Origin of the sequence: Sphaerospermopsis sp. LEGE 08334 (genome assembly GCF_015207205.1) — a bacterium.
Lineage (GTDB): Bacteria > Cyanobacteriota > Cyanobacteriia > Cyanobacteriales > Nostocaceae > Sphaerospermopsis.
On the sequence record NZ_JADEXH010000033.1, the window covers coordinates 1 to 57,671 of the forward strand.

Below are 57,671 nucleotides of genomic sequence, written 5' to 3' on the forward strand. Positions count from 1 at the left end.
CCAGTCCCCAGGCCCCAGTGCCCAATCACAATAATTGCCAGTGAAACGGTACAGTTAAACAAGGTCAAATAGATAGAGACACACGGGAAAATGACAGACGTTGAACTTAAACCTTGTTTCCTAACTCCCAAAAGAGTACAACCAGAGTATCCCCTGTTTGTCTATTTACCAGGAATGGATGGAACTGGTCAAATGTTGCGATCGCAAACAACTGGCTTAGAACTGGGTTTTGATGTCCGTTGTTTAGCGATCCCCAGACAAGACCTCACTACCTGGGATGTGCTGACTAAGAACGTTTTAGACTTAATTCACGCAGAATTAGAAAGAAGTTGTCACCGTCCAGTTTATCTGTGTGGTGAGTCCTTTGGGGGTTGTTTGGCTATGAAAGTCGCTACCCAATCACCACAATTATTCAAACGTATTATTTTAATTAATCCTGCTTCAGCTTTTCAATTACGTCCTTGGCTCAATTCTTTATCTCAGCTGACTGACTTTGTGCCATCATGGTTTTATGATGTTGGGGCATTGGGATTATTACCATTTTTGGCATCGTTATCAAGGATGTCTAGTAGTATTCGCCATGAACTGCTGAGAACTATGCGTTCTTTACCAGCAGAAACTGTAAATTGGCGGTTGTCGTTATTGCGAGAGTTTCAAATTGAAGAGAAAAAATTGCAACAATTGACACAACAAGTATTATTAATAGCTGGGGGGAGCGATCGCTTGTTACCTTCTGTGAGTGAAGTGGAACGGTTAGATCAGATTTTACCTAATCCTAAGAAATTAATTTTACCTGATAGTGGTCATGCTTGTTTATTAGAGGAAGATGTGAATTTGTATAAGATTTTGAAGGATCATGAATTTGTAGAATCTTTAAAATACAGTCATGCTACTAAGTAGGTAAACAGAAAAAACCGAAATATGTAACGAAAAGTAAAATCGACGTAAAATTAAACCTTCAGCAGCGTATCTTATACATGATACGCAGTAATCACTATTTTCTGATCAGGACTATAAATAGATTCTACCCTTGGATATTGATCATGAATCCACCAAACTTTAATTCTATTACCTTGGGCTGGCGCAGTACCTGATATTGAGTAACCAGCATCAATCATTAATTTCTCAAATTGAGTTGCGCTTAATGTTTGACATTTGAACTGTGGTAGTCCCTGGATTTTATGCTTGTTTAGGGTCATGGGTAGCCTGGTAAATTATGAATATTTTGTATCTTACTACCCTACGCTTTTCACAACTTGTAAAGCAATAAACCAGATTGTACGTAGTCCAATTAATTATTGGACATAGTCCAATTAAATAGGTAGCCTGATAAATTATGAATATTTTGTATCTTACTACCCTATTTTTTTCATAACTTGTAAACCAATAACTCATATTGGATTTAATCCAATTCAATCTTTTACGTTACTAACCTATCCTTTTCTCAACCTCATCTCCAAATGAGTCATAAGTACCCTGATAAGTTGTAAAAATCTTATACCCTGGTAATACTAAAGCCATCCCTGCATGACTGTGAATCTTACCTGGATATCTATAAGGTTGATCATCAGGAACAGCACCACCAAGGCGAATCTGTATTCCTGGTAGCCATAAGTATAAGCCAGGAATTAATAAATCCATGCTATAAGCAATTTCTCTCATAGCTTGATTGTCATCAAGAGAGTTATTAGCAATAAAGCTCAACCTAGTGTTTATGATATTTAACATAGTTTTTTTCATCCCCAAGCGGGGAACTTTGACAAGATGGCTTAGTTTCAATCCCTAATAGGGATTATCTTAACAGGAGTTTCCACACGCTGGAAATTTTGAGCAATACTGGTACAAGTAAGGAAGGTTTACAGAACATTACAAAAATGACGATTCAACCTACAAACACAGCATTATTAGATTGGAGTGGTGATACTTTAGCCATTGGCTTGTTTGAAGATGCAGTAGAGTTAACCGGCGATTTAGCGACTCTGAATGAGAAAAGCGGCGGAATTTTCTCAGAAATCATTGCCGAAGAAGAATTTACAGGTAAAGCTAACAGCACCGTTGTTATTCGCGTAGGTGCTAGTCATCCCGTGCGGAAGGTGATTTTGGTAGGTTTGGGAAAACCGGATGCTTTGAAATTAGAAACTTTACGCCGTGTTGCGGCTACAATAGCGCGAACTGCCAAAAAGCAAAAAACCAAAACTCTGGCAGTTAGTTTACCAGTTTACAACAACGATCCAGCAGCTACAGCCCAAGCGATCGCAGAAGGCGCACAACTGGCACTTTACCAAGATACTCGCTTTAAATCTGAACCAGAAGATAAAAATCCCAACATCGAAACTATTGATTTATTGGGTTTAGCTGGACAAGAAGCGGCTATTACCCGTGCAGAACAAATTGTTTCTGGGGTAATTTTAGCAAGGCAGTTAGTAGCCGCCCCAGCTAACGCTGTGACACCGATTACAATGGCAGAAACCTCCCAAGCAATAGCTAAAGAACACGGTTTAGAATTACAAATTTTGGAAAAAGAAGATTGTGAAAAATTAGGTATGGGGGCATATTTAGGAGTAGCCCAAGCTTCTGACTTACCACCTAAATTTATTCACCTCACTTACAAACCAGCTACCGCACCCAGACGCAAATTAGCAATTATTGGTAAAGGTTTAACTTTTGACTCTGGTGGTTTGAACATTAAAGGCGCTGGTAGCGGCATTGAAACCATGAAAATTGACATGGGTGGCGCTGCGGCAACTTTAGGCGCTGCAAAAGCGATCGGTCAATTAAAGCCAGATGTAGAGGTTCACTTTATCTCAGCCGTCACCGAAAACATGATTAGCGGTAAGGCAATGCACCCCGGAGACATCTTAACCGCATCAAATGGCAAAACAATCGAAGTCAACAATACTGATGCTGAAGGGCGTTTAACCTTGGCTGATGCTTTGGTTTATGCGGATAAGTTGGGTGTAGATGCGATCGTTGATTTAGCTACCCTCACAGGTGCTTGTGTAGTGGCTTTGGGTGATGATATCGCTGGTTTATTCACACCTGATGATGGGGTAGCTTCCCAACTGCAAACTGCCTCAGAAGCAGCAGGTGAGAAAATTTGGCGGATGCCAATGGAAGAAAAGTATTTTGAGGGGTTAAAATCTGGTATTGCGGACATGAAGAATACTGGGCCACGTTATGGTGGTTCTATTACTGCGGCTTTGTTTTTGAAGCAGTTTGTGAAGGATACTCCTTGGGCGCACCTAGATATTGCCGGTCCAGTTTGGGCTGATAAAGAAAATGGTTACAACGGTGCTGGTGCTACCGGTTTTGGTGTGAGAACTTTGGTTAGTTGGGTTTTGAGTTAGTTTTTCGGTTTGATACAGCAGGAGTCAGGAGTAAAACTCTCTTTTTGTCTAGGTTTCAAGTAAGACTCTGTACCAGATTGATCTGTAATCTGCTGTAAATTATTAAAGGTTCTGCTTTGGGTGTGATCCAAGGTAGAGCCTTTTTATTAAGAAAATCGAGTGAGCCAAAACCACGCCCGATAAAGTATCAGAGATTATTCCCCAGCCTCCTGACTCCTGACTCCTGACTCCTGACTCCTGCTATAGTTTTTCATGCCTTTTTTGGGAATTTTTAATTGTTGAGTGTTGCGATCTGATAAAATTTGTAAGGTTTCTTTGAGCTAGGAGCAATGGGATCGACTGGTGTAAGGATAGCAATTGACGCTATGGGAGGGGATTACGCACCCGCTGAAATCGTCGCTGGCGCATTACGAGCGAAAGAAGAATTGGGTGTGAAAATCTTGTTGGTGGGTGATCAGCAACAAATTGAAGCTGTGATACCTCCAAAAACCAATATGGTAGGATTAGAGATTGTTCCTGCACAGGAAGCGATCGCAATGGATGAAGAGCCTTTAAACGCAGTTAGAAAAAAGCGTAAGGCTTCAATCAACGTAGCGATGGATTTAGTGAAAAATAATCAAGCAGATGCAGTATTTTCTGCTGGACACTCTGGGGCAGCAATGGCATCAGCTTTACTACGTTTAGGCAGATTACCAGGAATTGATCGTCCAGCCATAGGTACAGTATTCCCAACTATTAAAGCAGGTAAGCCAGTATTAATACTGGATGTTGGTGCAAATGTAGACTGTCGCCCTAAATTTTTAGAGCAGTTTGCAGTCATGGGTTCAATTTATAGTCAATATGTTTTGGGAATGCCTGAACCCAAAATAGGATTATTGAATATCGGTGAAGAAGACACCAAAGGTAACGAAACTGCCCTTCGCGCCCATCAATTATTAAGGGAAAATACCCAAATAAATTTTAGCGGTAATGCGGAAGGACGTGATGTATTATCAGGAGAATTTGATGTTATAGTCTGTGATGGCTTCGTTGGTAATGTGTTATTAAAATTTGCCGAAGCAGTAGGAGGAGTAATTTTACAAATTCTGCGGGAAGAACTACCCCAAGGTATCCGGGGGCAAATTGGTACTGCAATTTTAAAACCTAACCTGAAGCGCGTTAAACAACGCATGGATCACGCCGAACATGGGGGAGCATTATTATTAGGCGTAAATGGAATTTGTTTTATCGGTCATGGAAGTTCTCAAGCGCCTTCTATATTTAGTGCTATTCGCATGGCCAAAGAAGCTGTAGATAATCAGGTATTGCAAAGACTACAGTCACAATATCAACTTCTACAAAGCGAAAGCGAATAGCCTGATTTGATATAGATTCCATAGTCATTTGTCATTAGTCATTAGTCATTCATGAATGGGGTTTGCTGACTGCTGACTGCTTCTTGACAACTGACAATTGACAATTGACAATTGACAACTGGGGAGATTTAGGAGTGCAGAATTTATTCAATCAAGGCATAGCAATTATAGGAAGTGGTTCGGCTGTACCAGCAACTTCCTTGGATAACCAGACTTTGACTCAACTGGTGGAAACTTCAGATGAGTGGATTACCACAAGAACAGGAATTAGTCAACGGCAGTTAGCATTACCGCCAGAATCATTGACTACATTAGCTACTGATGCCAGTAAACAGGCGATCGCCGCCGCAGGAATTAAAGCAGAAGATATAGATTTAATTTTGCTGGCAACATCTACACCAGATGACTTATTTGGTAATGCTTGTCGCATTCAAGCTGAATTAGGAGCAGTTAAAGCAGTCGCCTTTGATTTAACCGCAGCCTGTTCGGGGTTTGTATTTGGACTGGTGACAGCAGCCCAATATATTAGAACAGGTGTTTATCAAAATGTACTGTTGATAGGAGGAGATATCCTCTCTCGTTGGGTAGATTGGCAAGATCGGCGCACTTGTGTGCTATTTGGTGATGGTGCTGGGGCGGTAGTATTGCAAGCAAATAAGAGCGATCGCCTATTAGGATTTTCCCTGAAGAGTGATGGTAGTCAAAATCACCATCTCAACCTGGGTTATCAAGGCACTACAAAACAAGTAACACCAGATATTCACGTACCTACAGGCACTTATCACCCCATCACGATGAACGGTAAAGAAGTATACCGTTTTGCAGTTCAGAAAGTGCCAGAAGTCATAGACAAAGCTTTATTTGAAGCTCATCTCAGCGTAGAGAAAATAGATTGGTTAATATTACATCAAGCAAATCAGCGTATTATTAACGCTGTAGCTGATCGGTTAAATATTCCTGAACATAAAGTAATCAGTAACGTTGCCCATTATGGGAACACCTCCGCCGCTTCCATTCCCCTCGCATTAGATGAAGCAGTAAGGCAAGGAAAAATTAAACCAAATGATATCATTGCTACCTCTGGTTTTGGCGCAGGTTTAACCTGGGGTGCAGCCATTTTTCAATGGGGAAGATAGGTGACAGGTGACAGGTGACAGGTGACTGGGTAATCAATTTCATTTTTCCCAATCACCAATCACCAATTACCAATTACCAATTACCAATTACCAATTACCAATTACCAATTACCAATTACCAATTACCAATTATCAATTATCAAATGACAAAAACTGCATGGGTGTTTCCCGGACAAGGTTCACAAACCTTAAACATGGGAATGGATCTACTAGATATAGCGTCTGCTAAGGCAAAATTTGAAGAAGCTGAAGCAATTTTAGGGTGGTCTGTGAGTGAAATTTGTGCAGACGAAGAAAAACTATCACGCACACTTTACACCCAACCTTGTTTATATGTGATCGAAAGTATTCTTGCGGACTTATTACGAGAAAAAGGAGAAAAACCAGATTTAGTTGCCGGTCACAGTTTAGGAGAATATATTGCTCTTTATGTTGCTGGTGTTTTTGACTGGTGTACAGGTTTACAATTAGTTAAACGTCGTGCAGAAATTATGGATAATACTGCTGGGGGAATGATGGCAGCATTACTTAATTTTGATCGGGAACAATTAGAAAAATTAATTGCAGAAACCCCGGATGTAGTGTTAGCAAATGATAATAGTCCCGCACAAGTCGTAATTTCAGGAACTCCCGAAGCTTTACAAACTGTAATGTCTAATGTCAAAGCAAAACGGGCATTACCTTTAAAAGTTTCCGGTGCATTTCATTCCCATTTAATGCAAGCAGCATCACAGGAATTTCAAGAAATATTAGATAGCATAGTTTTCCAAACAGCAGAAGTTCCCGTTTCTTCTAATGTTGATCCTGTGCCTACAACTGATGCAGAAATTTTAAAACAGCGTTTAACTCAACAAATGACTGGTTCAGTACGGTGGAGAGAAATTGCATTACAATTACCAGAATTTGGTATTACAAAAGTAGTAGAAATTGGACCAGGTAACGTTTTAACTGGTTTGATTAAGCGGACTGTTGATGGTGTGGAATTGAAGAATATTCGTAATACTGGGGAGTTGCCAGTTTAAGTAGCAAAGCGATCTTTATCAATACAAATCTGAACTCATAACGATCTTTCTCACGCAATGGAGTAACAAGAGTGCTGAAAATAGTAGTAAATGCAACCAAGGGTGGAGTAGGAAAAACAACAGTTGCTACAAATATTGCTTTACTACTAGCCCAGCAAAACTACCGTGTTTGGGCTTTAGACTTGGCTGGAAGAAGCCGAATGGGTAAGTTCTTAGAATCTACAGGTCACTTTGCAAATGACAAAAATAAGATAGATATTAGAGAAACATGCTCATTGGTTGCCGTTTGTAAACTTGTCCCCTTTAGACTTTACATCGGATGAAATATTCTCGCAAAGTCTACGCTCTGTTCTTGCTGAACTTGATATGTGAGAAAATTTATGTCTAAGCTGACTGAGACACTACAAAACCAAGTATCAGGAAATTTAAAAGGTATATCCATCACATTCGACTCGAATTTACTTGAGCAAGAGTTAATTGATAACCTCGGTAATTATCTTTCTACAAAGTCAGTAGACAAACTAATTGAATTAGCCTTTGCTATTACTTCTACAAAAAAATTAAATATTCAACATAGTATTATAGATCAGATACAGTATAAATCAGCTAAAAAATTAATAGAAGTAATATCTCAAAAGTCAACTACTAACATGGAGAAGTTACAGCAAGTAACAATTCCACGATGGATGGTCTTAATTCTGGGTTCTGAAATTCATCTTATGAATGGTCAATATCCTTTGACAACAGAGGATGTTATTAATCTTGTCTTGCGTCTTTGTTTAGATTTATTAGCACATTCAATTGGTAATAATGGGCAATCTACAAAAAAAGTTAGTTGAACATTTGCTTTCTTTATCACCCAAAGAAAAACGTGAGATTGCTAATCGTATTGTTCAAGTTTTAGGGGGTGATCCTACACCTCAAGTTACTGGACTGCCGGTACGCAGAGGTTTTACAGACGGAGGTATAGATGGTAAAATCCCAATTCTGATTAAGGAACGTGTTATTAGACAGAAATTGAAACGTATTTCGGATGATTACGAAATACCTGTAGATACAATTGAGGAGGAATTTAGATGGGTAGAAACTCAAGCTGGTTTTAACATCAAGATAGAAAAAGATGAATTTCAAAGAGATACGCTGAATGCGTTTGTGGAAGATTTACGACGTGAGCATATTTTTGCAGGAGTGATTATTACAGCAGTGAAATTATGTCCCGATGCTCAAGCAGAGTTTAAACGTCATAATTCAAAAAGTAATATGGATTTGTGTCATATTCTTTTAGAAAATTTGCTCAGTGGAGATATATCTTGTCCAAATATTTTCTTCGTTGCTGGTGATATTAGTGAAAATATAAGAAAAAATCTGAGAGAATTTATAAATATTAAATGAATAGTGGGAATTAAACATAAATTATCAGTATTTTTTGCTTAAATCCCACTATATATCAAATGCCAAAAAGTAGCTAATGAACTAGACAGACAAGAACAAAAAGTCATTCAGACAATCATTCAAAAATTATCTAACTTGACCAAATTCGTGTTCTACATCTGCCATGTTTTCATATTCACGCTCTGGCATTTGTCGGAGAACGTCAATTACTTCCTGACTTGCATTTTGCTGTCTGGCATGGTTAACCAAATCTTCTTTATTTGCAGGAAAATCTATGCCACTAAGACTTCTGGAAATATCAATTGCTGATACTGCCATAACCTAACCTCTATATAATTGGTTGTTTAATATCTAGGCTATTAGTGTTCGCTTTTTATATTCTCTACCTGCGGTTGCATCTTAATTTTATCTTTGTGTTAAATCGTTAGCTTATATGTGAGGATAGGGAATAGGGAATAGGGAATAGGGAAAAAGTCAGGGGTGAAAAAGCGATTCAGTCCAATTCTACTGTATGCTTAATTTTAGTCTTATTTGAATTATCTTCCGTGACCAGAGAACGCGAACCTTTTATTAGTTTAGCACTTTACCACGCTTTCAAGTGGTCAGTGGTTAGCCCCATGTTACACGCTTACTTTGGGGGTAAAATTTATGGGGTGGAAAATGTTCCCAAAACTGGACCATTGGTGGTAGTTAGCAACCATGCAAGTTATTTTGACCCTCCCATAGTTTCTAACTGTGTATCTCGACCAGTTGCATACATGGCTAAGGAAGAATTATTTAAAGTGCCTGTTTTAGCCCAAGCTATTAAATTATACGGTGCTTATCCCGTCAGTCGCGGTGCTGCTGACCGTGCGGCTATTCGTGCGGCTTTAGAATATTTAGAGAATGGTTGGGCTGTAGGTGTGTTTTTAGAAGGAACTCGCACCCCAGATGGTCGTATTCATGACCCCAAAAGAGGTGCAGCACTGTTAGCTGCAAAAGCCAAAGCGCCTTTATTACCGGTGAGTTTGTGGGGGAGTGAAAACGTTGTCCAAAAAGGTACACCTATTCCTCGTAAAGTCCCGATGACTATTAGAATTGGTAAATTGATAGATGCACCAACTTCTACACATAAGGAAGAATTAGAATCTATAACTCGTAAATGTGCAGATGTAATTAATGAAATGCACGATTTAGGAAGATAATTAGGAAAGAGTTCCCTAACTTTTTTGGATAAGTTGGGGTTCTCTATTTTAAGATATATACTCTAAGGATGTGGTAATAGTTTATAAGATTGTGTAAATTTGAAGTTATTAAAGAACTTATGTAAAATTTTGCTCCTGGCTAATCTAAAATCCAAAATCTAAAATCTAAAATTGATATGAGTGGCTTTGAAGCCAAAAATTTATTACAACGTCTCAATAATTTAGTATTAGTCCGATTTTTACTTTTAATTGCTTCTGGTTGGGTAATTATACAACTACTAGATTATTTTCAAGTGGTAATTGTGATTTTCACATTTGCTGCTATTTTGGCTTTTTTACTTAGCTATCCTGTAAAATGGTTGCAAAGGTTTTTACCTCACGGTTTAGCAGTTATTTTTGTTTTTTTAGTCAGTATTGTTATTCTTGGGGGTATAGCAATTACTGTAGGTTTAGCTGTTTTATCTCAAGGACAACAATTAGTAAATAGTATTAGTATTTTTTTAAATTCTTTAGTCACTTTAATAGAGCAAATAGAGCAATTTTTACAAAGTCGTAATTTGCAGATAGATTTAAGTGTTATTGAAACTCAAATACGTGAACAAGCCGTATCAACTTTAGTGACAAGTTTAGCTATTTTACAAGGATTGCTTACTAATTTTATTACTTTTATTTTAATTGCTGTTGTGGCTTTTTTTATGTTACTTGATGGGGAAAAACTTTGGAATTTGATACTAAAAATTATACCTTATAATCAACGCAATCAAGTTACTACAGTTATTAAACGTAATTTTTTAGGTTTTTTTAGAGGTCAATTATTATTAACTTTGTTTCTCACAAGTGCCACATTTGTGGTTTTTATGTTATTAAATGTGCCTTTTGCTTTGCTCCTTTCAATTATAGTCGGCATAATTGATGTTATTCCTGGTATTGGGGCAACTTTGGGAATTAGTACAGTTAGTTTAATTATTTTATCTCAAGATGTTTGGTTGGCTTTAAGGGTATTGGGTGCTTGTATTATTCTCCAACAAATTCAAGATAATTTAATTGCCCCAAGAGTTATGCAAGGTACTTTAAATCTTAATCCGGTTGTGGTTTTTTTTGCTGTTATATTGGGTGCAAGAGTCGCTGGTTTATTGGGTATTTTTATCTCTATTCCCATTACAGGTATTATTGTTTCTTTGTTGGAAATTGAGGAAATGAAATCAGAAATTTAGTGATTAGTGATTGGTGATTGGTGATTGGGTAGAAATTTATGATTACGAATTACAATTTATTAATGACTTTACTATATTAGAGAAATGATGTAAAATATAAATTATAAAAAAATCATGGTAGAATTATGTCAGATTTAAGAGAACAATTAAAAGAAAACCTGGATGAAGCGGAATGGGATTGGCTAGTTCCCCATGCACAAAGAGATGTAATCATTATAGTAGCAGATGGTTTAGATTTGTTAGATGTGGGAGAGGCGATCGCAACTGATAATATTCCCTCTGTGCAAAATTGGATTGATGAACAATTGCTGGCCAAACCTTCACCAGAACAGTTGGGAAATTGGAATAGCGATCGCACTAAGAGGTTTAATGCTTTAATTGTTGAACCTTATGTTTTGGTACAAGAAAAAGCAGCTGCTTAATAACAAAACTTACGCAAAACAGAACCTAAGTAGGGGTAATTCATGAATTACCTCTACGCAAGAATCAGGTTTTGAGTTTAATATTGTGTAAGTCCTAAATAATTTATAATTAATAATTACTACTCAAATAAGCATGAGCCAAGGAGCTAACACTTATTAAAACCTGGATGTGTATTGGTGGGAGTAGGTGGTGGAGGAAAAAATTTCATCCTAGAAGACTTAGCTTTCTTGTTACCAGAATTGTTACCATAGTTTCAGATTAGATGTTGAAGCCTTGATTCAGTCTGAAACCTTAGAACTACTAGAATGGCATCGCCTCTGCCAGCACCTTTCCACCTTTGCGGCAACTAAGTTAGGGGCGATAGTTGCCCGTGCCTTGCCAATTCCATCAACTCTGGAGGAAAGTAAAGAGTTGTTGGCACAAACCAAAGAAGTCTATCAACTGGAAAGCCGACTGACACCAGGGTTATCCTTTGAAGGCGTTCAAGATATTGGTGACTCCTTAGAACGTGCGGAATTACAGGGAATTTTATCAGGTGAGGAACTGTTAGCGATCGCTACTACCCTTGCCGGTGCGAGAAATTTACGGCGGGTAATTGATAACCAGGAAGATGTACCCATTTTAACTGAGTTAGTCGCCGAGTTGCGTACTTACCCAGAATTAGAGCAAGAAATTCACCGTTGTATTGATGAACGAGCGCAAGTGACAGATCGCGCTAGTCAGAAATTAGGGGAGATTCGGGAAGATTTACGCAGGTTACGCAGTCAAATTACCCAAAAACTGCAAAATATCATCCAAGTTAAATCAAATGCCCTGCAAGAGTTGATTATTACTCAAAGGGGCGATCGCTATGTTCTGCCTGTAAAAGCACCGCAAAAAGACGCAATTCCTGGTATTGTTCACGACACATCTACTAGTGGCGCAACTTTGTATATTGAGCCTAACAGCATTGTGCAAATGGGCAACCAATTACGCCAAGCTGTCAAAAGAGAACAGGTAGAAGAAGAAGCCATACGCAGGAATTTAACTACACAAGTTGCAGAAGTTAAAACTGATTTAGAAAAGTTATTAGCCATTGTTACAACTCTGGATTTAGCTACAGCCAAAGCCAGGTATAGTTTCTGGTTGGGTGCAAATCCGCCCCGCTTTATTAATCCCCAAGATCAAGAAATAATCACCCTGCGGCAATTACGACATCCTTTGTTAGTTTGGCAACAACAACATGAACAAGGACATCCTGTAATTCCCGTTGATTTGTTGATTAGTCCTCATATTAAAGTAGTCACAATTACTGGACCTAATACGGGTGGTAAAACAGTAACTTTAAAAACCTTGGGGTTAGCGGCTTTAATGGCCAAGGTGGGTTTATTTGTTTCCGCCCGTGAACCAGTGGAAATTCCTTGGTTTAGTCAGATTTTAGCCGATATTGGGGATGAACAATCATTACAACAAAGCTTATCGACATTTTCCGGGCATATTCGCCGGATTAGTCGAATTTTGAATGCTATTAGTGAGGGAACAGGGAACAGGGAACAGGGAACAGGGGAAGAAGCAGGGGAGCAGGAAGAGGCAGAGGAGCAGGGAGCAGGGTGCAGGGGAGAAGACTTTTCCCCAATCACCAATCACCAATCACCAGTCACCAGTCACCAATCCCTAGTTTTACTTGATGAAGTGGGAGCAGGTACAGATCCGGTGGAAGGAAGTGCATTAGCGATCGCTCTCCTTAAATATTTGGCGGATCATGCTCAGTTAACCATTGCTACTACTCACTTTGGAGAATTAAAAGCTTTAAAATATGACGATATTAGGTTTGAAAACGCCTCAGTCGAATTTAACGAAGCCACCCTTTCACCTACCTATCGGTTATTGTGGGGTATTCCCGGACGTTCCAACGCCTTAACCATTGCCTTACGCTTAGGCTTAAAACCAGAAGTCATAGAAGCTGCAAAAAGTCAAGTGGGAGAAACAACGGACGAAGTTAACCAAGTAATAGCAGGGTTAGAAGCTCAAAGGCGCAGTCAAGAAACCAAAGCAGCAGAAGCACAAGAAATATTAAAGCAAGCTGAGAAATTATACAAAGAAGTTTCCCAAAAGGCCGCAGCTTTACAGGAGAGGGAAAAGGACTTGCGAGCCTCCCAAGAAATAGCCGTACAAAAAGCAATTCAAGAAGCAAAAGGAGAAATTGCCCAAGTTATTCGTCGCTTACAACAGGGTCAACCAACGGCTCAGGATGCACAAAAAGCAACAAAAGTATTAAGTGATATTTCGGGAAAATATCAACCAGCACCAGCACCCAAACCCAAACCCGGTTTTATGCCTAAAGTGGGCGATCGCATTCGTATACCCAAACTAGGGCAAACCGCCGAAGTCATAACCGCCCCGGATGCAGATGGAGAGTTCAGTGTGCGCTTTGGCATCATGAAAATGACAGTGAAATTACAAGACGTAGAATCTTTAGATGGGCAGAAACCAGAACCCATAGTCAAACCCAAACCAACACCAAGCGTTACCCCAGCACCAACACCAACTGTAGCCATTCGCACATCTAAAAATACCATTGATTTGCGCGGAAAAAGGGTAGCAGATGCCGAATATATATTAGATAAAGCAATTTCTGAAGCTGTTGGACAAATATGGATTATTCACGGACACGGAACTGGTAAACTAAAGCAAGGAGTTCACGCATTCTTGCAGCAACACCCCAGAGTTAGCCATTATGAACCAGCAGAACAAGCAGATGGTGGTACTGGTGTCACTATTGCTCATGTAAATTAGGGCATTGGGCATTGGGAAAAACTATTACCCAATTACCAATTACCAATTACCAATTACCAATTACCAACTACCAGTCTTAACCAAAGCATCATGAACTTATCATATTTAAACAAGAAATTTTCATATAAAGTAAAACCAAAACAAGAGCTGTTTACTAAACTTATTTACAGCTACATGACGAGAAACCAATTTTCATACTTGATGGTCTGTTTCAAAAAGGGTAACAGCAACAGCCTTTATTCGCCTGATCAACTATGCTAAAAGTTATGCAATCGGCCGCCAATTCAGCAACACCGAATTCCCAGTGGGAGGAACTAAGCCAATTTCCAACCCCCAATACCGTTCAATGGGAAAATATTAAAACCCAGTTAGATTTGGTGTTATTAGCACTAGAAACTTTAACTGGCATTGGTTCTGATGCTATGCTATCTGCGGCGATTAATCTCCAGTTAGAGTCAAAAGTACCAGATAGGGTGGCCTTGTGGCGACTGCGCCAATCTAACCCCATACGCAAAGGTCAAGGAGGGCGGAAAAAACTAGATGTAGATGAAGCGCGATCGCTGGTTCTGATTACTTGCTATCTTGCCAAACAACACCAAGAATTAATTCGGCGTGCTGTTGGGTTATTAGAAACAATAGCTGCCAAAAATCAAGAACCTCATCAAAATGCTTTATTGGGAGATTATATAGATGCTTTCTGTAACACCTACCAAGAACGGATGGAAGAGGATGAACAAATCTCCACAGATTTGCTAACCAACTTAGCAATAAAACTCCTGGTAGATTTACTATTTTATAGCGCCCCTACTGGACACCGCCGCCTGTGGTTAACATTGTTGGATCGATCCACAAAACAATTTTAGATTTTAGATTTTAGATTTTAGATTTTAGATTTTAGATTTTAGATTTGAAATCACTGATCCAAAATCGAAAATTCTCTTTTGTCCCCATTGCCATTTTTGCTATGCCTGGATCAAATTCTGTCATTCGTCGCTACACTCCCCCCACTTGTACACTGGAAATCTTGGCGCAAAGCTCACCTTTATCTCGTTTGATAGGGCAAACAGTCCTGAATCAACTTCGTTTTCAACTGCACTTTGATGATCCAACACTACCAGAAGAACTGAGAGTACCTATTCAGGGCGATCATGATCAACTAGAAGCCTTGTGTAATGCTGTTACTAACTACGTTCAGGCACTTCTGCAAAAATCAGCAGATAACTTTTGTCTCACTTCCTTAGAATCCCAACCATCAAGCAAAACATCTGACCAACCAGAAGTACAAGATGTTACCCCATCCTCATCATCGTCGCCTAAAATCCCAAATCCCTCTAATATGGGAATTTTAGAGGCGACAATTTATTTAGAATCTAGTGACAATTTAACTCATAAACTATATCTCGGTTCCCTTGCTAGTCAAACGTCAGGACCGATAATTCAACTTACTCTATTACAACTATTTGACTTGTCCACGGCCTTAGAAGAATATTCCACTGATGTCATCACACTACCAAATCTCAACAGTGAGAAATCAATAATTCCCAGTTTGCCTACTTGGACACCTATAGCGGCAGTCATAGCACTAGCTTTGGGTTTAGCTCCCTTAACCTGGCAATATGCCAGTAGCATCAGGCAAAATCAGCAGACAGCTAAAAATACTAATTCTGATACACAACCAGCAACTACTGAAACTGCACCCCCTCCTAACTTAACCACTCCTCAAGGAGAATTGACTCCCTTTGCTGGTTTACCATCTCCCCCTAGTAGTGGTGATACTATAAAGCTGCCTGATGTAGAAACTCCCATTATACCCGCTGATTCTACTCTAGATCCAAAACCTCTGACTTTCCCTAATGGTACTGTCCCACCCGCGGCTAGAACATTGCCAAATAATGGACTGACAATACCACCACAAACACAGCCCGTCCCTCCTAGCAGTCTACAAATTCCAGGAACAGAACCAATACCCAGTTCCCAACAAAACTCTACAGGAGTGATTAACCAAGGTGGTATTCCTCCTGTCACTGGTCAAAATTTGCCTTCTGGAAATACAAGTAGTATCTCTTCTATATCTGGATCTATTGCTACCTTACCTAACGATGTGCAGAGTCAGATTTCTGAACAAATATCCTCTCCACGACAGGTACAACAATTAGATCAGGCTGCTTCTGCAACCAAATCTCCCGATAATGATTTAATAGAAAAATTGCGATCAGCAAGACAAAGACCATTCCCAACAGAGGTTGCTGCTGAAGAAAACAAATTATTTGATGTACCTCAAGCAGCAGAAGCTAGAGCTTATTTACAAAAGAATTGGCGGCCACCTACGGGATTTTCCCAGACACTAGAATATAGTCTGATTTTAGGTGTTGACGGTACTATTGAACGCATTTTACCCTTGAACCGAGCCGCTAGAGAATATATTAATGACACTGGTATACCAGAAATTGGTAAACCCTTTGTTTCTACTAATCAAGCTGGACAAAACCTCAGACTCAGAGTTGTCTTTAGTCCCGATGGTAAGGTGCAGACGTTCCCAGAAGCCCCTTGATTATGTGTAAGAATTCAGGAGTCAGGAGTCAGGAGGAGGTTGGAAAATTTCTTTGCTATCTCTCGAAATCCAAAAAAATGCACACTTTTTCAGGTATACCCTTGAAAACCCTGGCATTTTTTTCCTCTTTATCAGCACTTCGACAAGCTCACTGACCACCCGTAACCTTTGTTCTATCTGGGTTTTACATTTATATGGCTTACGCCACGCTTCGCTATCAGCAAGCCCTATTTATCGGAATTTAGCAGTTAATCCAGGTCATGAAGACTTAAAAAAGCAAGAGAGAGCTAGTCCTAAGCTGGCGATTTTCCAGACAAAGCTATACTTATGTAGACAAAAATCAATTTCTCTTGAGTTAAAAAATCAACTATCTTGATATATAATCCTGGGATATCCAGTATTGAATTAAGACTATTGCCGACGCGAAAACCAAGCAATGATAGTGGTAGTCTTTTTGAAAATCTTAACTGCCCTTCGGGCGAGGCAAAAGGCAGGGGGCAGGAGGATGGAGAATTTTGAATTAAGAATAAAGCCTTTTTGACTCGCCCATTTGGGTTTAAGTCCCCCGCCATAATCTGGTGATTTGGCGGTCTATGATTGGAGGTGGGTTGAAAATCCCCTATAATCGGCCTCCAGCAAAACTGCCTTTCAACTCCTGCCTCCTTTCACACCAGAAAGATCGCGTTGGGCTACAGCGTGCAAGTCTACGGAGGGATAACCGCTCCCATGCTCCCGTTGAAGTAGAAAGTAAAGTCTAGCTTTGTCTAGGTTTTATATAGCAGTTTGATGTAACAAAACAGGATGCCGTTGTGGTAACGGGGATTTATACTATGTTTCAATGGCAATGTTATTCCTGAATAGGAAAATGCTAAAAAAATATTTGCGTAATTTTTTAATTTTGTGTTGTTCTTCTATACCTTCTCTAACCGATTTAGCACTTGTGAATTCTTCAGCCCAAGCATTACCAGGACAAAGCACAGAAGAAGTAATCACTTGGATTCAAGCCCATCCCACTCTTCGCCCCAGAAGTGGGGAACGATTGTTTGTGAGTAAAAGTGATACAGCAGCCCAAAGATTCACTTTTCAAGCTTCGGTATTACCACCAGGTAAGGTAACATTTACTAAAGATCGCAGTACAATTCGTACTGAACGGATGACTATGTATGATGGTGTAAATGGCGTGACAATTCAGCGGCTTGAGGAATCTTTGCGGGTAATTTATGGAATAGATATTTATCAAGACTATAATCGCGCTCAGGTGGTTTATGAGTATCCTAATCAAAGTGCAATAAATCAAGCACGTTTAACAAAAACACCGATTCGGGAGGCTTTAAAAGGAGAGTTAAGATTAGGCGATCGCTATGCTTATTGGGTAGAAATAGCTCAACCCAAGGAGGGAAAAGCATTAAGCGGTAAAATGACCGTTTTTCTCAAGTCTGACCTCGATAAATTAGAAGCAGAACTGAGAACACGTTAGTCAAAACTCCCTGGTCTAAATAGTTTCCCATTTACCAGAAAAGATACTTTCCGCAGCCAGGGAAATGCGTTGTAAATCTTCTTTGAGCAGTGGCGGCCATTCCACACCAGATTTAGATCCTGTAGCAAATAACTGCAAAGCTCTAATACCTAATTTATATAAAGCTAAAGCTAGTTCTTTGTCTAAGCTATGAGCATCTTTTAGAGCTTCAAACACAACTTTTAAGGCTAATAAAACAGAGGTAATTTGACCTGGTACTGGTGGTTTTCCTTGTTTGAGACGATTTAACAAAGCATTTGGGTTTTCTTCATTTGCTGTTTGCTCTATAAGTAACTTTCGCGCTATTTCGTAGTTCATACAGGAAATAATTGATAATTGATAATTGATAATTGATAATTATCAATTATTTTAAATCTAGTAAACCTTCTTCTTTTAATTTAGGATGAAAACGCATTTGAGTTTTTAATCCTCTTGATTCTAAAACTGCCAAAATTTCCGATTCAACTCGCCGAGCTACATTTTTGATGATTTTACTTTTCGACAATTCATCAATTAGTGGATTTTGATAATTAGCTTTTTCTTCATCTGTCATTAATGCCTGAGTATTAATAGGATTAGTCCATTTTTCTTTATTTTCTCCATTCCCTAAAGGAACGCTACCATTTTCAACAATCCAAGCATTTTCAATCTTTTCTAAAATCGTGCGGTTAGGGCGTTCAATTGTGTGAACCTTTAACCAATAGCATTTTTCTGGTTGACGGACTAAATGCTGCTTGCAACTAAGATAAATATCACGAGAATAACCAACAAATTGCAGAATTTTATCTTTGTCAAAAATAGCATAGACTCCTATTTTACTCTGAAAATGTACTGGTAATTCTCCATTGTCATCAATGTAAGTGACATATTCTAAAGTATCTAAAGCAGGAATATCAATTTCCGTAGTCATCTTTATTAAATGTATGATTTACTAATTTACTAAAGCAGCAAGTGTGCAAACAGTCAAGCATCAGGGTAGAGGTAAAACTTCCTATTGGCTTTTATATCAATAATTAGGGTTTGCTGAAAAAGTCTTGTCGTGAAGACAGGGAACAGGGAACAGGGAACAGTTTCAGCTATCTGTCATCCCCAAATTTTTGGGTTTGCGATCCCCAAAATGCACGGTTTTTAAGGGTATACCTGAAAAAGTGTGCATTTTGTTGGCTTTCTAGCCTACCTTCCGCACCCCCCGGTGTCACAATCGGTTTTTTCGTAATTTCATTACGACCAAATGTTGTATTTTGTACCAAAGATAATGAATATTGGTAGGCGATCGCCAATTCTAAATCTCCAAATGACCAATTTTCGTTGTGTGACAGTTGAGGGTGCGGAATGTGGGTTCTAGAGATAGTAAAGAAATTTTCAAATCTCCTCCTGACTCCTGACTCCACGAGAGGAATTATCAGTTTTAAGATCAATGAAGTTGAACGTAGTTTTTATGAGATAAATAACGAAAAATTCTATTACTGTCATCAGTTATGGGAAATGTGGTTTAAACCAACTGTATATACTCATTGTCTTGTCTCATTCCTCTGAGATTTTAATCAATGTTAATTATGAAATTTTCTCTTTTAACTTCAGCCTTTGTAATTGCTGGACTTGCTATTTGTTCCAGTGCTGATGCTAAACCCAAACAAGGTTCAAATGTCACAAGTAAGCCCAATCAAGCAGCTAATTTAGTCACAAAAACAGCAACAATTTCCAGCCAGTGGAATTTTGTCAGTGACACAGCTATTAACAATGATCCAGGTTTGAAGGTAACTGATCCAGAATGCAAGAAAATTAATCCACTGCAATATCTAAACAATCCCGAAACCTTCTTTCAATCATGTTCTGCTACCAATAACCCAAATTACCAAGATTATGAACCAATTGACTATTTAAAAGTTCCCCGACTTGATTTAGGTTTAAGTGTGACAGTTAGTAATTTTTGATTTGGGGAATTTTGGTTGGCTTAAAAGCCAAAGAAAAACGCAAAAGAAATTCGGAATTACGCACAAGTCACGGAGGAATGAATCACGTTCACCGGAGGTGTTCCCGCATGGTAGGAACGAAGGACACGAAGGAAAGAGGGTTTGAGACATATTTTGCGTAAGTCCTGGAAATAAAGAAAGGGTTTAGCAATGCTAAACCCCTACATTTGCTTTTTCCAAAAATTACCTTTCGGTTTTATTCTTCATCATAATCATCATCTTCTTCCTCGTATTCATCCTCCTCTTCTTCTTCAACACCTGCAATCACTTCATCAGCAATCAAATCTTCATCATCATAAATAGACCTGTCACCCCGTCTACCACCGTAACTACCATCACCCAAATCAGAAGAATCTAAGCTGTATAATTTAGCAGTGCGGTCATCTAAAACCATATCCAGTGAATCATCCACCTCATCCAAAACCCCGGTACCCAAATCAGTACCATAGTCTTCAATGGTGGTAGTTTCTTCATAGGTGTTGTAACCAGTACCAGCAGGAATCAACCGCCCAATAATCACATTTTCCTTCAAACCCCGCAGCCAGTCAGACTTACCCTCAATTGCTGCTTCCGTTAACACCCTGGTAGTTTCTTGGAACGAAGCCGCAGAAATAAAACTATCAGTATTCAGCGAAGCTTTCGTAATCCCCAACAACACTGGGGTATACTGCGCCTTTGCACCACCAGTAATGGACATAGCCTCATTCACCTGTTCCACCTGCCGCAGTTCCACCAACTCACCAGGCAACATGGTGGTGTCTCCACCATCATCAATGCGGACTTTGTTAGTCATTTGCCGGACAATTACCTCAATGTGTTTGTCCGCAATATCAATCCCTTGGGACTGGTACACCATTTGTACCTCATTCACCAAAAAGCTTTGTACCTTTTGCAAGGCATGACTCGCACAGGCATAAATCCCTTCATCCGAACCAAGACTAAAGAAAATCTCCAAAATTTCATGGGGATTAGAAGGTCCATCGGTCAAAGGTTGACCAGCCTCCACATGAACACCATCAGGAACTATCAAGTTTTGCCCCGGTCCAAGGGGATAGTCAGTCACTCCACCACCCGCTTCCAAAACTTTAATGGCATAAGCTTCCCTTCCTAAAGCTTCATCCCCATCCCCATAAACCACCTTCACCTCACCAGGACGACGGCACAAAATACAAGCTTCCTTGGGTTTCCGAGCTTCTAATAATTCTTCAATTCTGGGCAAACCTTGGATAATATCCCCAGTTTTCGCCCTCTCAAACACCAACAACACCAAATTATCACCCCGTTGCACCAGTCCCCCATCTTCAATTTGCAACACCGCCCCAGGACTGACTCGGTAAGGACGACCAACGCGGATGGTGACGGAGTATGGTGATGGGTGATGGGTGATGGGTGATGGGTGATTGGTGATTGGTGATTGGGAACTGTCACCTTTACTGTCACCTGCTTTGACAGCTACTACTTGACCTGACTCTGGTGCTGTCACTCCAGGAGCAATTTCTGTACCCTCTACTAACAAATCGCCTTTTTTCACCTTTGGCGCTGTTGTAGTTTCCACCGTGATCATGTCAGTTTCTCGCAGCACCAAACAACGACGCACTGCTTCTGTATCTCTCCTGACACCGCGAACTGTTCCCCCTTCCTTACACAAAATCTGTGTTCGTGCTACCACCGCCCCCGGTGCAATGGTCATACCATCTTCCACTTCTAAAGTGGTGTGGGTACTACCTTGGGTAGCATCAGCCGCAATATCTCGCCGAATTACCAAAGATTCCAAAATTACCAACTGCAATCTTTGAATCTCAGCATCTTCACTATCTGCTACCAATTCAATATCCGCCGCCAAAGGCGAAGCATGATCTTGTTCTCCCTCTTGTTCAATTTCCAATACCAACTGAGTCCGCAACAGTTCCACCCCTTCCACAGACTTCACCCGTTCCCCATCTTTATAAGGTAAACGCTGTACCGCCCGTAGTTGAATGGATCTGCCTGTTTGTTGACTTACAGAAGTTGTGGAAGGTACATCAGGACGAGCCGGAACATCAAACTCTACCACCGGACGACTTAACAACGCTGGTCCTTCGGGCGATTCCACATACTGAATATACCGCAGTTCTGTGGCCACTGTTCCCATAAACTCCTCACCCGGCTGCACAAAGGTATTATCCCTACCAATCACCGCTTCTGGATCATCCACCATCAACAGTTCACCAGGTTTAATCACCACTTCCCGCAGAATGTCGTTTTTCTGAGTAACTTCTATCACGCCGCTGGTTTGACAAAAAATGTCTTTCACCACTTCTGTTCCAGCTTCCACAAACTGCCCATCCTCCACCAACAACAAAGAAATATCCTTGTTTACCTCATGGCTTTCTTCTGGTATCCATAACAGCGTTCCCCCAGTCACCACTTCATAACCTAACTTGGCCTTACCCTTCTTCTGAACTTCAATGCCCGCAAACTTCAAAAACCCACCAGTAGTAGTCCGATAACGGTCATCAATCAACTCCGCCACCACCTGACCATTTTGTACCTTTGTCCCCGGAGTGGCACGGAGGTTAAAAGTTTGAGACTTGGTGATGGGTGATGGGTGATTGGTGATGGGTGATGGGTGATTGGTGATTGGTGATGGGTGATTGGTGATTGGTGATTGGTGATTGGGAACTGTCACCATTACTGTTCCCTGTTCCCTGTTCCCTGTTCCCTGTTCCCTGTTCCCTGTTCCCTGTTCCCTGTTCCCTGTTCCCTGTTCCCTGTTCCCTTCCCCAGTATGAATTAGGTAATTATTTTTCCCTTGGGAACTGTGAACCGTTACCGTCGCCTGATCCAATATCACAGAAGCAGTAATAATTTCAATTTCCCGCGTCGCCTTTCCTGGTATGGCTTCTGGCAACCGCACTACCCCACCATGCACCGTAGTTAACTTAGTTTCTGCTAAAACTCCAGTAGAAGCGATCGCATCTCCATTTTTCACCACCAATTCTGCACCAGGAGGTAAATTATACACTTCCCCAGACAAAATCCAAATCAAACCACCTCTAGCCGCAGTAGTAGTAGTATTACCTTGACGGTCGGTTTTTTGTTCTGCTACCACATCCGCAAACTGCACCTCACCTGCCAAATCAGTCGCCACATCTTTAACAGCTTTTTCCGTATTTGCCCTAGTGGTTTTACCGCCTAAAGCCACCTCAGCAATTAACTGGGCAACTTTTACCTGTTGTCCAGGATTAATATATAAAGTCGAACCTTGGGTAATAGAAATTTCTTGACTTTCCCCATCACCCTTAGCTTCTAAAACCATAGTGCCATTGGTTTCCGCATAAAGCGCATCTTCCCCGTGGCGAGTCCGATAGGGACGGGTTTTTAACTTGCGGGAAAACTTCACCGTACCTTCAACCTTCGCCCGCACCTGTTGGGCAACTTCCCCAGTAAATACCCCCCCAGTGTGGAAAGTCCGCATGGTTAACTGAGTACCTGGTTCACCAATACTTTGGGCAGCGATAATACCCACCGCTTCCCCCAAGTCTACCATCTTGGCGTGTGCCAAACTCCAACCATAACAATGTTGACACACAGAACGAGCAGCTTCACAGGTGAGAGGCGATCGCACCATTACCTCTTTCACCCCGGCTTTTTGAATCTCCGCTGCCAAGTCATCAGAAATCGGAGTATTCCGGGGTGCGAGCATTTCCCCTGTAGTCGGATGCACCACATCCTGCGCCACTACCCGCCCCATTAATCTTGTTCCAATGGGAATCAACACCTTAGCCCCTTCCGTCATATCCCGTAAAGGAATACCCCTGGTAGTGCCACAGTCAAACTCTCGAATAATCACATCCTGAGAAACATCCACCAACCGCCGGGTGAGATATCCAGAGTCCGCAGTTCTTAACGCCGTATCAACTAATCCCTTTCTGGCTCCGTAACTAGAAATAATATATTCTGTAACAGTTAAACCTTCCCGGAAATTGGTTTTAATGGGTAAATCAATAATTTCCCCTTGGGGATCAGCCATCAAACCCCGCATCCCCACCAACTGCCGCACCTGAGAAATATTCCCCCGCGCTCCCGAAAAAGCCATCATATATACCGAGTTAAGGGGATTGGTTTTTTTGAAGTATGTCACCACCTCATCTTTCAAACTTTCAGAAGTTCCATTCCAAGTATCAATTACCTTTTGGAAACGTTCAACTTCCGTAATTTCCCCTCTTTTAAACCGTTCCTCAGTGCTGAGAATTTCCGCTTCTGCTGCTTCCAGGAGGGATTTTTTAGAAGGGGGAACCATTAAGTCATCAACACTAATAGATACCCCGGCTTTGGTAGCATAACGAAAACCCAAGTCTTTGAGTTTATCTGCCATTACTGCTGTCCGCGCCGTCCCGTAATGGGTAAATGACCACGCAATTAAGTTTCTCAGTTGACCCTTGTTAACGACAAGGTTACGGAAAATCATTTTTTCAGTCATAGTCAGTAATAATTGACAATGGATAATTGATAATTGACAATGGATAATTGATAATTGACAATGGATAATTGATAATCGGTAAAGGTGACAGGGAAGAGAAATTTTAGATTTTAGATTTTAGATTGGAATTGACAAAAACAATCCAAAATCCAAAATCCAAAATCCAAAATTGAATCACCAATCACCTCAATTGTCAATTGTCAATTATCAATTGTCTAACGCTTCCTGAATCGCCTTGTTATAAATCACCCGTCCAGGAGTAGTGTAAATATATTGAGAAATTAAATTTCCTTGGGCATCCTCACGCACACGACGGAACTTATACAACAAAGTCCGGCTGCCATCTTCATTTTCCACAACCTCCTGGGGTTCATTATCCGGCTGTCCAGTTTCCATCTCTCCATCAAACCGCACGTAAATATAGGAATGTAAATCTACCTGATCCTGCTGATACGCCATAATCACATCATCCAAGGAAGCAAAGAAACTATCCTTACCTTTAGTAGCACCAGGATTTTCTGCCGTCAGGTAATATGCTCCCAACACCATATCTTGACTAGGAGTGACAATAGGTTTACCAGTAGCCGGAGAAAGAATGTTATTAGAAGCCAACATTAATAACCGTGCTTCTGCTTGACTTTCCAAAGACAAAGGCACGTGAACCGCCATTTGGTCGCCGTCAAAGTCTGCGTTAAAAGCCGGACATACCAAGGGATGCAGTTGAATGGCTCTACCTTCTACTAAAATTGGTTCAAAAGCTTGAATCCCTAACCTGTGCAATGTGGGCGCTCGGTTTAACATTACCGGATGCCCTTCAATCACCTCTTCCAACACATCCCACACACTGGGGTCATTGCGAGAAATCAACTTTTTCGCCGCCTTGATGTTATTCACCATCCCCGAACGAATTAACCGATTAATCACAAACGGCTGGAACAATTCAATAGCCATCTCTCTGGGCAGTCCACATTGGTGAATTTGCAACTTGGGACCCACCACAATTACCGATCGCCCTGAATAATCCACCCGTTTACCCAACAAGTTTTGCCGGAAACGTCCTTGCTTCCCTTCAATAATGTCTGAAAGCGACTTCAGCGGACGGTTATTAGCCCCCACTACAGTCCGTCCCCGGCGACCATTATCAATCAACGCATCCACCGCTTCCTGCAACATCCGTTTCTCGTTACGGACAATAATCTCCGGCGCAAGAATTTCCTGTAACCTCGCCAAGCGATTATTCCGATTAATCACCCGCCGATATAAATCATTTAAATCACTGGTAGCAAATCTACCTCCATCCAACTGCACCATCGGACGCAAATCAGGAGGAATCACCGGAATCGCCGACATTACCATCCACTCTGGCTTAGAACCGGTAGCAATAAAATTATCAATTACCCGCAGCCGTTTAATTAACTTCGCCCGCTTTTGTCCCTTGGCATTATTAATTTCCTCCCGCAGATTTTCCGCTTCCTGCTCCAAGCTAATATCAGCCAACAATCGCAGCAGCGCCTCCGCCCCAATGCCAACCTCAACTCCCACCAGTTGGGAATCTTCACTATAAATCGCATCCTCAATTTCCAACCACTGATCCTCAGTCAGTAATTGTTTATAAGTGAGAGTATCCGCATTACCCGGAGCTAACACCACATAAGAATTGAAATAAACAATTTGCTCCACATCCCGCAGCGGCATATCCAGCAAAATCGCAATATAACTAGGAATCCCCTTCAGATACCACACATGGGCGACAGGAGCAGCCAGTTTAATAAAACCCATTCTGTGCCGCCGTACCCGTGACTCTGTTACCTCCACCCCACAGCGTTCACAAACAATTCCTCTGTGACGCACTCTTTTATACTTACCACAATGACATTCCCAGTCCTTCGCCGGTCCAAAAATCCGTTCACAAAACAAACCATCCATTTCCGGCTTCAAAGTCCGGTAATTGATAGTTTCCGGTTTTGTCACCTCACCCACCACCTGACCATTAGGTAAAGTCCTCTCACCCCAAACACGGATACGTTCTGGTGAAGCTATGCCGATTTTTACGTAGTCAAATTGATTAGATTGAATTGATCTCATAACAATTAAAAATGAAAAATTGGTAATTGGTAATTGGTAATTGGTAATTGGTAATTGGTAATTGGTGATTGGTAATTGGTGAAGAGGTAATTGGTAATTGGGAAAAATTGATTGCCCATTACCCATTACCCATTACCCATTACCCATTACCTACTCGTCTTCTTCCAAAGACTCACGAGAAAGTGACTCATAAGTAGGACGGGGAGGAGTCCGGCGAGAACCTTGATCCGCCATCAAATCAACTTCCACATCCAAAGAACTACCATCTGCTTGGGTTTCTACTTTATGCACTGCAATATCTAAACCCAAAGATTGCAATTCTCGCATTAACACTTTGAAAGATTCAGGAGTACCCGGACGGGGAATCGCTTTACCCTTAACAATGGCGTTCAATGCCTCATTTCTACCTTGCATATCATCAGATTTCACTGTTAACAATTCCTGCAAAGTATAAGCAGCACCAAAAGCCTCCAGCGCCCACACTTCCATTTCTCCAAATCTTTGCCCACCTTGTTGCGCTTTACCACCCAAAGGCTGTTGTGTCACCAGAGAATAAGGACCAGTAGACCGGGCGTGAATCTTATCATCCACCAAATGCACCAATTTCAGCATATAGGCTACACCCACCGTCACCGGACGGTCAAAGGGTTCCCCAGTACGCCCGTCATAAACCATAATTTTCCCAGAGTCATCAGGGTTATATACCCAAGTTTTCCCGGTTTCATCCCTAGCTTCTTGCAACTTGCCATGGACAATGCGGCGGGAAGATTCTTCCCCATACATTTCATCAAAAGGAGTAATCTTAAACCGCACTCCCAAGTTTTGACCAGCCCAACCTAACAAACATTCAAACACCTGTCCCACATTCATCCGGCTAGGAACACCCAAAGGATTCAGCACAATATCCACCGGTGAACCATCAGGCAAGTAAGGCATATCTTCCGCTGGCAGAATCCGAGAAATAATCCCTTTATTTCCATGTCTTCCTGCCATTTTGTCCCCAACTTGGATTTTGCGTTTTTGTGCCACATACACCCGCACCACCATATTCGCCCCCGGCGGTAGTTCATCACCTTGTTCTCTGGTGAATAAACGCACATCTACCACCCGTCCCTTTTCTCCATTGGGAACACGCAGGGAATTATCCCGCACATCACGGGCTTTTTCTCCAAATATGGCTCTGAGCAGTTTTTCCTCTGGTGGTTGGTCAGACTCACCTTTGGGGGTAACTTTTCCCACTAGAATATCACCAGACTCTACCCAAGCCCCAATTCTAATAATTCCCTGTTCATCTAATTGCCGCAGAGCATCTTCCCCCACATTGGGAATTTCTCTGGTAATTTCCTCTGGTCCAAGTTTAGTTTGTCTGGCCTCAATTTCATATTTTTCAATGTGAATAGAGGTATAAACATCATCCTGTACCAACCGTTCAGAAATCAAAATCGCATCTTCGTAGTTATAGCCCTCCCAAGGCATATAAGCAACAACAATGTTTTGTCCCAGTGCCAGTTCTCCCCCTTCGGTAGAAGACCCATCTGCCAACACCTGACCCGCCACCACTTTCTCGCCAATGCGAACTAGAGGTTTTTGGTTTAAACAGGTGTCTTGGTTAGAACGTTGATATTTAGACAGCACATATCTAATTTCTTGGGGTTTGGCGCTGCTGGTTTCTTCCCCAGTGGTCAAGGCTTTTTCTCTGACTCTGACGCGAATTTCGTTAGCATCTGCATACACTACATCGCCATCGGTGCGAGAAACTATCACCATCCCTGAGTCTCTAGCAGCTTGAGCTTCTAAACCTGTTCCCACCAAAGGACGCTCTGGTTTCAGCAAGGGTACTGCTTGCCGTTGCATATTAGAACCCATCAACGCCCGGTTCGCGTCGTCATGTTCCAAGAAGGGAATCATGCTGGTAGCTACGGAGACAATCTGCACTGGGGAAACGGCTACGTAGTCTACTTGTTCTGGCGTGGTGGTGGAAAATTCTTGGCGATAGCGTACTGGTACTTGGGGTCCAATGATGTGTCCATTTTCATCAACAGGTATGTCTCCTGGTGCTACCCGTAGATCGTCTTCTTCGTCTGCTGTCATGTAGACGGCGGCTTTTTCATAGCACACTCGTCCGTTCTCTACAGGTCTAAATGGTGTTTCTAAAAATCCATATTGGTTAACACGGGCATGGGTAGCTAGTGAACCAATTAGTCCGGCGTTTGGTCCTTCTGGTGTTTCAATGGGGCAGATACGTCCGTAGTGGCTGGGGTGAATATCCCGCACAGCAAAGCCCGCCCTTTCTCTGGTTAAACCACCAGGACCTAATGCACTGAGTCGGCGTTTATGGGTCAGTTCCGCTAGGGGGTTGGTTTGATCCATGAACTGACTCAGTTGGCTAGAACCAAAAAATTCTTTGATTGCTGCTACTAAGGGTTTGGGGTTAACTAGGGATGCTGGTGTTAAAACTTCGGCATCTGATACTGTCATCCGTTCCCGAATAATTCTTTCTAAACGGTTCAACCCTACTCTGACTTGGTTTTGCAGGAGTTCACCCACGCTTCTGACTCGACGATTTCCGAGATGATCAATGTCGTCAATGCTACCAATGTCATATTCTAGGTTGATCAGGTAATCGACGGCGGCTAAGATGTCCCCAGGGGTAAGTACGCGCAATGTGTCGGGGACGGAAAGGCGCAGTTTTTTGTTGAGTTTATATCTACCTACTCGCCCTAAGTCGTAGCGTTTCGGATCGAAGAAGCGGGAGTCTAAGAGTTGTTGTCCTCCTAGGACTGTGGGTGGTTCACCGGGACGCAGTTTGCGGTACAACTCCATCAGGGCTTCTTCTTCGGAAAACTGCCCTTCTTTTTCTATGGTTTTTTGGAAGTATTCTGGGTGGCGTAGGGCATCAAAGATTTCGTTGTCTGATAATCCTAATGCTTTGAGCAGTACCTGTGCCGATAGTTTGCGGGTTTTGTCGATGCGTACCCACACTAAATCGTTACGGTCTGTTTCAAATTTCAGCCATGCCCCCCGATTGGGGATTAAACTGGCAGAGTAGGTTCTTCTCCCGTTTTTGTCGATTTCTGATTTGTAATAAACTCCTGGCGATCGCACGATTTGGTTGACTATAACCCGCTCGGCTCCGTTAATAATAAACGTTCCCCGATCTGTCATTAAGGGCAAATCACCTATAAATACTTCTTGTTCTTTAATATCACCTGTTTCTTTGTTTAATAGTCTGGTAGGGACATACATTTGTACTGCATAGGTGCTGTCCCGACGTTTGGATTCTTCAACGCTATACTTAGGCTCTTTGAGTTTATAGTTCTGTCCGATAAAGTGCAGTTCTAGTTTTCCTGTGTAGTCTGTAATCGGACTAAAGGAGTTCAACTCTTCTATTAGCCCTTCTTCTAAAAACCAGCGAAAGCTTGAACGCTGGATTTCAATCAAGTCTGGCAACAGAAAGGCTGGTTCCATGTATGTTTCGTTTGTCATGCCTCTACCTTTGTCAACCTGGTTAAACTTTCGCTTGGATCGAGCAGGGAAACCCTGCTGTGGTGTTCCGACTCTCACTTTGTGGGGAGCAAGTTGTTGAGTAACTTCTCCTGACGCTGCCAACTCTTTACTGTTGTGCAGTCATTAAATCTGTAATTGGTGTTTTTGACAAGTGGTTAAGCGCCTCTGAGTATCAGTAAGGATGGAAAAAGTCTGTGTGCTAAATCTTGAAACAAGACTAGATGGTCTATATCTTGCTGATTTTTCTTGGTTTTTCTCTCTCCAGTTCTTTCACACAGCCTGTTCATTAATTCCGCATCCATACTGTTGTATCTTTTAGGGACCTCATCTATACTCACAGTAAGAACCCAAAAACAATGAAGAATCCGCGAGTGTTGGCTGGGAATCAGGATGGATTTCTTTTGCTGTTTTTTTGTCACAAGGCTTTTAAGTCTAAAAATTTAATAATTTTCTATATTTCAATACACAAAAATCCGCTGCTGTGTACAATTCCATATCAAACTAGGCTTCCAGGGTTTGTTATTTATTGAGAGCATCTGCTTGTAGAGATATTTTTAGATGTCCTTGAATTTTGTGTTGATCAACATTCACTACTATGCAATTGACTAGATATATTTTATACCTAGCATTTAACAGTAATTTTCAGCAGCTAGTTAAAAGTTCCCTTCCTTTATCATTATGACGCAAGTAAAATGTTTTGGAGGGAATAATATTAGCACAGTTTTGTCCTCCGAAAGTCTGAATTTTGGTTTTTTTATCAGTTTTCAGTTTTTCTGAATTTTGGCGACTGACTGATAGCTAATTTTATGTTATTGACAGTCCGAATAACCTACAAGCATTTTCAGTGGTTTGATGGGCGATCGCCTCTACTGTTTCTCCCCTAATTTTGGCTATTTGTTCAGCTACATAACCTACATAAGCTGGTTCGTTGCGTTTTTCGCCTCTTTTGGGTGTGGGTGCTAGAAATGGACAATCTGTTTCTATAAGTAAGCGATCGCTACTCACCATAGCCGCTGATGCTTGGATTGTTTTCGCGCTTTTAAAGGTGACAGTACCACTGAAACTGATGTAAAAGCCCAAATCCAGAAACCATTGAGTTTCTTCTGGTGTTCCTCCCCAACAGTGCATTACTCCCCGTACTTTTTCTCCTTGTTTTTCCCGCCATTTTTGCAATATTTCTCTGACCTGTGCTGCGGCATCCCGACAATGGATGATCACTGGTAGGTTGAGTTCTGCGGCGATCGCTAACTGTGCCTCAAATACCTTGTACTGTTGTTCCTGGTTATTGGCCTTGTAAAAATCCAGCCCCATTTCCCCAATCGCTACTACTTGAGGATCCGAACTAGCTAGAGTTTTGATTTTCTCTGCTGTCTGCTCCTGCCATTTATGTGCATCTAGAGGATGTAAACCTACTGCAAAGCTGATTTCGGGAAATTCCTGTGCCAATGATTGAATGCTGGCAAACTCTTCTGGGTGAACACAGGAATGGACTAAACGCACTACTCCGGCTTTTTGCCAACGCGATCGCACTGCTGCTAAATCTGGTTGAAAAAGGTCAAAGTTCAAATGTACGTGGGTGTCTATTAATTGCATGATGGAGTCAGGAGTCATTGATGGGGTTTGGTTAAGTCATTAATCTCTTAGCTCATGACTAATGACTAATGACTAATGACTTCTATGCTGTTTGTGTCAGTGGTTTGAGTTTTTGCGCTAACCTTGATTTTTTCCTAGCTCCGTTGTTGGGATGCAGCACACCACGCTTGACAGCTTTGTCAATTTTGCTGTAAGCCTCTGACATTCGAGTATCTACTACCTGTTTTGATTCAGGAGTAGGATTAGCTGCATAGGCTTCTACCGCAGCCAAATATTTCTTCATCAGCGTTTTTACGGCTGATTTATATGCTTTGTTACGCAGTCGGTTGCGTTCTGCGATTTGGGCGCGTTTAAGTGCTGATTTTGTATTCGCCACAGTCAGTTCCAAAAAAACTATTAATTAATATGTACACACACTACTAGACTTACTAATATAGCACAAAATTTGCCAATGTTATAATTTCATAGAAAAATTTTCCGGTTGGATGTTAGGGCAGGAGTCAGGAGTCCGTTTTTGTCAGGGTGATTTATACCCGCTACCAAAATTTTTGTCCTTCAAAAGCATTAGCGTAGCGGGACGAAGTTCGATTTAAGATCCAATGGTTTAGATAAGTAAGGTAGTAACGTAAGTTGTCAGTTATGGTTTTAAAGGGTAGAAAATGAGAATTGGAACGAGATAAGGAGATATAGATGGAAAAATCCTAGATAATAAGCGGGAAATTGATTGTTTATCCTGACTCCTGACTCCTTGAGCTCCTGCCTCCGAGTAGGAAAATAATAGACCTGGATTTATATTCAGGAAATAGGTTAGAATAAGATACCTATAAAATAAACCAAATTGCTAACGCAGCTACTCCCAGCATCTAACCTGCTTTTTAGTGAGTATAAAATCATTAAATTCTTAATATGCAAGTAAAATATCTATAGCAATCCTGGGAGTAGTAAAAAAATGCAGGTTAAGCTAGAGAAGAGAATTAGGAAAAGCTTGATATCCTACGGGTAAAAAGCCGGACTAATGATCAAACGAGAAAATTTTAATTTTGGCATTGTCCTTACTCCATGCTGCGAATTATTACTCAGCAGGCAGACGTTATATCCGAACTACAACGTATCTGCGATCGCACCCAGGATGAACAGGTGCTTCACAAAGAAGCAACGGTACGTGAAGTGTTGCAAGCAGTCAAGCGCCAAGGCGACAAAGCTGTACTGCACTACACAGCCGAATTTGACCATCAAACCTTGCAACCAGAAGAACTGAGGGTGACAGGTTCAGAACTGGATGCAGCTTACCAACAGGTATCAAAGGATTTGTTGGCAGCTATTAAGCTGGCTTGTCGCCAAATTGAAGCGTTTCACCGTCAGCGAGTACCAAAAAGCTGGGTACACTTTGGCGATGATGAAGTGGTACTGGGTAAACGCTATACTCCTGTAGATCGGGCAGGTTTATACGTCCCTGGAGGTCGAGCTTCTTACCCCAGTACGGTGCTAATGAATGCGATACCAGCGAAGGTGGCAGGTGTACCGCGTATAGTGATGGTAACACCACCAGGAGCAGGTAAAACAATCAATCCAGCCGTCTTGGTGGCTGCCCAAGAAGCTGGAGTCGAAGAAATTTATCGGATTGGTGGCGCTCAGGCGATCGCTGCTTTAGCCTACGGTACGGAAACAATTCCTAAAGTGAATGTCATTAGCGGACCAGGTAACATTTATGTCACCTTGGCCAAAAAGCTAGTTTACGGCACTGTGGGCATTGATTCCTTAGCAGGACCGAGCGAAGTGCTAATTATTGCCGACGAAACAGCCAATCCTGCCCATGTTGCTGCGGATATGTTAGCTCAGGCAGAACATGATCCAATGGCGGCGGCGATTTTGTTAACCACAGATGCGGGTTTAGCAAAAAAAGTCCAGGCAGCAGTAGATAGACAACTGGTAGATCATCCGAGAAGAATAGACACAGAAAAAGCGATCGCTCACTATGGGTTAATTGTTGTTGTCGAATCTTTAGAAGCAGCGGCAGAATTTTCCAATGAATTTGCACCTGAACACCTAGAATTGGAAGTTAAAGATCCTTGGACTTTAATTTCTCACATTCGTCATGCCGGGGCTATTTTCCTGGGTAATTCCACACCAGAAGCTGTAGGTGACTATTTAGCAGGTCCAAACCATACCTTACCTACTTCCGGTGCTGCTCGTTATGCTTCTGCCTTGGGTGTAGAAACTTTTCTTAAACACTCTAGTATTATCCAATACTCACCAACCGCACTGGGGAAAGTCGCCGGTGCAATTGATACTTTAGCGAAAGCTGAAGGTTTGCCTTCTCATGCTGATTCAGTACGAAGGCGAGTACAGGAAGAAGAGTAATTGAGAACGCTTATTTTTTTACTGAGTGCGGTTGACAGCAGCTACTCCATAATTAAAAATAGAAAGTTTGTAATTTTAGCAAACTAAAGTTCACATTAAGAAAATTGTTGGTGTTCAAACCAAGAAAATTCTTAATGTGATAGTAAGTATTCAGCTATCAGTAATCAGCTATTATCCAGAGAGGAACTGAGTTAATAACAAGGATGCTCCAGTTTTGTCAAATTACATCAGTGTTAATGAGAGTAATTTACAGCCTATTATTGATGGTTTTCTTCTTTCTTGCTGACGGCTGACGGCTGACGGCTGAATGCTTAAATCTGATAATTTAAGGGGTCTACTTTTGAGGAGACAAAAGCGGTGTTAAAAACTATTTTAGTAGCTCTAGATGGTTCGGAAATTGCGGAACGAGTAATTGAAACTTTAGGTGATTTGGTGCTGTCTGCAAACACCAAAGTTGTTCTTTGTCATGTATTTCCCGCACCAGAGGCAGAAATAGAATTACCCGCTGATCGTCCTCATCCAGACTCACCAAAGTTGTCTTATTTCCAGATAGAAAAGCAGTTGCAATCCTACCAGGAAAAATTACCAGTTCAAAGCGAGTTAGAATTAGTAACTGGTGAACCTGCGGAGGAAATTATTAGACTGGCCAATATTTACAAAGCTGATCTGGTGGTTATTGGTAGTCGGGGGTTAACGGGGATGAAGAGAATTGTTCAGGGTTCGGTTAGCACTCAGGTAATGGAAGAAGCGCATTGTTCAGTGTTGGTGGTGAAACCGGGGAAGTAGTTTGTAATTTGTAATTTGTAATTCGTAATTCATCTTAACTTAAAATCCATAACCCGACTGGGAATGAATTCCCAGTCTCATAGCAGAAGTCATCTGAAGATGACTAAAAATACCCATAAATCTACAGTTTAGGGAACATCCCAAATGTGTAAATTTATTTTGATCTAACGGTAAAAATGATCCAATGTCCTGATATGATTGAACCGCAAAGGACGCAAAGGACACAAAGGTAAGAGAGTTTTAGAGAGTTTTTGGTGTTGCTGACTCCGGTGGACTTTGGTTGTGTAGTAGCGAATTATATTCGCCCAATTGCTCAAGAATGATTTAGGATTGCTATATACCATAGCATTTCCTAGTATTATGAAGTGGAAAATTATCTGCGTTTATCTGCGTTCATCTGCGTTAAATTAGGGTTGACTGAATAAACTCTAATATTTCCTATCTCTTCTCCCTAAAACAGCTTACATACCATAAAATATTTTATTTGTCAATACCCAAAACTATAACCAGCAAATAACAACATTAAAAATACTCAATGCTCTTGTCAGGAAATCTTGATAATTTGCTCAGATTTTTTGCAGATGTTCAGTTTTACGAGTTCTGAAATACTTACTGGGTAAAGGTTTGAAATTCCCTGCTGCAAACGCCCTCTTAAAAATAGGCAGAATAAGGCAAAGTACAAATTCTCCTAAATCATAGCAGAAGCCTGAAAATATTGCAATACCGTTAGTAAATAAAAATAATTCTCAATTAATTATTAAGAAAATATAAAGGAGGAAATTTTGAAAGTTAGAAACTACTAAACTATTTTAACTTTTAGATAATTTAAAATTATATAAAAATCAAGAGAGAGCGATCGCCTATATATAGATATGTATTGTGAATAAATTTATCAAAAATAAATTATCTGCTTTTAATTGTAATTTCTAACAGAGGGAGTCAGATAAATGACTCACCTTTTGCGACTTTGCGCCTTTGCGTGAGAATTACCCCTTTTTACCCCGCAAAAACTCCCGCAAACTCAGTAAAGATACAGTCTGACCCAAATTCAAAGGTAAAATTGACACACCTTCCAACCGAGACTGTACCCAACCTTCCCCCCAGTACCACTCATGAAAACCATCAATACCCCCACTGAGTAACAAGCGCAAACAATTATTTTTGGCTACATCTACATGATGATGAATTTTCACAGGTCCGGTGGAAGTAGTAAAATCAAAACCCGAAGTTAACTTTTCCGGCATTCCCGAAGAAAAACTTTGTCCTGGTAGCCATTTTTCCAGTTGTGCAGGAATTAATATACTATCGTGAATAGCATCAGCGGATGCTTCAATTTCAATTCGCAGTTGGCTTTGTTGAAAAGTACCTAGCATGGTGATTGGTAATTGGTAATTGGTAATTGGTAATTGGTAATTGGTGATTGGGTTATTAACTTCCCCCTGCTCCCTGCTCCCTGCTCCCCTGCTTATTCACTGTCACCTGTCAACTGTCACCTGTTCCCTGAAAAACTTACAATATATAAAGTCATCTTGTTAAGAATTGTAAGGGTTTTTCATGGCAGATAAATTAATACGGGCTACAGCAGCAGATGGGGGTATTAGAGCAGTGGGTGTAATTACCACACGCTTAACTGAGGAGGCAAGAGTACGCCATAAATTGTCCTATGTAGCTACAGCAGCATTAGGAAGAACAATGTCAGCAGGTTTGTTGATGGCTTCTAGTATGAAGCGTCCAGGCTCTAGGGTCAATGTCCGGGTCAGGGGTGATGGTCCTTTGGGTGGTATACTGGTAGATGCAGGGTTAGATGGGACAGTCAGGGGCTATGTAGGAAATCCATCTGTAGAATTGCCTCCCAATGCTAAAGGTAAGTTAGATGTAGGAGGTGCTGTAGGTAGTGGTTATCTCTATGTAGTTCGAGATATCGGCTATGGCTATCCTTACTCTAGTACAGTAGAACTGGTTTCGGGAGAAATTGGTGATGATGTGGCTCATTACCTGGTAAATTCAGAACAGACTCCTTCGGCTTTGGTTGTGGGTGTGTTTGTAGGAGCAGAAGGAGTGACTGCGGCAGGAGGGATATTGATCCAAGTATTGCCTAAAGCGGCTAGAGATGAAGCTTTAGTGACAACCCTGGAATCACGAGTATCTGCTTTATCAGGGTTTACACCGTTGATGCAAGCTGGGAAGACGTTAACAGAGATTTTTCATAATTTACTGGGAGATATGGGACTGAATATTTTTCCAGAAAGTCAGATGTTGCGTTTCCATTGTGGTTGCTCTTTTGATCGGGTGTTGGGAGCTTTGAAGATACTAGGAGCAGCAGAGCTGCAAGATATGATTCTCAAAGATGATGGCGCGGAAGCTACTTGTGATTTTTGTGGCAATGTTTATCAAGCAAATAGTGATAATCTAGCACAATTAATAGTTGATTTACAAAGGGAAACTTCTGTTTCAGAATAAGTGTGAAATACTACTAAAACCCAAACATATAAATGGTATTTGTGGAGGAAGATAAAAAATGAAAAAAATAGCTGTTTAATGATGAGAAAGAAAGTTACTATGGCAAAAATGGAATAATCAGTTTCATCAAAACTGCTATTCAATTACTTTGGTGTGAGAGCTTGTCCTAAGTTGACAATTGTATAGACAAAACTATACTTATGTTAACAAACATTGATATAAGTTAGCCAAGAAAAATCCCAACTTGATGTATAATACTAGGATATCAAGTATTGAATAAGACTATTACCGAGGCGAAAACCAAGCATTGAGAGTGGTAGTCTGTTTCCAAATCTTAATTTGAGAAAGTCGCGTCAGGCTAAGGCGTGTAAGTCTACTGAGGGATAACCGCTCCCATGCTCCCGTTGAAGTAGAAAGTAAAGTCTAGCTTTGTCTAGGTTTTATATAGCAGATGACAGATCGGGATATTTCAGACAGTTGGTCTCCAGCCAGAGCCAGAAAACCAGATCCCAATACAAGATTATCCCGAACTCCAGAAGTCGGGACAACTCAACCGTCTGGTGTCCCAGCTACTGGTTCTAATTTGAATTCAGTCATGCAGCAACAAGATCACAATACAGAAGGATTACCTATAGAAAACTATTCAGAGGAATCGTCTGATACTGGTAAAAGATGGGGAAAATTGCCAAGCTGGATGAAAAGCTGGGTGATGTGGTCAATTTTATTAACATTGATTCCTAGCGGTATCGGGTTTATATCAATGTCAATGCTGCTAAAATTGCCATCAGCGCCAAATTGCCCAAAAATCTTTTGGCCTTTAGCTAGTGCTTCTGTACGTTTACATTGTGCTTCCCTGGCTGCTTCTAAGCAGAATGTGAACGACTTACTGCAAGCGATCGCACTGGTGAGAGAATTACCAGAAAATCACCCACTCAGGGGACAGATTAATGGTTTGTTGGAGGAATGGTCAAGGGATATTTTAAAGCTGGCTGACCAGAGTTTCCAATCCGGGAATTTAGAAGAAGCGATCGCCACTGCCAGGCAAGTTCCTGAAGACTTGGAAGCTCGGAAGATAGTAGAAGAGCAAATTACTAAATGGCAGTCTACCTGGTCCAAGGCAGAAGAAATCTATGACGAAACGTTAAAAGAACTGGGAGAAAGACGATGGCAGTCAGCTTTTATGCTGTCATCTAAATTGCTACGCATTAACAATCAATATTGGTCAACTACCAAGTACGATGAACTAAATCGCATCATTGTTACAGCACGGGAAGACGGTGATAAACTTGACAAAGCTGAAGGTTTAGCAAAACGTCGCTCAGTGGATGATATTCTAGCAGCTATTAAGCTGGTAGAGTCGATTAAGTCAGAGAGTTACGTATATCAAAAAGCTCAGGAATTGATTCCTGAATTTGGGCGCAAGATACTGAAATTGGCACAATCTCGCATGGATAGGCAAGATGCGGATACAGCATTAGAAATTGCCAGAAAAATTCCGCCTATTCCTGAATTGCAAACAGAAATTGATGATTTTATTGTTTTGGGTGAAGCCCAAAGAAGTGCTTGGATAGGTACGGTTGCTGGTTTAGAGAGCGCCATTTCCCAAGCTCAACAAATTGATGCTTCTAGGGAAGTGTATATTAAAGCACAAGAATTAATTTCTCGTTGGCAATTGGAAATTGAAGATGTTACCCGATTAGAAAAAGCGCGAACCCTGGCTAGTCAAGGTACAATCAACGATTTAACGGCAGCAATATCTGAAGTGCAACAGATTCCTGGTAGCAATCCCCGCGCTTCAGAAGCTAGACAGGAGATGAATCGTTGGCAGTCCCAAGTAGAAACTATTGAAGACAGACCTTATTTAGACCGTGCTGATCAAATAGCTTTGTTAGAGGATATTAACTCCTTGCAAACTGCGATCGCAGAAGCTAGTCAAATTCGCTCTGGTCGTGCATTATATCCAGAATCACGAAAAAAAATCAGTAATTGGACTGCGAAAATTCAACGCATTCAAGATCAACCTTATTTAGATCAAGCCAGAATTATTGCTGAAAGTGGTGATTTAAATAGTGCTATTAGGGAAGCTCAAAAAATTGCTTCATCAGGCAGGGCGCTTGCTAGTGAAGCACAAACAGCAGTCGAGACTTGGCAAGAACAAATTAGGGCGAGAGAAAATTGGAAAAAAGCTAGAGAAGTGGCTATTGCTGGCACTCCTGAAGCTTTAGCTGAGGCCATCCGCATAGCTGATAGAGTTTCCAACCGTAACATTTTACGCATGGATGTCAACGTTGCTATTGATCAATGGAGTCAGCAAATATTACAAATGGCACGTTCTCAAAGCGAGTTTGATATTCCTAGAAGTATTGAAACTGCAAGATTAATTCCTCGTGGTAGTTCTGCTTACAGAGATGCTCAACTACAAATTAGAACTTGGAGACAATTCCTCATTCCTCGGACATCACCTACAACATTACCTACATCATCGCTGGAGTCATTACCCACACCATCACCGGAAATACAATCATCTCCATCATCAACTGGTAATGGTTTGTAATGGGTAATTGGTAATTGGTAATTGGGGTTTGCTGAATAAAGTGCAAGACTTTTGAAGGGTATACCTAAAAAACCGTGCATTTTGAAACCAAGAAATCCCAAAATTTGGGGATGACAGATAGCTGAAACTGTTCCCTGTTCCCTGTCTTCACGGAAAGACTTTCTCAGCAACCCCTAATTGGTAATTGGTAATTGGTAATTGGTAATTGATGATGATAAAATTTTCATGATTACCCTTGGGGACTGTATCAAATTAGTCCCTTTTTTGTTTACTCGTTTCCTGGTGTAGTTGCCAAAATTTTTGATGATTTAACCGCAAAGTACGCAAAGTACACAAAGTAAGAAATAATTTAAGTTATTTTAAATTATTTGATGCAACCTCACACATCAATAGTATCAGAAACTAAACATCAAGAAAAATATCAACATCAACTTGAGCTTGTTTGAGGATATTTCTGAGAGTTCCTTCCTTAATCTCTCGATGATGAGGAATGGTTGTTTTTTGATTGGTTGCTGGGTTAAACCAGATTTCGTGATCTCCTTTTGCTGAACGATAAAATTGAAAACCCAATTTTCCTAATTTCTGAGTAACTTCTCGATAAGAAAAACCTGCTAATCTCCCCATCTATTATACCTCAATAATTAGGGGATATTCAAATTGAGATGGCAAATCTTGAAGTTGAAAAATTTGATTATTTTCTTTTTCCAACTCTAATAATACTTTGGCTACATCTTCAGCAATTTCTATTGCTTCTTTTGCTGTTTTTCCTTCTGCAACTAAGCCCTGTAAATCATCACTGGTGGCGACAAAATATTCCTGACCACCTTCAATAAATTTTTCTAATTTTAGTCTAATTATTGTTTGCATTTACTTCACCATTAATTTTGAGCTTGAATTTGCCTAACTACTGTTAAAGCAGAATAACTCACCCCTGCTGTACCTTCCCCTGGATGGGTTGAGTCACCCACTAACCACAAATTATTAATAGGTGTCCGGTTAGCAAAACCAAAGGGTCCAAATGTCGGTATTCTTTGTCCAATTCCCCCGACAATTCCCTTTTCTCTCCCTGTATAATGGGCAAAGGTTTTAGGTGTGGCAGCTTCTACATAAATGATGGTTTCTGGTTTTAAATAGAAATATTGGGAAAGTTTAGAAATTGCATCTTGGGTGAATTTCTCTTTTAATTCTTGATAGTTTTCTGTATTGTACCATTGGGTAAAATCAACAAATGAAGAAGCAATAATTGTCGCTTTTCCTGTTGGTGCGCGGCCATCTCCTTCATGACTAACAGAGACAAACAAGGAGTTATTTTCCCCAATTGGTCCATTAATATCATACATGAATTGTAAATGGGGCGGACAATCATAAGGAATTGCACTTTTATCAACACCGATATAAACCACAAATGCACCAGAAGCTGGGGGTAATTTTTCTACTCTGTGTTTATATCCTGATGGTGCTTTTTCTCCTAATAATCTTACTAAGTCTTGTACAGTGACGTTAGCAATTACATGATCTGCTTTTTCTGTCCAAACTTCTCCGGTTTTTTGATTTCTAATTACTACACCGTTAGCTTGACCATTTTCTACATTAATTTTTTCTACGGTGTGACGCATTAATAATTTACCACCGTCTCTTTCTAAGGATTCTACAAGGCGATCGCTCAATACTTGCATACTTCCTTGTAAATGATATAATCCTTGGGGAGATTGGGATACACTCAATGCTGTCGCTGCATAAAGTAAAGCGGTTTCTTCTGCACTTACTTGGGAATATAATTTTAGTTGTAAATCTAAAAATGTCCGCAGTCTTTGATCATTTCCTAAACCATATAATCTTAAAGCATCCCCAACAGTCATAAAAGTGAAAGGTGCAGTAATTAATGTATTGAGACGTAATGCTTTTGTTAACTGTAAAAGATCCCATAAATTACGCGGTGGTAACACCGGATCTCGTCCTTGAAATTCCCAACTAGCATTAAATAAAGTCGCTAATAATTGCCAAAAAGGTTCACTTCCAGGAAACTGTTTTTGTCTTTCTGCTTGCCATTTTTCAGGATCTCGCCAAACATTAATAGGTGTATTTTCTCCTGGTAAAAATACCGCACAAGCAGGATCGCAAGGCGTAGCTGCTGGTAATTCTATCTTCAATTCTGAGAAAATACGATGATGTATTCCCCCAGGTTCTAACCCTGCAACTTGAGTTGCACCCACATCAAAGGTAAAACCCTGACGTTTAAAGGTGGAAGCACAACCACCGGGAACTAAAGCTTGATCGAGGGTTAAAACGCTATAACCTCTGTGCGCTAATAATGCTGCGGTGGTTAGTCCACCGATACCCGCACCGACGACGATCACACGGGATTGGTTTTTGTTGAGGGATAAGCTAGGCATGAATACCCGTTTTACAATTCTTAATATTACTACTCATAATTTTACATAATTTTCAATTAAATCAGGTGATGCGGGATTTATTTCTGTCACCTATCACCTATTACCTATCACCTATGACTTTGTGATACAGTATTTCTGCTGCGATAATAATAGACAAAATTAAACATGAGTAAAAATTTTGAAATTCAAGAATTGGCGATCGCCATCAACGCTAAAAATCTCAATCCCAACGTCATCAACGCTGACTTTTTGAAATATACTGGCATTGTTCCCGCAGAATGGGAATTAGCCAGACAACCAGTTTATGCTAATAATTTAGTGCAGATATTCTTCAATACAGGAGTAGGAATAGTTGCCCAGCCTAATAGTATAACCGTAGTAGAGGCTACAGGTACAAAACCAGCAGCAGAAATTCAAGTTGCTAAAATTACTCATCAGTTATTAGAAAAACTCTCGCAAGTTGAGTATGAACGAGTAGGAATTAACCCCAGAGGCTTTGTGATTTTTAACTCCGATGCAGAAGCCTATCAATACATTCATGGTAAACTTTTAGCACCTGGTTCATGGCAAGAATTTGAAAGTGCAAAAGTGAATGCGTCCTTGCAGTTAAGTTATCCTTTAAAAAGAGGAATACTGAATTTAAGTATTAACCAAGCAAATGTGCAGTTTCCTGATAAAGTAGCAGCAGCAATTTTATTTTCTGGTAACTTCAACTATTCTTTAGTAGGAAATACTCCAGTTGAAAAATTACAAGATTTGCAGCAAATAATTCAAAATTGGCAAGTTTCAGTAGGTACTTTCCAAAAATTGTTAGTAGAGAATTTTTTAACTTCTTCTGAAGCTCCAAAAAACATTTCTGTTTTTCCAACAACGGTGAACAGCTGATAATATATTAGATTAGTCTAGTTACTGTGGGGTGGAACTAAAAATCCACCCTTGTATACTTCATTACTATGTAAGGATAATATGTTAAAAACAAAAGTCTTTTTGGAGAATTTTGGAGTCATTAAACAAGGTAATTTAGAGTTAAATAATTTAACATTACTTTGTGGTGCCAACAATACAGCTAAAACCTATGTAATGTACTCCTTATACTCACTTTTTGATTATGATTTTGATGTAAGGTTTAATTTTGTTGAAAATATTCTGAATAAATTAATGGAGGATAAAGTTTGTCAGTATGATTTTGGACAGTTGATAATTGAGAATTTAGATAATATTTCCCAAGAAATATCACAGGGTCTTTATAAATTTCTACCCACTTTATTTGCAACTGAACCAGATGAATTTAAGCAAACTCAGATTAAAATAGATCCTGATACTGATTTAATATTAACCAATATCACTAATCATAAATGGCAACGTCGTTTAAGTTTAGGAAATAAAGAATCAGATTGGTTTTTAGACATTCAAAAACCAGAAAATGGTACTAACGTAACTTTTACAATGCAGGATAAAGGCATTCCTCGTCAATTATTAATAGAGTTAATTTCTAATACTATTAATCGGTTAATTTTTAACAAAAACAGTAACCAAAATAATCAGACTTGCTTTTTAATTCCGGCTGAACGTGCAGGACTAGCTTTATTTTTTAAAGAGTTGTCAAGTATTCGTAACCGTCTGCTGCATCATGCACAGAAGGATAATATTGATCCGATGGAAGTATTAAAAGATATTATTCAATCTCGATATGCAAAACCCATTTCTGATCATATTGAATTTTTGAATGATTTAAACAACACTAAAAAGCGAAAAAGTGATTTTCAAACACAAACCCAGTATATTCAGACAAAAATTATCAATGGTAAATATGAAATAGATCGTTATGGAGATATTTTCTTTAAACCTCATAGAAGTAAAAATAAAAAAATGCCTTTACATTTTACTTCTTCAACAGTAAAAACTCTATTTAGCTTCGTTTTTTATCTGGAACATATTGCTCAACCAGGAGATTATTTAATGATTGATGAACCAGAATTAAGTTTACATCCAGATAATCAAAGAAATTTAGCAAGAGTGTTAGCAAAATTAGTGAATAGTGGTATTAAAGTAGTAGTAAGTACCCATAGTCCCTATTTTGTCCGTGAATTAAATAACTTGATTATGTTAAATAAATCTTTTGCTCAAGCTGATGAATTAAGAAGGCGTTATGGTTATGAACCAGATGAAAGTTTTAATCCTGAAAAAGTATCTGCTTATTTATTTAGTGATAACACTATTAATCAGATGGAAATTGATCCCGATGAAGGTATTATTGCAGAAACATTTGATGCAGTAATTAACAATCTTAATCAGTCTTCCAATGATATTTACTATGCTTCTCAAGAAGAGGAAGATTGGGATGCAGAGTAAAAGATTAATTGATTTAGTGAAACAGGTTATTACAGAAGACTTACATTTAAAAATCAATGAAGATAATTGTATTGTCATTGAAGAGAAACACAAAGACGCAAAATGTCGTCAAATCGTAATAAAATGGAAAACATCAATACCTTATTTTGGATTTTCCCTGGATTTACCTAAGCAAGAAGGGAAGCATGATCCTGTATATCCTTTTTTTAATCCCCAATATCCAGATATTTGCAACAAAAATGATGCTATTTTATTTTTACAAAAATCGAAGATAACTTATGTTTTTTTGATAGAAATGAAATCAGGAAATCCTAAAGGCTATTTGCAACAATTAAAATCCGCAAAAATTTTTGTTGAATTTGTTTTACAACGTATGCAAATTTTTCATAAAGAAATTAATACCCAAGTAGAATTTAGAGGAATATTATTTTCATGTCGTCGCACACCCGATGAAGGAACAACTAAAAAGCAAAAAATTACATTTGAAGATAGAAATGGTTTATTAATTTCAGAAAATACTGGTAACAATACTTATTACGTACAACAATTTTTAGCTAACTTAGATAATATTGTTTAAGTTTTAGCTAGTAAATAAGAAAAATTACACAAATTCAAAATTAGGATAATTATGTTTCCTTCTTTGAAACTAACTAAAAACATCCCCCACAACTCCCCCAACCCAGACCACTGCTAACACCATCAAAGGCATTGTAAGATATAAGCAGTAACATAGCCCTCACCACCAATGACATCAACTCTGTTAAAATCTCCACGCCTTCACGCGCCCAAGGTGCATCCTCTACCCAACGGTTTAACCATTATTGCCGAGCAAATGCCCGTAGAAGCAGTGAACCTAAATGTATGGGTAAAAATTGGCTCTGCTGTGGAGTCAGATGCTATCAATGGTATGGCTCACTTTTTAGAGCATATTGTATTTAAAGGTACAGAAAAATTAGGCAGTGGTGAGTTTGAGCGTCGCATTGAAGAAAGAGGTGCAGTAACAAATGCAGCCACCAGCCAAGATTATACACATTTTTATATCACTACTGCCCCTAAAGATTTTGCAGAATTAGCACCACTGCAAATAGATGTAGTGTCTAATCCTAGCATTCCTCAAGAAGCTTTTGAAAGAGAAAGATTAGTAGTTTTAGAAGAAATTAGACGTTCAGAAGATAATCCCAGAAGGCGCATTTATCGGCACACAATGGAAACCGCTTTTGATGTTTTACCCTATCGTCGTCCGGTACTCGGTCCAGAAGCGGTAATATCCCAAGTTACACCTCAACAAATGCGAGAATTTCATCAAACTTGGTATCAACCATCTTCTATAACTGCGGTTGCTGTGGGTAATTTACCAGTGGAAGAATTAATAGAAATTGTGGCTGAGGGATTTGAAAAGAACAGTCAAAAATCACAAAGCTTAACATCAAAAAATCAACATTTAACAGGTGTTACAGAACCAGCATTTACAGAAATTGTGCGTCGGGAATTTATTGATGAAAGTCTGCAACAAGCCCGGTTAATAATATTATGGCGAGTACCTGGATTAATTGATTTAAATGACACTTATGCTTTAGATGTGATAGCGGGAATTTTAGGACATGGAAGGACATCTAGATTAGTCCATGCTCTGCGGGAAGAAAGAGGTTTAGTTTCTGCAATTTCTGTGAGTAATAGTAATTATAAACTCCAAGGAGTATTTACAATTTCTGCTAAATGTGACGTAGAAAATTTACCAGCAGTAGAAACAGCAATCATTGAACATTTGGAAAAACTACACACAGAATTAGTCAAAGAATCAGAAATTGCCCGTGTACAAATAAGAGTGGCAAATAGGTTTATTTTTGGCAATGAAACACCAAGCGATCGCTCTGGCTTATATGGTTATTATCAATCTTTAATTGGTGACTTAGAACCCGCATTTAACTATCCCCAATACATCCAAAACCAAGACGAAAATCATTTAATGCAAGCTGTCCAAAAATATCTTTCACCCTCAGCTTATGCTGTAGTTGTCATCAAACCAGCTTAGTCATTAGTCATTAGTTATTGGTCATTGGTATCTGGTAAGATCCTACTGTACAACTTTTGCTTCTGACTAATAACTAATAACCTATAACCAAGAACTAATAAAAAACTATGATTTGGCAAGAACTAGATCACCACATAAGTCAAGTAACAGGACAAAAATTTCAAACCTCTCAATATTCATCTGTAAGCGGTGGTTGTATTAATCAAGGTTATGCCATTAGTGATGGAACAATTACATACTTTGTGAAACTCAACAAAGCTACTCAAGGAGAAATGTTTGCAGCAGAAATGCTGGGTTTACAACAAATGTATGAAACCAAAACTATCCGTGTTCCTAAACCTTTATGTTGGGGAACTACAAGCAATTCTAGTTATATAGTTTTAGAATGGCTAGAAATGAACGGTGGTAATAACAAATCTTGGCAACAAATGGGACGAAACCTAGCAGAAATGCACAAAACCATTAGTAAAAAAGGTTTCGGTTGGGATCTGAATAATACAATTGGTTCTACACCCCAAATTAATACTTGGAAATCTGACTGGAGAGAATTTTATACAGAACATCGTTTAGGTTATCAATTTCAACTAGCAAAGCGACGGGGAGGGCGTTTTCCTTTACAAGATAAATTAATAGATGCTATCCCAAAATTATTAGCAAATCATCATGTTGAACCAGCTTTAGTACATGGTGATTTATGGGGAGGAAATGCTGGATTTACTATTGATGGTGAACCTGTGATTTTTGATCCAGCAACTTATTTTGGCGATCGCGAAGTTGATATTGCCATGACAGAATTATTTGGTGGTTTTCCACCAGCTTTTTATCAAGGTTATCAAGAAATATTACCTTTAGATCAGGGTTATGAAAAACGGAAAACTCTTTATAATTTATATCACATTTTAAATCATTTCAATTTATTTGGTAGTGGTTATGCTTCCCAAGCAAACAGTATGATTGAGCGAATTTTGCAGAATATGTAAAATTTAGATTTTCATCAAAAATAAGATCCCCGACTTCTTTTTTATTTGACAAATCAAATCAATAAATAATAAAATAAATTGAATTGAGAAGTCGGGGATATGGGTAATTAATTTCTGAATTAACAACATGAAATACTATCAACTACAAACAAATGTTTTACCTAATAATTACCTCAATGATTTGTGGGGTGAAATCCAATCTATTCCTTACTTTGCTGTCAACAATCTTAATCGTGATTTTATCAACACTAAAGGATTCTCTGTGGTTTTTCAACGTCAAGGATTAACCACAGTGGAAAACAAATTTCCCTTTTTTAAACCTTATTTAGATTTAGCATTGCAACCTAATTGTAATGCTTTTTATCTCAATCCTTTACTCTTAAAAGAAGGTTCTCGTGTTGATCCACACATAGATCGTTCTTTACGTTCTTATTGTAAAACAATTGAACCACCCAACCTAGTTAGTGTTCTTTATGTGCGAGTACCGGAAAACATGGAAGGGGGAGAATTAGTATTAAAATCAAATAAACGTCAAATTGGACAAATCAAACCCCAAGCTAACACATTGGTTTACTTTCAAGGAGATTTAACCCATTCTGTTAATGCTGTCAAAACTCCTGGAAATCGCCTAAGTTTAGTTTGTGAACAGTATAATTTAACTGAGGATGAATTAGAGGAAATTCCAGTATTTACCTTAGAATCAAGAGCTAGTCAATCTGCAAATAAAAAACGAAAATATGGATATTAGAGATTGGGTAATTCCTAAACTCATTGAAATTCTGACTCCTGACTCCTGACTCCTGACTCCTGACTTCAGGAAACATCCTATAGTTACATCGTCAAAGTATCTGATATACATTGGGAAGGATCTCGCGTGTAACGTTTCATGACAACAAAACTGTTAAACAACCGCTATCAAGTTATCCAGGTACTCGGTGCTGGTGGGTTTGGGGAAACTTCCCTTGCAGAAGATACCCATTTACCTTCTCGTCGTCGCTTTGTCATCAAAGAACTAAAACCGATTACCCATGATCCAGAAACATCTCAATTAATTCAACAAAGATTTGAGAGAGAAGCCGCGATATTAGAAAATCTAGGGGAAACCAGTGATCAAATTCCCAAACTTTACGCTTATTTTCCCGAAAATGGCAAATTTTACCTAGTGCAAGAATGGATTGAAGGACAAACCCTCAGCAATATTATCCAATCAAAAGGCAAATTAAACGAAACAATTGTTAGAGAAATTCTTGTCAGTTTGCTGTCGGTTTTAGATTATGTCCACAGCAAAGGTATTATTCATCGAGATATCAAACCAGATAATATCATCCTTCGTCATCACGATAATAAACCAGTGTTAATTGATTTCGGTGCAGTGAAAGAAACTATCCGTACCGTGATCAATCCTTCAGGTAATCCTGTACAATCTATAGTTATCGGTACTCCTGGTTATATGCCTAGTGAGCAAGCCATTGGTCGTCCAGTTTATGCTACTGATATTTATAGTTTAGGCTTAACTGCCATTTATCTACTCACAGGTAAACATCCCCAAGAATTAGAAACTCACCCGCAAACCGGACAAATATTATGGCAACAATATGCTGCGGGAATATCCCCAGCGATGGTACAGATACTTACACAAGCTATTGAACCACGTCCTGGCGATCGCTACACCACAGCCAGTAAAATGCTCTATGCTTTAAAATCTGGTCAAAATAATTATGATAATTACAAACCTTCCCATTCTCCCACCACCAGCGCCACAAAAATCCTTAACCAGCCAACTCAACCGATATATTCACCCGCAAAAACTCCAGTTATCAAACAAGTCAACAATCATAATAACTGGCAGAAACCCGCTATCATTTTTGGTGGTGTAGCAATTGGTATTGTAATTGGTTTAGTAACAGCTTCTAACCGTCAACCACAACCTGCAAATTCACTAGCCACAAACTCCTCTGTCACAACAGAAGCACAAACTCCCTCTGTTTTACCTACAAATTCCCCGGTTTTGGAAGTTTCACCCACACCAGTAATTACATCAACTCCCCCTATTCAACCTGAAATCATTTCTAATCCCATACCAGAAAGCAATTCTTCTCCAGAAATAACACCACCACCAGCGGATAAGCCTGTAATTGAAAATACTTCCACTCCTCCAGTCACATCCACACCCCAAGCGGAAATACAACAACAGCAACCACAGCCAGAAGCAGTTCCCTCAGCAGAGGTATTATCTGATTCTCGTAAACAGCCAGAACAACCGCCTACTCAACCAGAAGTATTGCCCAAATCAGATGTATTTTCAGATACCCAGAAAAAGCCAGAAAAGAATAAACCTAAGTCAACAGGCCAATTAAATGCCACCAATATCAAGACAAGTGTACCAACATTTACTACAGGTACATCCAGAAGCACGGTAGAATCAGCATTAGGCAAACCCAGAAGAGATTTAAGGGGATTATGGCCTAATACCCGTGCAGTTATCTATGAAGTAGTACCCGATAAAATAGACCTGGGTTATTTATTTGACCGTGACACTGGTAGACTCAGACAAACAGAAGTCGGTTTTGCGGGAACTGTAGATCATCAATTAATGCAAACAACTTTAAATGGTTTATTAGCAGGAAAAGCTACCGCAGAAATTCAACAAGGACTGCAACAAATTCAACAGCGTCAAACAGACAATTTTACCTTCAAAAAAGGTGGAGTTAAAGGGCAAATAATTCGCCAAAACTGCGATTCAATTTATATTAGTGTTTGGGAAGCAGATTTACATGATTTTGTTGATCCTACAACAGCTAAACAATGTTAAACCAATTTAACAATTACCTCTAAAACAACACCTTAACAATTCTTATTGTGATTTTCCCCTAAAAATCCCAAAAAAGTTTCAACAACGTTTTTTAGCCCTAAATTATTGAGAATACTTGCGAATGACTCAACGTATTTTCAAGGGTCTTGACTTCTGACAGGGTTGTGTTATGATAGGTTTTAGAATAATCCATAGGATAATTATACCTAAAACTCAAAAGCACAAATAATGAGATATTAAAATATTGTAACTATACGCAAGCAAGAGCCTTAATAACAGCCTAATAATTTTGACCCAATTATTAGGGCAAGCTAAAAGAATAGCTCACCCTAAATAATTCACAATTACGAATTACTTGATGGTTACAGTACCACCAGCTTCAGCAATGCGTTTCTTGATGTCTTCGGCAGCTTCCTTGTTAACACCTTCTTTGACGGGTTTAGGAGTAGCTTCTACTAAGTCTTTAGCTTCTTTTAGACCCAAACCAGTGATTTCACGGACAATCTTGAGAACTGCAATTTTCTTGTCAGCGGGTACAGATTCGAGAATAGCATCAAATTCGGTCTTCTCTTCAACAGCTTCAGCAGGAGCAGCAGCACCAGGAGCAGCCATCATCATCATCCCACCAGCAGGAGCAGCAGCACTTACACCAAAAGCTTCTTCAATTTGCTTAACTAATTCAGAAGCTTCTAATAAGGTTAAAGATTTTAACTGTTCTAAAATTTGATCGGTTGCAGCAGACATTGATATAACTCCTAAAGAATTTTGATTTGTTTGTTGTCAGTTGTCATTAGTCATTAGTCATTAGTCATTAATCATTAGTTTTTAATAACTTCATCAAACTAATGAAAAAGTTTTATTCAGCCGCAGTTTCAGCACTACCGTCTTTGTCTTTATCAGCGACAGCCTGAATAGCACGAGCCAAAGAACCGGGAACTTCGTTGATACCCACGGCCACCTTGGTAGCCAAAGCGTTGATAGCTCCAGCAATTTGCGCCATAAGTTGTTCCTTAGATGGCAAGTCTCCTAAGGCCTTGACATCCGCTTCTTTCAACAAGCGCCCTTCCATGACACCGCCACGAAGTTCTGTCTTCTTGGTGGCTTTTTGGAATTCCTGATAGGCTTTAATTGCTGATAAATCATCTTTAACTAACACAAAGGCTGAAGAACCTTTGAGCAGTTCTGACATTGGTTTCCATTGCTCATCTTCTTGAATGGCAATGCCCATGAAGGTGTTTTTAGTCACCTTACAAACAGCGCCACTAGGACGTAAACGCCGTCTCAAGTCAGTGATTTCAGCAACTGTTAGACCTTGGTAGTCAATTACCAGTGCTAAAGTTGACTCACTTAGCGTCCCTTTGAGGTCAGCTACTATTTCTTTTTTGTTTTCTAACGTTCTACCCATGCTCATTTCACCTCCCAGGGCAAAATCTTAATTAGTGATCAGTGGGAAAAGGCAGGAGTCAGGATTCACCAGTCCCCAGTCCCCAGTCCCCAGTCACTTGTTTACTGACGCGCCAAAAACAACAAACCCCAGCTATTTTTGCCGGGGTGTCACAGTAGTAGTTTTAATGCTGTAGTTCTCAAATTTTCTTGAGCAAACTCAGTCACTTAAAATTACAACCTCGGCAGGATATTTAAGCTATTAGCACCTGCTGTCTCCGGCTTTATTAAATTTTGGATTTTGAATTTTGGATTTTGGATTTGAAATTAAAGGTTGATAATCAGGCAAAAAATTCAATTGTCTATCTACCAACTCTCAATCTAAAATCTAAAATCTAAAATTATGCAGCGTCAGTTACTTTTAAATCTCTTAGGGCGTTAATGTCAATTCTGATTGACGGACCCATTGTAGCAGAGACGTAGAATGTACGCCAATAACGGCCTTTTGCTCCTGAAGGACGGTTACGGTCAATTGTCTCTTGCAATGCTTTGAGGTTGACTAACAAATCTTCAGGGGTAAATGATGCTTTACCAAACATAACATGAACAATGCCTGTCCGATCAGCACGAAATTCTAATTTACCAGCTTTAAATTCGGCGATTGCACTGGCAACGTCAAATGTTACTGTACCACCTTTGGGTGATGGCATCAAGCCACGCGGACCAAGCAATTTACCCAGTTTTGCTACCTGTGGCATCACATCAGGAGTAGCAATTAGCTTGTCGAAGTCCATCATGCCTTTCTGAATCTCGTCAATCAGTTCTTCAGAACCAGCGATATCCGCACCAGCATTAGTGGCTTCTGTTACTTTTTCGCCTCTAGCGATTACTGCTACACGCACTACCTGACCCGTACCTTTGGGCAGTGCTACCGTTGTCCGCAGTTGTTGGTCTGTATACTTGGGGTCAATTCCTAGCCGGATATGTGCTTCTGCGGCTTCGGGAAATTTTGCTGTTGCTGTTTCTTTTAACAGAGCTAACGCATCTAAGGGAGCATAATCCCTATCTTCTACTTTTTCTAGCAACGCCTGTAAACGGCGTGATATTTTCTTGCCCATTTTTTGCTCCTGGGGTGTTCTCGAAGTTTCTCACCTCTCCCCCGATACGATTTTAGATTTTAGATTTTGGATTTCGTGATTGGTTCTTGGTTAGTTGCTAGTTGACAGTTTTTATCTTTGCTTATTTGCTGTCACCTGTCACCTGTCACCTATCACCTGTCACCTATTAATCTGTGATGGTAACACCCATGTTTTTGGCTGTTCCAGCCACAATATTCATTGCTGCGTCAATGTCGTTAGCATTGAGGTCAGGCAGTTTGGTTTGGGCAATTTCCCGCAGTTGAGCTTTGGTAATGCTGCCAACTTTTTTCTGGTTGGGTTGTTCAGAACCGCGTTCAATTTTCGCTGCCTTGCGAATTAAAACTGATGCTGGGGGTGTTTTGAGTACGAATGTAAAACTCCGGTCTTCAAACACGGAAATTTCTACAGGAATCACCATTCCAGCTTGGTCTGCTGTTTTGGCGTTGTACTCTTTGCAGAACATCATGATGTTAACACCATGTTGACCCAGTGCGGGACCAACTGGTGGTGCTGGGTTGGCTTTTCCAGCGTTTAAGGCCAATTTAATGACCGCTACTACTTTCTTCGCCATTTGGATTTAGCTCTGTTTTTGTACCTGATTAAATTCCAATTCTACTGGTGTATCTCGTCCGAAAATCGAGAGTAGAGCTTTTAGTTTACTCCGTTCTGGCGAAACTTCGATCACCTCGCCTTCAAAATCCTTGAACGGACCAGAAAGCACCATTATCTTATCACCTGTAGCCATATCAATTTTGACTACTGGTTCTTGTTCTGTCGTTTGTTTGAATATACGTTCTACTTCTGAATGACTTAAAGGTACTGGCTTGACGTGACCACGGCCACGGCCGCTGCCTCGTTTTTGCTCTGCACCGACAAAGTTAATTACATGGGTTGTGTTTCTTACCACTTGCCATGTATCGTCACTCATTACCATCCGAACTAAAACATAACCCGGAAAAACCTTCTCTTCTGATGGCTGACGCTTCCCGTCTTTGCGGATCTTTACCGTTGGTGTATGGGGTATTTCCACTTGGATAATTTTATCAGCTACATCAAAAGTTTGGATACGTTGCTCTAAATTTGTTTTCACGCGCTTCTCACAGCCAGAGGCTACTTGCACTGCATACCAGCGGGCTTCTTTTTGCGCTGTTTCTAGTGCTTCCTCTGTCTGCAAATCCCGTGGTTCGTCTGTTGCAGAAGTCATCAGAATACCTGTTTTGCTGCCCAAGCAAACAATCCATCGACCAAATATATCAAAGACGCGGAAAGTGTCACCATTAATAACACAGCTGCTGATTCACTCACCAACTGCTTCCGACTTGGCCAAACTACTTTGTCCAGTTCTTCTTTTGTTCCTTGGAAGAAGTTGTTTAAGCTAAAACCATTGGCTGCTTCTGGCATTTCTGCTTCGTTTTTTTTGGCCACGGTCGTTATACCCCCCGTTTCTTACATCGTTTCACCTTGTTATTTTGCACCAAGGCTGACAATTATTCACAGCTTCGACCCAATTTACAGTAAACAAATTCAGCTATCAGTAAAAAATAATTAGACCCGAAATAATCAACGCTGGCTGCTATTTGAGCAGATGCGTTTTTGTTTCGGGCTATATTTTTTGCTTTTGAGCGCGCCCTGGAGGACTTGAACCCCCGACATCAGGTTTTGGAGACCTGCGTTCTACCAACTGAACTAAGAGCGCACAAGCTATCTTTGTTTCAGGGATTGCGCTGAACTTTTCTTAGTTTAACACAATTCCTTTTTTAGTGTAACTTAATTTTTTCAGAAAGTCAAGTCAGCGGCAGATGCCGCTTTTGGCTTGAGGTTCCTGGTTTTTTCCCAGGACTAACTGCATCACAGGGCGCGGTCAAACCGTTGTTTAATCCGGGTAGCTTTACCAGATAATTGACGCAAATAGTATAGTTTAGCGCGTCTGACTTTACCACGACGCACTACTTTGATGTTATCAATGCGGGGTGAGTGCAGCAAAAATACTCGCTCAACGCCTACACCTTGAAATACACGACGCACGGTAATTGTTTCGTTAATTCCGCCATTACGTTTACCTATTACCACTCCTTCATAGGGTTGGACGCGGTATTTATCGCCTTCTTTAATTTTCACTCCTACCCGCACTGTATCACCTACATAAATTTCGGGCAGATCGGATTTTAGGTGTTCCGCTTCAATAGAGCGGATTACTTCTTGCACGTTCATAGTTTAGTTATTTTCTGAAAAAAACCCACGATCATCAATCATAAATCTATAACTGCCTGAGAGTCCAGATATTTGATTTAAGTTCTTGGTTAGAAGTTAGGATCTAGGAGTTGGGCGTTCTGGGAGTTGTTAAGCTTTCTTGAAATTTTTTTTCCAGATCCGCAACTTGATAAATACAGGTTTTGCCCAACTGCCACCAATTAAATCATGTAATAGAGTGTAAAAACAGGGAATAATCAACAATGTGAGTAGTGTTGCTAAAGACAAGCCAGAAAAGACTACTACCCCTAAAGGTTGTAGAAATTCTGAACCTTCCCCAACTCCCAAAGCTAGGGGAAACATCCCTAAAACTGTGGTGATTGTTGTCATTAAAATCGGACGTAAACGTTGAGGTGCAGCTTTTAAAATTGCTGTGCGACGATCAACTTGTTCACGTTCCCGAATTTGATTAGCTAATTCTACCATGATAATGGCGTTATTAACCACAATACCTACTAATAAAACTGCACCCACAATTACTGTTGCACCAATGGCAGTTTCTGTGATGTAAAGTCCAAAAATCCCCCCAGCTAAAGCGAGAGGAATAGTAAACAGAATTACTAAAGGATCAACAAGAGAATTATATTGTACAGCCATGACTACAAAAACTAAAAATATTGCTAACCCTCCTAAAAGTTGCAACGAGTTTTGTAATTGTTGATTTGATTCTGCTGCTGCACTGGGTAAGCGACTTACACCTTCAGGGAAATTGGCATTTTTAATTACTTCATCTACTTGCTCTAATGCTTGACTCAGACTTGCTCCTTCTGCTAAATTACCTGCAATTAAAAAGACTTGACGCTGGTTAATTCTTTGAATTTCTCCTGGTGCTTTTCCTTCAACAATTGTCGCTACATCACTTAATCTAATTTGTTGATTACCTTCTACAAATAAGGGTAATCTTTCTAACTGAGAAGTTGTTTTGACTGCATCTTCATTTAACTCAACTCGCACATCTACCAAGCGGTTATTCCGCTGTAGTTGTGTGGGTACACTACCTGTAATTGCGGTTTTAATTGTTTCGCCAATATCTTGAGTATTTAAACCGACATTTGCTACTCGTTCCCAGTCAAGTACAATCTGAATTTCAGGTTGACGTGGATCTGCATCTGGACGAAATCTCACTGAGGTGATTTTTTCTTCTAAAGTTGCTAATAGTTCTCGTCCTGCTTTTTCTAAAGTATTGGTATCATTTCCCTGCAAAATTATATCAACATCAGCACCACGAATAGGAGAGTTATTAAGAAATAAACCCCGTACTTGTCCAGGTGCTAAACGCAGTCGAATATCTACTAAATTCAGTTTGCTAAATTCTTTAGTGACACGCTCAATATAAGTCTCTATATCTGAGTTTGGTTTGAGGGTAATGGTACTAGAACTTCGCAAAGGATTAGGATTACTATTACCACCAAACAGAAAACCACCAACTGTAGAAAAGACATATTCTGTTTCTGGTTGCTGAAGCAGAATGTCATCTACAACTTGCATAACTTTTTGGTTAGTTTCTAATGGTGTACCGGGGGGAAATTGAGCAAATAAACTCACTTGTCCGGTGTTTATTTGAGGAAGAATTTCTTGGGGAAGTTGGGGAGATATCCATAAACTACCAGCACCAAAGAAAATGATAGCGATCGCAATTGTTAATAACCGCAAACGCAATATTCCAGATAAGAAACTGCTGTATAATCTTGTTGCTCCCTCAAAACGGCGATTAAATTCTTGGAAAAACCAAAAATTACTTAAAGAACTAGAAAAGGGTAAAGCTAATAATCGTGATGTCAACATGGGAACAACAGTAACAGCAATTAAAATTGAAGCTGCTACCGCAAAACTGATCGTGAGAATTAATTCATTAAATAATAATGATATAAAACCACCAATTAATAAAAATGGTAATACTGCAACTAAGTTTGTACTGGTGGAAGCTAGTAAAGCTGATTCAACTTCTCTACTGCTTGTTTCTGCTTGTTGAATAATTGCTGATCTTGATAATTTTGATGTGTGATTTTGGAGTTTAGTTTGATTAATTCCTTCGGCAATATTTTCTAACATAACGATGGAATTATCAACCACAATTCCCACGCCTAATGCTAAACCACCTAAGCTAAAAATATTCAGGGATAAGCCGAACATTCCCATCATAATGATAGCTGCTAATGTGGCTAAAGGTATAGACAAGACAATAATGAATGTTTGACGTAAAGAACCAAGAAAAAGTAATACAGCTATAGCAGCTAAACCTGAACCAATTAAACCAGAAGAAGTCACATTAGCTAAGGAATTACGAATAAATATTGACTCATCTAAAGTTGCTGTGAGAGTTGCTTCCGCAGAAATAATACCCGCTTCTTTCAGTTCTTGTAATCTTTTTTTAACTCCATCAACAACGTTGACACTATTAGCATCTGCTTGTTTTTGAATGCTGACTTTTACTGCTTCTTGACCATTGAGTAAAACGTACAATCTTTGTTTTTCTGATCCGTCAATAACTTGGGCAAAGTCACGCAAATAAACACGATTTTTGATATTTGAATTAGGTGCAGATACTTCAAAGGAAATATTATTAATTTCTCCTGCATTTTTAAAGCGTCCCACTGTCCGGGTTAACGGTTCAGAATTGGGTCCTAAAATTCT

The 57,671-nt window shown here is 39.9% G+C and carries 50 protein-coding genes, 1 tRNA gene and 1 other annotated feature (1 of these 52 running past the window's edge); of the genes, 27 read left to right on the forward strand and 24 right to left on the reverse strand.

Going from position 1 to position 57,671, the window contains the following annotated elements; all coding sequences use genetic code 11:
- Positions 1-90: 90 nt before the first annotated feature.
- The gene (locus IQ237_RS17955) at positions 91-900 is read left to right on the forward strand and encodes an alpha/beta fold hydrolase (protein WP_194057574.1); all 810 of its coding nucleotides are present in this window, start codon (positions 91-93) and stop codon (positions 898-900) included.
- Between the two features lie 71 nt (positions 901-971).
- On the opposite strand, the gene IQ237_RS17960 is transcribed toward IQ237_RS17955, so the two are convergent.
- Together IQ237_RS17960 and IQ237_RS17965 are read right to left on the reverse strand one after the other, a co-directional pair.
- Positions 972-1,199: a hypothetical protein gene (locus tag IQ237_RS17960; protein ID WP_193941145.1), complete on the reverse strand. Its 228-nt coding sequence runs from the start codon at positions 1,197-1,199 to the stop codon at positions 972-974.
- A gap of 229 nt (positions 1,200-1,428) precedes the next feature.
- Positions 1,429-1,728, reverse strand: a complete 300-nt coding sequence (locus IQ237_RS17965; RefSeq protein WP_193941146.1) for a hypothetical protein — start codon at positions 1,726-1,728, stop codon at positions 1,429-1,431.
- Between the two features lie 146 nt (positions 1,729-1,874).
- On the opposite strand from IQ237_RS17965, the gene IQ237_RS17970 reads away from it, so the two are divergent.
- From IQ237_RS17970 to IQ237_RS18000, 7 genes are all read left to right on the forward strand, one after another.
- Positions 1,875-3,347: a leucyl aminopeptidase gene (locus IQ237_RS17970; RefSeq protein WP_194057576.1), complete on the forward strand. Its 1,473-nt coding sequence runs from the start codon at positions 1,875-1,877 to the stop codon at positions 3,345-3,347.
- Positions 3,348-3,676: 329 nt separating this feature from the next.
- Positions 3,677-4,702, forward strand: a complete 1,026-nt coding sequence (plsX, locus tag IQ237_RS17975; protein ID WP_194057578.1) for a phosphate acyltransferase PlsX — start codon at positions 3,677-3,679, stop codon at positions 4,700-4,702.
- Positions 4,703-4,836: 134 nt separating this feature from the next.
- On the forward strand, positions 4,837-5,838 hold the full coding sequence (locus IQ237_RS17980; protein WP_194057672.1) for a beta-ketoacyl-ACP synthase III: 1,002 nt from the start codon (positions 4,837-4,839) through the stop codon (positions 5,836-5,838).
- Between the two features lie 143 nt (positions 5,839-5,981).
- On the forward strand, positions 5,982-6,860 hold the full coding sequence (gene fabD / locus IQ237_RS17985; protein ID WP_194057674.1) for an ACP S-malonyltransferase: 879 nt from the start codon (positions 5,982-5,984) through the stop codon (positions 6,858-6,860).
- A gap of 71 nt (positions 6,861-6,931) precedes the next feature.
- A complete protein-coding gene (locus tag IQ237_RS17990) occupies positions 6,932-7,183 on the forward strand; it encodes a P-loop NTPase (protein ID WP_194057579.1) in 252 nt (83 codons plus the stop codon).
- 57 nt (positions 7,184-7,240) lie between these two features.
- Positions 7,241-7,699 carry a hypothetical protein gene (locus IQ237_RS17995; protein WP_194057581.1) on the forward strand — a complete coding sequence of 153 codons (459 nt, stop codon included), beginning with the start codon at positions 7,241-7,243 and terminating at the stop codon, positions 7,697-7,699.
- Positions 7,671-8,252 (forward strand): hypothetical protein, encoded by a 582-nt coding sequence (locus IQ237_RS18000; protein WP_194057583.1) that lies wholly within the window; start codon positions 7,671-7,673, stop codon positions 8,250-8,252. Before IQ237_RS17995 ends, IQ237_RS18000 begins: the two co-directional genes overlap by 29 nt.
- Positions 8,253-8,378: 126 nt before the next feature.
- Here IQ237_RS18000 and IQ237_RS18005 read toward each other — a convergent pair whose 3' ends face one another.
- A complete protein-coding gene (locus IQ237_RS18005; protein WP_194057585.1) occupies positions 8,379-8,570 on the reverse strand; it encodes a DUF2795 domain-containing protein in 192 nt (63 codons plus the stop codon).
- A 227-nt stretch (positions 8,571-8,797) separates the two neighbouring features.
- Between IQ237_RS18005 and IQ237_RS18010 the strand changes: the two genes are divergently transcribed.
- The 7 genes from IQ237_RS18010 to IQ237_RS18040 all read left to right on the forward strand — a co-directional run bounded on the left by IQ237_RS18010 (position 8,798) and on the right by IQ237_RS18040 (position 17,876).
- The gene (locus tag IQ237_RS18010; RefSeq protein WP_194057587.1) at positions 8,798-9,436 is read left to right on the forward strand and encodes a 1-acyl-sn-glycerol-3-phosphate acyltransferase; all 639 of its coding nucleotides are present in this window, start codon (positions 8,798-8,800) and stop codon (positions 9,434-9,436) included.
- Between the two features lie 176 nt (positions 9,437-9,612).
- Positions 9,613-10,650 carry an AI-2E family transporter gene (locus tag IQ237_RS18015; RefSeq protein WP_194057588.1) on the forward strand — a complete coding sequence of 346 codons (1,038 nt, stop codon included), beginning with the start codon at positions 9,613-9,615 and terminating at the stop codon, positions 10,648-10,650.
- Between the two features lie 125 nt (positions 10,651-10,775).
- On the forward strand, positions 10,776-11,072 hold the full coding sequence (locus tag IQ237_RS18020) for a DUF2288 domain-containing protein (protein ID WP_194057590.1): 297 nt from the start codon (positions 10,776-10,778) through the stop codon (positions 11,070-11,072).
- Positions 11,073-11,346: 274 nt separating this feature from the next.
- Positions 11,347-13,848, forward strand: a complete 2,502-nt coding sequence (locus IQ237_RS18025) for an endonuclease MutS2 (RefSeq protein ID WP_194057592.1) — start codon at positions 11,347-11,349, stop codon at positions 13,846-13,848.
- Positions 13,849-14,102: 254 nt separating this feature from the next.
- Positions 14,103-14,711, forward strand: coding sequence for a DUF3038 domain-containing protein (locus tag IQ237_RS18030; RefSeq protein ID WP_194057594.1), 609 nt, complete (start codon positions 14,103-14,105; stop codon positions 14,709-14,711).
- Between the two features lie 101 nt (positions 14,712-14,812).
- The gene (locus IQ237_RS18035) at positions 14,813-16,399 is read left to right on the forward strand and encodes a DUF4335 domain-containing protein (protein WP_194057596.1); all 1,587 of its coding nucleotides are present in this window, start codon (positions 14,813-14,815) and stop codon (positions 16,397-16,399) included.
- 865 nt (positions 16,400-17,264) lie between these two features.
- On the forward strand, positions 17,265-17,876 hold the full coding sequence (locus IQ237_RS18040) for a hypothetical protein (RefSeq protein ID WP_194057599.1): 612 nt from the start codon (positions 17,265-17,267) through the stop codon (positions 17,874-17,876).
- A gap of 15 nt (positions 17,877-17,891) precedes the next feature.
- Here IQ237_RS18040 and IQ237_RS18045 read toward each other — a convergent pair whose 3' ends face one another.
- From IQ237_RS18045 to IQ237_RS18055, 3 genes are all read right to left on the reverse strand, one after another.
- Positions 17,892-18,233, reverse strand: a complete 342-nt coding sequence (locus IQ237_RS18045) for a Dethiobiotin synthetase (RefSeq protein ID WP_194057601.1) — start codon at positions 18,231-18,233, stop codon at positions 17,892-17,894.
- A gap of 46 nt (positions 18,234-18,279) precedes the next feature.
- Positions 18,280-18,825: a GIY-YIG nuclease family protein gene (locus IQ237_RS18050; RefSeq protein ID WP_194057603.1), complete on the reverse strand. Its 546-nt coding sequence runs from the start codon at positions 18,823-18,825 to the stop codon at positions 18,280-18,282.
- Positions 18,826-18,991: 166 nt separating this feature from the next.
- Entirely contained in the window at positions 18,992-19,195 is a 204-nt protein-coding gene (locus IQ237_RS18055) for a hypothetical protein (RefSeq protein WP_194057605.1), read from the reverse strand.
- Between the two features lie 276 nt (positions 19,196-19,471).
- Between IQ237_RS18055 and IQ237_RS18060 the strand changes: the two genes are divergently transcribed.
- The gene (locus tag IQ237_RS18060; protein ID WP_194057607.1) at positions 19,472-19,849 is read left to right on the forward strand and encodes a hypothetical protein; all 378 of its coding nucleotides are present in this window, start codon (positions 19,472-19,474) and stop codon (positions 19,847-19,849) included.
- 235 nt (positions 19,850-20,084) lie between these two features.
- Here the strand turns inward: IQ237_RS18060 and IQ237_RS18065 are convergent, their stop codons facing one another.
- The 5 genes from IQ237_RS18065 to rpsT all read right to left on the reverse strand — a co-directional run bounded on the left by IQ237_RS18065 (position 20,085) and on the right by rpsT (position 31,911).
- Positions 20,085-24,350, reverse strand: coding sequence for a DNA-directed RNA polymerase subunit beta' (locus tag IQ237_RS18065; protein WP_194057609.1), 4,266 nt, complete (start codon positions 24,348-24,350; stop codon positions 20,085-20,087).
- A gap of 207 nt (positions 24,351-24,557) precedes the next feature.
- Complete coding sequence (locus IQ237_RS18070) at positions 24,558-26,435, reverse strand: DNA-directed RNA polymerase subunit gamma (RefSeq protein ID WP_194057676.1); 1,878 nt, start codon at positions 26,433-26,435, stop codon at positions 24,558-24,560.
- Positions 26,436-26,585: 150 nt separating this feature from the next.
- The gene (gene rpoB, locus IQ237_RS18080; RefSeq protein ID WP_194057611.1) at positions 26,586-29,921 is read right to left on the reverse strand and encodes a DNA-directed RNA polymerase subunit beta; all 3,336 of its coding nucleotides are present in this window, start codon (positions 29,919-29,921) and stop codon (positions 26,586-26,588) included.
- Between the two features lie 825 nt (positions 29,922-30,746).
- A complete protein-coding gene (locus IQ237_RS18085; protein WP_194057678.1) occupies positions 30,747-31,535 on the reverse strand; it encodes a TatD family hydrolase in 789 nt (262 codons plus the stop codon).
- A gap of 82 nt (positions 31,536-31,617) precedes the next feature.
- A complete protein-coding gene (gene rpsT / locus IQ237_RS18090) occupies positions 31,618-31,911 on the reverse strand; it encodes a 30S ribosomal protein S20 (RefSeq protein ID WP_096566773.1) in 294 nt (97 codons plus the stop codon).
- A 683-nt stretch (positions 31,912-32,594) separates the two neighbouring features.
- Between rpsT and hisD the strand changes: the two genes are divergently transcribed.
- Both hisD and IQ237_RS18100 read left to right on the forward strand, forming a co-directional pair.
- The gene (gene hisD / locus IQ237_RS18095) at positions 32,595-33,896 is read left to right on the forward strand and encodes a histidinol dehydrogenase (RefSeq protein ID WP_194057613.1); all 1,302 of its coding nucleotides are present in this window, start codon (positions 32,595-32,597) and stop codon (positions 33,894-33,896) included.
- A 357-nt stretch (positions 33,897-34,253) separates the two neighbouring features.
- Positions 34,254-34,682 (forward strand): universal stress protein, encoded by a 429-nt coding sequence (locus tag IQ237_RS18100; protein WP_194057615.1) that lies wholly within the window; start codon positions 34,254-34,256, stop codon positions 34,680-34,682.
- A 986-nt stretch (positions 34,683-35,668) separates the two neighbouring features.
- On the opposite strand, the gene IQ237_RS18105 is transcribed toward IQ237_RS18100, so the two are convergent.
- Positions 35,669-36,055: a hypothetical protein gene (locus IQ237_RS18105; RefSeq protein ID WP_194057617.1), complete on the reverse strand. Its 387-nt coding sequence runs from the start codon at positions 36,053-36,055 to the stop codon at positions 35,669-35,671.
- Positions 36,056-36,236: 181 nt separating this feature from the next.
- Between IQ237_RS18105 and hslO the strand changes: the two genes are divergently transcribed.
- Positions 36,237-37,142 (forward strand): Hsp33 family molecular chaperone HslO, encoded by a 906-nt coding sequence (gene hslO / locus IQ237_RS18110; RefSeq protein ID WP_194057619.1) that lies wholly within the window; start codon positions 36,237-36,239, stop codon positions 37,140-37,142.
- Between the two features lie 451 nt (positions 37,143-37,593).
- Entirely contained in the window at positions 37,594-39,696 is a 2,103-nt protein-coding gene (locus IQ237_RS18115; RefSeq protein WP_194057621.1) for a chromosome segregation ATPase, read from the forward strand.
- 402 nt (positions 39,697-40,098) lie between these two features.
- Here the strand turns inward: IQ237_RS18115 and IQ237_RS18120 are convergent, their stop codons facing one another.
- The 3 genes from IQ237_RS18120 to crtD are packed head-to-tail and all read right to left on the reverse strand — an operon-like array spanning position 40,099 to position 42,089.
- Entirely contained in the window at positions 40,099-40,320 is a 222-nt protein-coding gene (locus IQ237_RS18120; protein WP_194057622.1) for a type II toxin-antitoxin system HicA family toxin, read from the reverse strand.
- Positions 40,321-40,323: 3 nt separating this feature from the next.
- Entirely contained in the window at positions 40,324-40,563 is a 240-nt protein-coding gene (locus IQ237_RS18125) for a type II toxin-antitoxin system HicB family antitoxin (RefSeq protein ID WP_194057624.1), read from the reverse strand.
- An 11-nt stretch (positions 40,564-40,574) separates the two neighbouring features.
- Positions 40,575-42,089, reverse strand: coding sequence for a C-3',4' desaturase CrtD (gene crtD, locus IQ237_RS18130; protein WP_194057626.1), 1,515 nt, complete (start codon positions 42,087-42,089; stop codon positions 40,575-40,577).
- A gap of 165 nt (positions 42,090-42,254) precedes the next feature.
- Here crtD and IQ237_RS18135 point away from each other — a divergent pair, with 165 nt between their 5' ends.
- From IQ237_RS18135 to IQ237_RS18165, 7 genes are all read left to right on the forward strand, one after another.
- Positions 42,255-42,974, forward strand: a complete 720-nt coding sequence (locus tag IQ237_RS18135) for a hypothetical protein (protein WP_194057628.1) — start codon at positions 42,255-42,257, stop codon at positions 42,972-42,974.
- An 81-nt stretch (positions 42,975-43,055) separates the two neighbouring features.
- Positions 43,056-44,441: an AAA family ATPase gene (locus tag IQ237_RS18140; protein WP_194057630.1), complete on the forward strand. Its 1,386-nt coding sequence runs from the start codon at positions 43,056-43,058 to the stop codon at positions 44,439-44,441.
- Positions 44,431-45,018 carry a hypothetical protein gene (locus IQ237_RS18145; protein ID WP_194057631.1) on the forward strand — a complete coding sequence of 196 codons (588 nt, stop codon included), beginning with the start codon at positions 44,431-44,433 and terminating at the stop codon, positions 45,016-45,018. The genes IQ237_RS18140 and IQ237_RS18145 overlap by 11 nt, the downstream gene beginning before the upstream one ends.
- Positions 45,019-45,186: 168 nt before the next feature.
- Positions 45,187-46,473 carry a pitrilysin family protein gene (locus IQ237_RS18150; protein ID WP_194057633.1) on the forward strand — a complete coding sequence of 429 codons (1,287 nt, stop codon included), beginning with the start codon at positions 45,187-45,189 and terminating at the stop codon, positions 46,471-46,473.
- 110 nt (positions 46,474-46,583) lie between these two features.
- A complete protein-coding gene (locus IQ237_RS18155) occupies positions 46,584-47,453 on the forward strand; it encodes a fructosamine kinase family protein (RefSeq protein ID WP_194057680.1) in 870 nt (289 codons plus the stop codon).
- Positions 47,454-47,580: 127 nt separating this feature from the next.
- Entirely contained in the window at positions 47,581-48,201 is a 621-nt protein-coding gene (locus IQ237_RS18160) for a 2OG-Fe(II) oxygenase (protein ID WP_194057635.1), read from the forward strand.
- Positions 48,202-48,339: 138 nt separating this feature from the next.
- A complete protein-coding gene (locus tag IQ237_RS18165) occupies positions 48,340-50,265 on the forward strand; it encodes a serine/threonine-protein kinase (RefSeq protein WP_194057637.1) in 1,926 nt (641 codons plus the stop codon).
- A gap of 351 nt (positions 50,266-50,616) precedes the next feature.
- Here IQ237_RS18165 and rplL read toward each other — a convergent pair whose 3' ends face one another.
- From rplL to IQ237_RS18210, 9 genes are all read right to left on the reverse strand, one after another.
- Positions 50,617-51,009 carry a 50S ribosomal protein L7/L12 gene (rplL, locus tag IQ237_RS18170; RefSeq protein WP_194057639.1) on the reverse strand — a complete coding sequence of 131 codons (393 nt, stop codon included), beginning with the start codon at positions 51,007-51,009 and terminating at the stop codon, positions 50,617-50,619.
- Between the two features lie 112 nt (positions 51,010-51,121).
- Positions 51,122-51,670 (reverse strand): 50S ribosomal protein L10, encoded by a 549-nt coding sequence (rplJ, locus tag IQ237_RS18175; RefSeq protein WP_194057641.1) that lies wholly within the window; start codon positions 51,668-51,670, stop codon positions 51,122-51,124.
- Between the two features lie 111 nt (positions 51,671-51,781).
- Positions 51,782-51,948, reverse strand: a sequence feature (ribosomal protein L10 leader region).
- A 101-nt stretch (positions 51,949-52,049) separates the two neighbouring features.
- Positions 52,050-52,766: a 50S ribosomal protein L1 gene (gene rplA, locus IQ237_RS18180; RefSeq protein ID WP_194057643.1), complete on the reverse strand. Its 717-nt coding sequence runs from the start codon at positions 52,764-52,766 to the stop codon at positions 52,050-52,052.
- 166 nt (positions 52,767-52,932) lie between these two features.
- Positions 52,933-53,358 carry a 50S ribosomal protein L11 gene (gene rplK / locus IQ237_RS18185; protein WP_194057645.1) on the reverse strand — a complete coding sequence of 142 codons (426 nt, stop codon included), beginning with the start codon at positions 53,356-53,358 and terminating at the stop codon, positions 52,933-52,935.
- Positions 53,359-53,364: 6 nt separating this feature from the next.
- Positions 53,365-53,991: a transcription termination/antitermination protein NusG gene (gene nusG, locus IQ237_RS18190; protein WP_194057647.1), complete on the reverse strand. Its 627-nt coding sequence runs from the start codon at positions 53,989-53,991 to the stop codon at positions 53,365-53,367.
- Complete coding sequence (secE, locus tag IQ237_RS18195) at positions 53,991-54,212, reverse strand: preprotein translocase subunit SecE (RefSeq protein WP_194057649.1); 222 nt, start codon at positions 54,210-54,212, stop codon at positions 53,991-53,993. The genes nusG and secE overlap by 1 nt, the downstream gene beginning before the upstream one ends.
- Before the next feature lie 198 nt (positions 54,213-54,410).
- Positions 54,411-54,483: transfer RNA gene (locus tag IQ237_RS18200), tRNA-Trp, on the reverse strand.
- Between the two features lie 152 nt (positions 54,484-54,635).
- Positions 54,636-54,998: a 50S ribosomal protein L19 gene (gene rplS / locus IQ237_RS18205; protein WP_096566817.1), complete on the reverse strand. Its 363-nt coding sequence runs from the start codon at positions 54,996-54,998 to the stop codon at positions 54,636-54,638.
- 129 nt (positions 54,999-55,127) lie between these two features.
- Positions 55,128-57,671 carry the 3' portion of an efflux RND transporter permease subunit gene (locus IQ237_RS18210; protein ID WP_194057651.1) on the reverse strand. The gene runs 675 nt beyond the window's last position, so the window shows 2,544 of its 3,219 coding nt (coding positions 676-3,219); its start codon lies off the right edge, out of view — the gene reads right to left on this strand; its stop codon occupies positions 55,128-55,130.

What these genes read in the sequence shown, in the direction of transcription:
- IQ237_RS17955 (WP_194057574.1), top strand. Translation starts at nt 91, where the DNA reads ATGACAGACGTTGAACTTAAACCTTGTTTCCTAACTCCCAAAAGAGTA.
- IQ237_RS17960 (WP_193941145.1), bottom strand. Translation starts at nt 1,199, where the DNA reads ATGACCCTAAACAAGCATAAAATCCAGGGACTACCACAGTTCAAATGT.
- IQ237_RS17965 (WP_193941146.1), bottom strand. Translation starts at nt 1,728, where the DNA reads ATGTTAAATATCATAAACACTAGGTTGAGCTTTATTGCTAATAACTCT.
- IQ237_RS17970 (WP_194057576.1), top strand. Translation starts at nt 1,875, where the DNA reads ATGACGATTCAACCTACAAACACAGCATTATTAGATTGGAGTGGTGAT.
- plsX (WP_194057578.1), top strand. Translation starts at nt 3,677, where the DNA reads ATGGGATCGACTGGTGTAAGGATAGCAATTGACGCTATGGGAGGGGAT.
- fabD (WP_194057674.1), top strand. Translation starts at nt 5,982, where the DNA reads ATGACAAAAACTGCATGGGTGTTTCCCGGACAAGGTTCACAAACCTTA.
- IQ237_RS17995 (WP_194057581.1), top strand. Translation starts at nt 7,241, where the DNA reads ATGTCTAAGCTGACTGAGACACTACAAAACCAAGTATCAGGAAATTTA.
- IQ237_RS18000 (WP_194057583.1), top strand. Translation starts at nt 7,671, where the DNA reads ATGGGCAATCTACAAAAAAAGTTAGTTGAACATTTGCTTTCTTTATCA.
- IQ237_RS18005 (WP_194057585.1), bottom strand. Translation starts at nt 8,570, where the DNA reads ATGGCAGTATCAGCAATTGATATTTCCAGAAGTCTTAGTGGCATAGAT.
- IQ237_RS18015 (WP_194057588.1), top strand. Translation starts at nt 9,613, where the DNA reads ATGAGTGGCTTTGAAGCCAAAAATTTATTACAACGTCTCAATAATTTA.
- IQ237_RS18020 (WP_194057590.1), top strand. Translation starts at nt 10,776, where the DNA reads ATGTCAGATTTAAGAGAACAATTAAAAGAAAACCTGGATGAAGCGGAA.
- IQ237_RS18030 (WP_194057594.1), top strand. Translation starts at nt 14,103, where the DNA reads ATGCTAAAAGTTATGCAATCGGCCGCCAATTCAGCAACACCGAATTCC.
- IQ237_RS18035 (WP_194057596.1), top strand. Translation starts at nt 14,813, where the DNA reads ATGCCTGGATCAAATTCTGTCATTCGTCGCTACACTCCCCCCACTTGT.
- IQ237_RS18040 (WP_194057599.1), top strand. Translation starts at nt 17,265, where the DNA reads ATGCTAAAAAAATATTTGCGTAATTTTTTAATTTTGTGTTGTTCTTCT.
- IQ237_RS18045 (WP_194057601.1), bottom strand. Translation starts at nt 18,233, where the DNA reads ATGAACTACGAAATAGCGCGAAAGTTACTTATAGAGCAAACAGCAAAT.
- IQ237_RS18050 (WP_194057603.1), bottom strand. Translation starts at nt 18,825, where the DNA reads ATGACTACGGAAATTGATATTCCTGCTTTAGATACTTTAGAATATGTC.
- IQ237_RS18060 (WP_194057607.1), top strand. Translation starts at nt 19,472, where the DNA reads ATGAAATTTTCTCTTTTAACTTCAGCCTTTGTAATTGCTGGACTTGCT.
- IQ237_RS18065 (WP_194057609.1), bottom strand. Translation starts at nt 24,350, where the DNA reads ATGACTGAAAAAATGATTTTCCGTAACCTTGTCGTTAACAAGGGTCAA.
- IQ237_RS18070 (WP_194057676.1), bottom strand. Translation starts at nt 26,435, where the DNA reads ATGAGATCAATTCAATCTAATCAATTTGACTACGTAAAAATCGGCATA.
- rpoB (WP_194057611.1), bottom strand. Translation starts at nt 29,921, where the DNA reads ATGACAAACGAAACATACATGGAACCAGCCTTTCTGTTGCCAGACTTG.
- IQ237_RS18085 (WP_194057678.1), bottom strand. Translation starts at nt 31,535, where the DNA reads ATGCAATTAATAGACACCCACGTACATTTGAACTTTGACCTTTTTCAA.
- hisD (WP_194057613.1), top strand. Translation starts at nt 32,595, where the DNA reads ATGCTGCGAATTATTACTCAGCAGGCAGACGTTATATCCGAACTACAA.
- IQ237_RS18105 (WP_194057617.1), bottom strand. Translation starts at nt 36,055, where the DNA reads ATGCTAGGTACTTTTCAACAAAGCCAACTGCGAATTGAAATTGAAGCA.
- hslO (WP_194057619.1), top strand. Translation starts at nt 36,237, where the DNA reads ATGGCAGATAAATTAATACGGGCTACAGCAGCAGATGGGGGTATTAGA.
- IQ237_RS18115 (WP_194057621.1), top strand. Translation starts at nt 37,594, where the DNA reads ATGACAGATCGGGATATTTCAGACAGTTGGTCTCCAGCCAGAGCCAGA.
- IQ237_RS18120 (WP_194057622.1), bottom strand. Translation starts at nt 40,320, where the DNA reads ATGGGGAGATTAGCAGGTTTTTCTTATCGAGAAGTTACTCAGAAATTA.
- IQ237_RS18125 (WP_194057624.1), bottom strand. Translation starts at nt 40,563, where the DNA reads ATGCAAACAATAATTAGACTAAAATTAGAAAAATTTATTGAAGGTGGT.
- crtD (WP_194057626.1), bottom strand. Translation starts at nt 42,089, where the DNA reads ATGCCTAGCTTATCCCTCAACAAAAACCAATCCCGTGTGATCGTCGTC.
- IQ237_RS18135 (WP_194057628.1), top strand. Translation starts at nt 42,255, where the DNA reads ATGAGTAAAAATTTTGAAATTCAAGAATTGGCGATCGCCATCAACGCT.
- IQ237_RS18140 (WP_194057630.1), top strand. Translation starts at nt 43,056, where the DNA reads ATGTTAAAAACAAAAGTCTTTTTGGAGAATTTTGGAGTCATTAAACAA.
- IQ237_RS18145 (WP_194057631.1), top strand. Translation starts at nt 44,431, where the DNA reads ATGCAGAGTAAAAGATTAATTGATTTAGTGAAACAGGTTATTACAGAA.
- IQ237_RS18150 (WP_194057633.1), top strand. Translation starts at nt 45,187, where the DNA reads ATGACATCAACTCTGTTAAAATCTCCACGCCTTCACGCGCCCAAGGTG.
- IQ237_RS18160 (WP_194057635.1), top strand. Translation starts at nt 47,581, where the DNA reads ATGAAATACTATCAACTACAAACAAATGTTTTACCTAATAATTACCTC.
- IQ237_RS18165 (WP_194057637.1), top strand. Translation starts at nt 48,340, where the DNA reads ATGACAACAAAACTGTTAAACAACCGCTATCAAGTTATCCAGGTACTC.
- rplL (WP_194057639.1), bottom strand. Translation starts at nt 51,009, where the DNA reads ATGTCTGCTGCAACCGATCAAATTTTAGAACAGTTAAAATCTTTAACC.
- rplJ (WP_194057641.1), bottom strand. Translation starts at nt 51,670, where the DNA reads ATGGGTAGAACGTTAGAAAACAAAAAAGAAATAGTAGCTGACCTCAAA.
- rplA (WP_194057643.1), bottom strand. Translation starts at nt 52,766, where the DNA reads ATGGGCAAGAAAATATCACGCCGTTTACAGGCGTTGCTAGAAAAAGTA.
- rplK (WP_194057645.1), bottom strand. Translation starts at nt 53,358, where the DNA reads ATGGCGAAGAAAGTAGTAGCGGTCATTAAATTGGCCTTAAACGCTGGA.
- nusG (WP_194057647.1), bottom strand. Translation starts at nt 53,991, where the DNA reads ATGACTTCTGCAACAGACGAACCACGGGATTTGCAGACAGAGGAAGCA.
- rplS (WP_096566817.1), bottom strand. Translation starts at nt 54,998, where the DNA reads ATGAACGTGCAAGAAGTAATCCGCTCTATTGAAGCGGAACACCTAAAA.